At 70.3% G+C, this 51,479-nt stretch carries 38 protein-coding genes and 1 riboswitch (1 of these 39 cut by a window edge); of the genes, 25 read left to right on the top strand and 13 right to left on the bottom strand.

Annotation, left to right across the window (positions count from 1 at the left end):
- The first annotated feature begins 300 nt into the window (after positions 1-300).
- Positions 301-441: riboswitch (SAM riboswitch) on the top strand.
- Between the two features lie 14 nt (positions 442-455).
- From thrC to ACIBH4_RS07655, 5 genes are all read left to right on the top strand, one after another.
- A complete protein-coding gene (gene thrC / locus ACIBH4_RS07675) occupies positions 456-1,748 on the top strand; it encodes a threonine synthase (protein WP_362520656.1) in 1,293 nt (430 codons plus the stop codon).
- Positions 1,749-1,770: 22 nt separating this feature from the next.
- Positions 1,771-2,046: a MoaD/ThiS family protein gene (locus tag ACIBH4_RS07670; protein WP_362520654.1), complete on the top strand. Its 276-nt coding sequence runs from the start codon at positions 1,771-1,773 to the stop codon at positions 2,044-2,046.
- Positions 2,047-2,404: 358 nt separating this feature from the next.
- On the top strand, positions 2,405-2,605 hold the full coding sequence (locus tag ACIBH4_RS07665) for a cold-shock protein (RefSeq protein ID WP_012895270.1): 201 nt from the start codon (positions 2,405-2,407) through the stop codon (positions 2,603-2,605).
- Positions 2,606-3,055: 450 nt separating this feature from the next.
- A complete protein-coding gene (gene groL, locus ACIBH4_RS07660) occupies positions 3,056-4,681 on the top strand; it encodes a chaperonin GroEL (RefSeq protein WP_362520650.1) in 1,626 nt (541 codons plus the stop codon).
- 464 nt (positions 4,682-5,145) lie between these two features.
- Positions 5,146-6,198 (top strand): YncE family protein, encoded by a 1,053-nt coding sequence (locus ACIBH4_RS07655; RefSeq protein WP_362768560.1) that lies wholly within the window; start codon positions 5,146-5,148, stop codon positions 6,196-6,198.
- On the opposite strand, the gene ACIBH4_RS07650 is transcribed toward ACIBH4_RS07655, so the two are convergent.
- From ACIBH4_RS07650 to ACIBH4_RS07635, 4 genes are all read right to left on the bottom strand, one after another.
- Complete coding sequence (locus ACIBH4_RS07650; protein WP_362768563.1) at positions 6,148-8,172, bottom strand: AAA family ATPase; 2,025 nt, start codon at positions 8,170-8,172, stop codon at positions 6,148-6,150. The two genes, ACIBH4_RS07655 and ACIBH4_RS07650, sit on opposite strands and share 51 nt — an antisense overlap.
- Before the next feature lie 474 nt (positions 8,173-8,646).
- Positions 8,647-10,293: a DNA repair helicase XPB gene (locus tag ACIBH4_RS07645; protein WP_362520640.1), complete on the bottom strand. Its 1,647-nt coding sequence runs from the start codon at positions 10,291-10,293 to the stop codon at positions 8,647-8,649.
- 95 nt (positions 10,294-10,388) lie between these two features.
- Positions 10,389-10,979, bottom strand: coding sequence for a hypothetical protein (locus tag ACIBH4_RS07640; protein ID WP_362520637.1), 591 nt, complete (start codon positions 10,977-10,979; stop codon positions 10,389-10,391).
- Between the two features lie 331 nt (positions 10,980-11,310).
- Entirely contained in the window at positions 11,311-13,716 is a 2,406-nt protein-coding gene (locus ACIBH4_RS07635; RefSeq protein WP_362768566.1) for a helicase-associated domain-containing protein, read from the bottom strand.
- Between the two features lie 1,610 nt (positions 13,717-15,326).
- Here ACIBH4_RS07635 and ACIBH4_RS07630 point away from each other — a divergent pair.
- The 3 genes from ACIBH4_RS07630 (at position 15,327) to ACIBH4_RS07620 (ending at position 17,346) form a co-directional block, all read left to right on the top strand.
- On the top strand, positions 15,327-15,839 hold the full coding sequence (locus ACIBH4_RS07630; RefSeq protein ID WP_362768569.1) for a hypothetical protein: 513 nt from the start codon (positions 15,327-15,329) through the stop codon (positions 15,837-15,839).
- A 391-nt stretch (positions 15,840-16,230) separates the two neighbouring features.
- Positions 16,231-16,857, top strand: coding sequence for an HAD family hydrolase (locus ACIBH4_RS07625; protein WP_362768572.1), 627 nt, complete (start codon positions 16,231-16,233; stop codon positions 16,855-16,857).
- A 90-nt stretch (positions 16,858-16,947) separates the two neighbouring features.
- On the top strand, positions 16,948-17,346 hold the full coding sequence (locus ACIBH4_RS07620) for a cold-shock protein (protein WP_350945785.1): 399 nt from the start codon (positions 16,948-16,950) through the stop codon (positions 17,344-17,346).
- A gap of 28 nt (positions 17,347-17,374) precedes the next feature.
- On the opposite strand, the gene ACIBH4_RS07615 is transcribed toward ACIBH4_RS07620, so the two are convergent.
- Positions 17,375-18,985 carry an MFS transporter gene (locus ACIBH4_RS07615; RefSeq protein ID WP_362520623.1) on the bottom strand — a complete coding sequence of 537 codons (1,611 nt, stop codon included), beginning with the start codon at positions 18,983-18,985 and terminating at the stop codon, positions 17,375-17,377.
- Positions 18,986-19,237: 252 nt separating this feature from the next.
- On the opposite strand from ACIBH4_RS07615, the gene ACIBH4_RS07610 reads away from it, so the two are divergent.
- A complete protein-coding gene (locus ACIBH4_RS07610; RefSeq protein WP_362520619.1) occupies positions 19,238-20,053 on the top strand; it encodes a DUF3027 domain-containing protein in 816 nt (271 codons plus the stop codon).
- A gap of 190 nt (positions 20,054-20,243) precedes the next feature.
- The gene (locus tag ACIBH4_RS07605) at positions 20,244-23,510 is read left to right on the top strand and encodes a sacsin N-terminal ATP-binding-like domain-containing protein (protein ID WP_362768575.1); all 3,267 of its coding nucleotides are present in this window, start codon (positions 20,244-20,246) and stop codon (positions 23,508-23,510) included.
- Between the two features lie 80 nt (positions 23,511-23,590).
- On the opposite strand, the gene ACIBH4_RS07600 is transcribed toward ACIBH4_RS07605, so the two are convergent.
- Positions 23,591-23,851 (bottom strand): DUF2530 domain-containing protein, encoded by a 261-nt coding sequence (locus ACIBH4_RS07600; protein WP_362520614.1) that lies wholly within the window; start codon positions 23,849-23,851, stop codon positions 23,591-23,593.
- 131 nt (positions 23,852-23,982) lie between these two features.
- Between ACIBH4_RS07600 and ACIBH4_RS07595 the strand changes: the two genes are divergently transcribed.
- Positions 23,983-25,452 carry an NCS2 family permease gene (locus tag ACIBH4_RS07595; RefSeq protein WP_362768578.1) on the top strand — a complete coding sequence of 490 codons (1,470 nt, stop codon included), beginning with the start codon at positions 23,983-23,985 and terminating at the stop codon, positions 25,450-25,452.
- Positions 25,453-25,606: 154 nt separating this feature from the next.
- Here the strand turns inward: ACIBH4_RS07595 and ACIBH4_RS07590 are convergent, their stop codons facing one another.
- Entirely contained in the window at positions 25,607-26,254 is a 648-nt protein-coding gene (locus ACIBH4_RS07590; protein WP_362768581.1) for a hypothetical protein, read from the bottom strand.
- A gap of 453 nt (positions 26,255-26,707) precedes the next feature.
- Here ACIBH4_RS07590 and ACIBH4_RS07585 point away from each other — a divergent pair, with 453 nt between their 5' ends.
- Together ACIBH4_RS07585 and ACIBH4_RS07580 are read left to right on the top strand one after the other, a co-directional pair.
- A complete protein-coding gene (locus ACIBH4_RS07585; protein ID WP_362520605.1) occupies positions 26,708-27,163 on the top strand; it encodes a MarR family transcriptional regulator in 456 nt (151 codons plus the stop codon).
- Between the two features lie 221 nt (positions 27,164-27,384).
- Complete coding sequence (locus tag ACIBH4_RS07580) at positions 27,385-28,719, top strand: MFS transporter (RefSeq protein WP_362520602.1); 1,335 nt, start codon at positions 27,385-27,387, stop codon at positions 28,717-28,719.
- 219 nt (positions 28,720-28,938) lie between these two features.
- On the opposite strand, the gene ACIBH4_RS07575 is transcribed toward ACIBH4_RS07580, so the two are convergent.
- A complete protein-coding gene (locus ACIBH4_RS07575) occupies positions 28,939-29,907 on the bottom strand; it encodes an aldo/keto reductase (RefSeq protein ID WP_362520599.1) in 969 nt (322 codons plus the stop codon).
- 118 nt (positions 29,908-30,025) lie between these two features.
- Here ACIBH4_RS07575 and ACIBH4_RS07570 point away from each other — a divergent pair, with 118 nt between their 5' ends.
- Positions 30,026-31,207: a hypothetical protein gene (locus ACIBH4_RS07570; RefSeq protein ID WP_362768584.1), complete on the top strand. Its 1,182-nt coding sequence runs from the start codon at positions 30,026-30,028 to the stop codon at positions 31,205-31,207.
- Positions 31,208-31,221: 14 nt separating this feature from the next.
- On the opposite strand, the gene ACIBH4_RS07565 is transcribed toward ACIBH4_RS07570, so the two are convergent.
- Positions 31,222-31,599: an STAS domain-containing protein gene (locus ACIBH4_RS07565; protein WP_362520593.1), complete on the bottom strand. Its 378-nt coding sequence runs from the start codon at positions 31,597-31,599 to the stop codon at positions 31,222-31,224.
- A gap of 414 nt (positions 31,600-32,013) precedes the next feature.
- On the opposite strand from ACIBH4_RS07565, the gene ACIBH4_RS07560 reads away from it, so the two are divergent.
- The 4 genes from ACIBH4_RS07560 (at position 32,014) to ACIBH4_RS07545 (ending at position 36,508) form a co-directional block, all read left to right on the top strand.
- A complete protein-coding gene (locus ACIBH4_RS07560; RefSeq protein WP_362768587.1) occupies positions 32,014-33,039 on the top strand; it encodes an NAD-dependent epimerase/dehydratase family protein in 1,026 nt (341 codons plus the stop codon).
- Positions 33,040-33,187: 148 nt separating this feature from the next.
- Positions 33,188-34,378, top strand: a complete 1,191-nt coding sequence (gene lhgO, locus ACIBH4_RS07555; RefSeq protein WP_362520585.1) for an L-2-hydroxyglutarate oxidase — start codon at positions 33,188-33,190, stop codon at positions 34,376-34,378.
- 34 nt (positions 34,379-34,412) lie between these two features.
- Positions 34,413-35,120, top strand: a complete 708-nt coding sequence (locus ACIBH4_RS07550; protein ID WP_362520582.1) for a response regulator transcription factor — start codon at positions 34,413-34,415, stop codon at positions 35,118-35,120.
- Complete coding sequence (locus tag ACIBH4_RS07545; RefSeq protein WP_362768592.1) at positions 35,120-36,508, top strand: ATP-binding protein; 1,389 nt, start codon at positions 35,120-35,122, stop codon at positions 36,506-36,508. The genes ACIBH4_RS07550 and ACIBH4_RS07545 overlap by 1 nt, the downstream gene beginning before the upstream one ends.
- A 198-nt stretch (positions 36,509-36,706) precedes the next feature.
- Here ACIBH4_RS07545 and ACIBH4_RS07540 read toward each other — a convergent pair whose 3' ends face one another.
- Complete coding sequence (locus ACIBH4_RS07540; RefSeq protein ID WP_362520574.1) at positions 36,707-37,351, bottom strand: response regulator transcription factor; 645 nt, start codon at positions 37,349-37,351, stop codon at positions 36,707-36,709.
- A 12-nt stretch (positions 37,352-37,363) separates the two neighbouring features.
- Positions 37,364-38,737: a sensor domain-containing protein gene (locus ACIBH4_RS07535; protein ID WP_362768595.1), complete on the bottom strand. Its 1,374-nt coding sequence runs from the start codon at positions 38,735-38,737 to the stop codon at positions 37,364-37,366.
- Positions 38,738-38,897: 160 nt separating this feature from the next.
- Here ACIBH4_RS07535 and ACIBH4_RS07530 point away from each other — a divergent pair, with 160 nt between their 5' ends.
- From ACIBH4_RS07530 to ACIBH4_RS07510, 5 genes are all read left to right on the top strand, one after another.
- The gene (locus tag ACIBH4_RS07530) at positions 38,898-40,379 is read left to right on the top strand and encodes an alpha/beta fold hydrolase (protein ID WP_362768598.1); all 1,482 of its coding nucleotides are present in this window, start codon (positions 38,898-38,900) and stop codon (positions 40,377-40,379) included.
- A gap of 194 nt (positions 40,380-40,573) precedes the next feature.
- Positions 40,574-41,260 carry a response regulator transcription factor gene (locus ACIBH4_RS07525; RefSeq protein ID WP_399171635.1) on the top strand — a complete coding sequence of 229 codons (687 nt, stop codon included), beginning with the start codon at positions 40,574-40,576 and terminating at the stop codon, positions 41,258-41,260.
- Positions 41,261-41,520: 260 nt separating this feature from the next.
- Positions 41,521-43,422, top strand: coding sequence for an ABC transporter (locus ACIBH4_RS07520; protein WP_362768601.1), 1,902 nt, complete (start codon positions 41,521-41,523; stop codon positions 43,420-43,422).
- Entirely contained in the window at positions 43,419-45,149 is a 1,731-nt protein-coding gene (locus tag ACIBH4_RS07515) for a GTPase (RefSeq protein ID WP_362768604.1), read from the top strand. The genes ACIBH4_RS07520 and ACIBH4_RS07515 overlap by 4 nt, the downstream gene beginning before the upstream one ends.
- Positions 45,150-45,589: 440 nt before the next feature.
- The gene (locus ACIBH4_RS07510) at positions 45,590-48,028 is read left to right on the top strand and encodes a penicillin acylase family protein (RefSeq protein WP_362520556.1); all 2,439 of its coding nucleotides are present in this window, start codon (positions 45,590-45,592) and stop codon (positions 48,026-48,028) included.
- A 207-nt stretch (positions 48,029-48,235) separates the two neighbouring features.
- Here the strand turns inward: ACIBH4_RS07510 and ACIBH4_RS07505 are convergent, their stop codons facing one another.
- Positions 48,236-48,580, bottom strand: a complete 345-nt coding sequence (locus ACIBH4_RS07505; protein WP_362520553.1) for a DUF1036 domain-containing protein — start codon at positions 48,578-48,580, stop codon at positions 48,236-48,238.
- A gap of 2 nt (positions 48,581-48,582) precedes the next feature.
- A complete protein-coding gene (locus ACIBH4_RS07500; RefSeq protein ID WP_362768607.1) occupies positions 48,583-48,807 on the bottom strand; it encodes a hypothetical protein in 225 nt (74 codons plus the stop codon).
- Positions 48,808-49,328: 521 nt separating this feature from the next.
- On the opposite strand from ACIBH4_RS07500, the gene ACIBH4_RS07495 reads away from it, so the two are divergent.
- Positions 49,329-50,084: an ABC transporter ATP-binding protein gene (locus ACIBH4_RS07495; protein WP_362520544.1), complete on the top strand. Its 756-nt coding sequence runs from the start codon at positions 49,329-49,331 to the stop codon at positions 50,082-50,084.
- Positions 50,069-51,479, top strand: the 5' portion of a protein-coding gene (locus ACIBH4_RS07490) for a hypothetical protein (RefSeq protein ID WP_362768610.1). It continues 389 nt past the right edge of the window; the window shows 1,411 of its 1,800 coding nt (coding positions 1-1,411); the start codon lies at positions 50,069-50,071; the stop codon falls past the right edge of the window. Before ACIBH4_RS07495 ends, ACIBH4_RS07490 begins: the two co-directional genes overlap by 16 nt.

Genomic DNA, 51,479 nt, shown 5'->3' with positions numbered 1-51,479 from the left:
CACCCCCGTGTTTTACCCGGGCCGGCCACCCCCCCCCTCCCCCCGCCGGGGGGCGGGGGGGGCCGCCGGGGTGGGGGGGGGGGCCCCCGGGGGGGGGGCCCCCCCCCCCGCCCCCCCCCCCCGGCGGGGGCCTCACCTGCTTGTACGGGGTGCTCGCCACGTGCCTCGCGGCGGGTGGCCTGGATCCGGTTGTCCGCTGGATAACACGCTGTGTCTCGCACAGTGAGACATGAGGTCAGGAGCGCGGCAGGGCGGGGTAGAGTGCTTGAGACCCGCGCGTCGGGTTTCCAACTGAATATCTGCTCATCCAGAGGGGTGGAGGGACCGGCCCTGCGAAGCCCCGGCAACCATCCCGGTTCAAGACTCGTGATCGACACGAGGTCGGCCGGGACAGGTGCCAATTCCGGTCTGCGACCAGGGTGGTCCAGACGAAGATGAGGGAAAGGCCTCGCTTCATGGCGCTCGCAACCACTGAGAACACCACCACCTCCTCCGGCGCTGCCGACGGCGCGCGTGACCGGCGCTTCGGCCCCGCCGCCGCCCTGTCCTGCCGGGAGTGCGGTGCCCGCTACGACCTCGGCCCCAGCTTCGCCTGTAGCGAGTGTTTCGGGCCCCTTGAGATCGCGTACGACTTCGGGCGGGTGACCCGGGAGCGGATCGCCGAGGGGCCGACCAACATCTGGCGCTACCGCTCGCTGCTGCCCGTCCCCGAGGACGTGGCTTCCAAGCCCAACATGGCGCCGGGCTGGACCAAGCTCGTCAACGCCGGCAACCTCGCCCGCGAGCTGGGCATCCGCTCCCTGCACGTGAAGGACGACTCCGGCAACCCCACCCACTCCTTCAAGGACCGCGTGGTGGCCATCGCCGTCGAGGCGGCCCGCAACTTCGGCTTCCACACCCTCTCCTGCTCCTCCACCGGCAACCTGGCCGGCGCCGTGACCGCCGCCGCCGCGCGGGCCGGGCTGGACGCCTGCGTGTTCATCCCCTCCGACCTGGAGCAGGCCAAGATCGTGATGGCCTCCGTGTACGGCGGCAGGCTCATCGGCATCGAGGGCACCTACGACGACGTGAACCGCTTCTGCTCCGAGCTCATCGGCGACGAGCTGGGCGACCAGTGGGGCTTCGTCAACGTCAACCTCCGCCCGTACTACGCGGAGGGCTCCAAGACGCTCGCCTACGAGATCGCCGAGCAGCTCGGCTGGCGCGTCCCCGACCAGATCGTCATCCCGGTCGCGTCAGGCTCGCAGCTCACGAAGATCGACAAGGGCTTCAAGGAGCTGATCGCGCTCGGCCTGGTCGAGGACAAGCCCTACAAGATCTTCGCGGCCCAGGCCGAGGGGTGCTCCCCGGTCTCCGCCGCCTACAAGGCGGGCCACGACGTGATCCGCCCGGTCAAGCCGGACACGATCGCCAAGTCGCTCGCGATCGGCAACCCGGCCGACGGCCCGTACGTCCTGGACATCGCCCGCCGCACCGGTGGCGCGGTCGAGGACGTCACCGACGCCGAGATCGTCGACGCGATCCGGCTGCTGGCCAGGACCGAGGGCATCTTCGCCGAGACCGCGGGAGGCGTCGTCGTCGGGGTGCTGCGCAAACTGGTCGCCTCGGGCACGCTCGACCCCGACGCGGAGACCGTGGTCCTCAACACCGGTGACGGTCTCAAGACCCTTGACGCGGTGGCCGGGGAGGCACGCCCGACCGCGGTGATTCGGCCTTCTCTTGACGCATTCCGTGCGGCTATCGCCTAGAAATCGTGAAAGGTACTGAATTATGAGCGTTTCTGTGCGGATTCCGACGATTCTCCGGACTTACACCGATGGCGCCGCCGAGGTGAACGGAGAGGGGGAGACCCTGCGCGATGTTCTGCAGAAGCTCGACGCGGACTTCCCGGGGATCGGTGCCCGGATTCTCGATGAATCGGGAAAGATCCGACGTTTTGTCAATGTCTATGTGGGAGATGAGGATGTCCGTTTTGCCGACAACCTCGACACGGCCACACCCTCGGGCGCTCAGATCTCCATCATCCCGGCGGTGGCCGGAGGCTGACTCCTCCGCCCTGACGCGGCCCTGACCGCCTCGCGTCGCACCGCGTCATCCCCGGCGGCACCCGCGAATCCACGGCACCCGCCCGGCTCCGGCCGGGCGGGTGCCGTGTTTTATGACAGAAGCTCATATTTGTCGCGTGGACGAATAATGTAACCCCTGACTAACTAGTAGTGATGATGAAACTTTCTCCTCGTGATAAAAGCTCTCGTAAAGAGGTAGTTTGGTGCTTGACTCTGTTGCCCGACCGCTTCCCACAGGTATGGTCGGAACGATCGACGTGGCGAAGTCCGCCCCGGAGATTGGGGACTTCGCGAGAGGAATGGGCGTCGTCCTTTAAGACCAGTAAGAGGAGTCGCAAGTGGCGCAGGGCACCGTCAAATGGTTCAACGCGGACAAGGGCTACGGCTTCATCGCGGTAGACGGTGGTAAGGATGTGTTCGTCCATTACTCCGCGATCATGATGGATGGCTACCGCGCCCTGGAGCAGGGACAGCGGGTCGAGTTCGAGATCACCCAGGGGCAGAAGGGCCCCCAGGCGGAATCCGTCCGGGCGGTCTGACGCGGCCGTTTCATGAATTCGCAGGGAGGAGCCGGCGGGTCCCGAGGTGTCGCGGTCCGCTGAACCCCCACCGCCCAGGCCCGGCTCGCCCTCATCCGGCGAGCCGGGCGTTCGTGTCGTTCGGGCATGCGCCGACGACGGCAATGACGCCGGTGATCCCAAAGGCGCCAAAGGCGCCGATGATGACGCATCGCGTACGCCGACGTGACGCGGGATCTTCGCGGACATGACGAGAAGCCGAAGATCGTCCCACGCGCGGCCCAGGTCAACGGGACGCGGCTTGCACTCGTCGGGGTAGAGTGCTAAACAGATTCTTGGCACTCACGCATAGAGAGTGCCAATCCTGGATCGAGGCGATGGGGCCCGCCGAACGGAGTCGTGGGCCCACATGCCGTCGCGGGCGTCGGCTCGGTCCGGTGTAAGCCACCCTTTCTCTGGGAGGTTAGCCGTATGGCAGCCAAGATGATCGCGTTTAACGAGGACGCCCGGCGCGGTCTCGAGCGCGGCATGAACCAGCTCGCGGACGCCGTCAAGGTGACCCTCGGCCCCAAGGGCCGTAACGTCGTGCTGGAGAAGAAGTGGGGCGCCCCCACCATCACCAACGATGGTGTCTCCATCGCCAAGGAGATCGAGCTCGAAGACCCGTGGGAGAAGATCGGGGCCGAGCTCGTCAAGGAGGTCGCGAAGAAGACCGACGACGTCGCGGGTGACGGCACCACCACCGCCACCGTGCTCGCCCAGGCTCTCGTACGCGAGGGTCTTCGCAACGTCGCCGCCGGCGCCAACCCGATGTCCCTGAAGAAGGGCATCGAGGCCGCCGTCGAGCGCGTGTCGGAGGAGCTGTCCAAGCTCGCCAAGGACGTGGAGACGAAGGCGCAGATCGCCTCCACGGCGTCCATCTCCGCGGGCGACCCGCAGATCGGCGAGATGATCGCCGAGGCGATGGACAAGGTCGGCAAGGAAGGCGTCATCACCGTCGAGGAGAGCAACACCTTCGGTCTCGAGCTTGAGCTCACCGAGGGCATGCGCTTCGACAAGGGCCTCACCTCGATGTACTTCGTCACCGACCCGGAGCGTATGGAGGCCGTCCTCGACGACCCGTACATCCTCGTCGTCAACTCCAAGGTGTCCGCCAACAAGGACCTGCTCCCGGTTCTCGACAAGGTCGTGCAGGCCGGCAAGCCGCTGCTGATCATCGCCGAGGACGTCGAGGGCGAGGCCCTGGCCACCCTGGTCGTGAACAAGATCCGTGGCCTGTTCCGCTCGGTCGCGGTCAAGGCGCCCGGCTTCGGTGACCGTCGCAAGGCGATGCTGGGCGACATCGGCATCCTGACCGGTGCCCAGGTCATCAGCGAGGACCTCGGCCTGAAGCTGGAGTCCACCACCCTGGACCAGCTCGGTCGCGCCCGTCAGGTCATCGTCACCAAGGACGAGACCACCATCGTCGACGGCGCCGGTGACGCCGAGCAGATCGCCGGTCGGGTCAACCAGATCCGCGCCGAGATCGACAACACCGACTCCGACTACGACCGCGAGAAGCTCCAGGAGCGTCTGGCCAAGCTGGCCGGCGGCGTGGCCGTCATCAAGGCCGGTGCCGCGACCGAGGTCGAGCTCAAGGAGCGCAAGCACCGCATCGAGGACGCCGTTCGCAACGCGAAGGCGGCCGTCGAGGAGGGCATCGTCCCCGGCGGTGGCGTGGCGCTGCTGCAGGCCGGCGCGAAGGCGTTCGACAAGCTGGAGCTCTTCGGCGACGAGGCCACCGGTGCCGCGATCGTGAAGAAGGCTCTGGAGGAGCCGCTGAAGCAGATCGCGGTGAACGCCGGCCTTGAGGGCGGCGTCGTCGTGGAGAAGGTACGCAACCTTCCCGCGGGTGAGGGCCTCAACGCCGCCACCGGCGAGTACGTCAACCTGTTCGAGACGGGCATCATCGACCCGGCCAAGGTGACGCGTTCCGCGCTGCAGAACGCGGCGTCCATCGCGGCGCTGTTCCTCACCACCGAGGCCGTCATCGCCGAGAAGCCCGAGAAGGCCGGAGCCGCCCCCGCCATGCCCGGCGGCGGCGACATGGACTTCTGAGTCCAGCCGCTTTCGCATAAAAGAGGCGACCCCGAGATCTCGGGGTCGCCTCTTTTATGCGTACTTCCCCGAGGTGATATCAGCCATTGGTCGTCGTACCTCCTTGAGAGGGCCGCCCCGACGGGCGCCGGCGGAGAGGCAGGGAGAGGCGGAGTTCGATCCGGCGGCCCGGAGTGCGGAGTCGCGGGCGAGAAGGGGCCTCGAAAGGGCCGGGCGGGGCCGAGAGGGCGCGATCACCTCCATGCCGTCCGTTCGGCTTCGGTGTCGTCAGGCAATGAGTGGACAAGGCGGGCGAAACGATATTGCAAGCCGGTGTGTCGTTTCCTTAACGCGACGCCGTGCGGTCATAGAACGAAGTGCTTGCTGCGACAACGGGGTTCTTGACGGCACGGCGGAGGATGACGATGTATCACCACCACTGGAAAGCATCTGAGGGCGGGTGGCGGTCGTGTGTCCTTCCCGCCATGGTGGCGCTGGTCGTCGTGGCCGGTCTGATGGCGCCGACGGCCGCGGACGCGGCGGACACGCCGCCGAACAACGTCGTCTACGTGGCCAACTCGCAGTCGGACACCGTGTCGGTGATCGACGCGACGACCAACGACGTGATCGCCGCCATCCCCGTCGGCGAAAACCCCATCGGGGTGGCGGTCGCTCCCGACAACGCGCATGTCTACGTGGCCAATTCGCAGTCGGCCACCGTGTCGGTGATCGACGCGACGACCAGAGAGGTCACCGCGACCATCCCCGTCAGTGGCAACCCCATCGGGATCGACGTCTCCTATGGCGGCACCCGTGTCTATGTGACCGATGTGCGGAAGGACACCGTATCGGTGATCAACACGGCGACCAACAGGGTCATCGCCACCATCCCGGTCGACCGTAACCCGTTCAGAATCACCGCCATTCCCTATCGCCGTGTCTACGTGGCCAACCAGGGCTCCGACACCGTGTCGGTGATCAGCACGTTGACCAACAAGGTCATCGCCACCATCCCGGTCGGTAAGAGCCCGTTCGGAATCAGGTTCGCCCCCAATGGCCTCCACGTCTACGTGGCCAACCAGGGCTCCGACACCGTGTCGGTGATCAGCACGTTGACCAACAAGGTCGTCTCCACGATCCCCGTCGGTAGCTCTCCTTCCAGGGTCGTGGTCTCCGCTGACAACGCCCTTGTCTACGTGACCCTGCTGATCCCGGAGAGCGTGGCGGTGATCGACGCCAAGACCAACAAGGTCATCGACACGATCCCGGTCGAGGGTGCTCATTTCGGGATCACGATCTCCCCGGACGGCACCTGGCTCTATGTGACCAACCTGGATGCGGACAGCGTGTCGGTGATCAGCACCAGGACCAGAAGGGTCGTCGACGTCATCCCGGTCGGCAAGAGTCCTTTCGGGATCAGGGCGGCGAACCTGGTGCCCCGGCCGAGGAGCCGTCCGCACCGCCTGGCGCCGACCGGCCAGACAAGGTCACCCGGAGAGCTGGGTGGGAAGCTCCCGGCCGTGCAGGACGGTGAGTGAGGTGACCGCGCGGGTCAGGACCACGTACAGGCGGGCCAGGCCGCGAGGTTCGGCGTCGACGATGTCCGCAGGCTCGGCCACGATCACGTGGTCGTACTCCAGGCCCTTGGCCAGGGACGCGGGGACGACCAGGAGACGGTGGTCCTCGACCGTGTCGGGACTCAGCACCCGGTGATCCAGGTGGGAGAGGGCCTCGGACGCGGCGCCCGCGAGGGCGTCGGGGACGATGACGCCGATCGACCCCTCGCGGGAGAGGGCCTCCTCCGCGGCGCGGGCGAGCGCCTCGGCGAGGTCGGGTGCCGGACGCACCGACAGGGAGCCCGCGCCGGGGCGCAGTGACCGGGGGGCGGCCAGGTCCGGGGCGACGGAGGGCAGCAGCCTGGCCGCGTAGTCGAGGACCTCGCGCGGCACACGGAAGCCGAGGGTGAGCTCCGTGACGGCGCCGTCCTCGAAGCCGAGATGGGTGAGGACCTCGGTCCAGGAGCGGGCGGACCAGGGCGTGGTGCCCTGCGCGAGGTCGCCCAGCACGGTGGCCGAGCCGGTGCGGCAGCGCCGGCCGAGGGCGCGCAACTGCATCGCCGACAGGTCCTGGGCCTCGTCCACGACCAGGTGGCCCAGCGGGGCGGTCCGCTCGATCATGTCGGCCAGCTCGTCCATCAGCGCGCCGTCGGCCGCCGACCACTTCGCCGAGCGGAAGGACTTGGCAGGCTTCGCCCACAGCAGCAGCGACTGCTCGGAGGCCGTGAGGTCGTCCTTGGCGGCGGCGGCGAGGAAGGCGGGGTCGCTGAACAGCCGGTGGAGCACCTGCTGCGGGGTCAGCTTGGGCCAGACCGCGTCCACGAGCGCCCTGACCGGCTTGGACCTGGCCACCGCGTCCTGCACCCGGTCGTCGGGAGACTCGCCGCGCTGCTCCATCCGGACGAGCACCAGGTGGGCGAGGCGCTGGGCGAGCGTGGCGCGCCCCGGTCCGTAGCGGGTGGTGCCGCGCAGCGAGGCGACGATCTCGCGGACCTCGTGGTCGGCCACCCGGTAGCGGTTGATCCCCTTGGTGAACAGCACGCCCTCGGTGGGCTTGACGACGTGCGCCCACAGGGCGCGTCGGAGCACGGCGACGATCCTCGCGTCGCCCTTGACGGTGCCGACGGCGGGGTCCTCGGGGGCGGAGTGGTCGCCGAGGATCCCGGAGACCGTGGTCTGGTCGACCTTGACCTCGCCCAGGGCGGGCAGGACGGAGGAGATGTAGGAGAGGAACGCCCGGTTCGGGCCGACGATCATCACGCCCGACCTGGCGAGCCGCTCGCGGTGGGTGAAGAGCAGGTAGGCGGCCCGATGCAGGCCCACCGCGGTCTTCCCCGTGCCGGGGGCACCCTGGACGCACACCGTCCGCCCCAGCTCCGAGCGGACGATCTCGTCCTGGTCGGGCTGGATCGTCGCGACGATGTCGCGCATCGGCCCCGACCGGGGACGCTCGATCTCCTCGGTGAGGATCCTGCTCTGGGCGAGGGCGGCGCCGCCCTGGTCGAGGTGCTCGTCCTCGTACGCGGTCAGGTCGCCGCCTCGATAGCCGAACCTGCGGCGCAGGGCGACGCGCATCGGGTCGGACGGGCTCGCCTGGTAGAAGGCCCGCGAGACCGGTGCCCGCCAGTCGATGACCAGGGGACGGCTGCTGTCGTCGTGGACGTGCCTGCGCCCGACGTAGACCGTGGTGGGAAGGTCGTCTCCGGCCTGGCGGTCGAGGCGGCCGAAGAACAGGGGCGTGCCGGAGTGGTCGGCGAGCGCCTCGACGCGCTGGTCGAGCAGCGCCTGCAGGATCTGCTGGGAGACCCAGTCTCCGGCGGCGTCGGAGGAGAGGGACCGGGCGTGTTCGCGCATCGCGCGCAGCGCCGCCCTGGAGGTGGCCAGATGCTCGCGCTCGGCGGCGAGGATCCGGGCGGAGTCGTCGGTTATGTCGGGGGCCAATTGATGTGCGGGCACGCTGAAGCGCCTCCCATTCGATAAACGGAGGTGGTGGTCATCGGGCAGCGAATCGACCAGCTTAGCGATGGCCCTGCGGAGTCTCAAAAGGATTAACGGTGAACGAGGGTACGGCGGATGCCGCGCCGGCGCCGGGGACGCGTGGAGGCAAAACACGGCGGGCGCTGCTCCGGTGCCGGAGACGCGCGCAGACAAAAATCGTTTTACCGTTCCAACGGTCGACGCGGTGACCGTCCGGGTGATCGAAGAGAGCGTTCTCTTCCTCGACGATCCGATCGTTCCGTAGTCACCCTGACACTCTCTGTAATTCTCCGTTGAAATGGCGAAAAAGCGAGGCGAACCTGGTGACTCCCGCAGATCATGGGGGTATGTCGCCAGTGGCCTTGAGGCCTAGCGAGGGGGTGGTTTGTTTGTCGAAAGCCCGCGGGATTTCGTGGACCTGACACAAATTGACGACGTGTTCGCCATGTGGGGTCAATCTCCGGCGAGCACGTCGTCCGCGTCGATGATCTGATACGCGTAGCCCTGCTCGGCGAGGAACCGCTGTCGATGGGCGGCGAAATCCTGGTCCACGGTGTCACGGCTCACCACCGAGTAGAAGCGCGCCCCGCCCCCGTCCGCCTTCGGCCGCAGCACCCGGCCCAGCCGCTGAGCCTCCTCCTGCCGGGACCCGAAGGTGCCCGACACCTGGATGGCCACCGCCGCCTCCGGCAGGTCGATGGAGAAGTTGGCGACCTTGGAGACGACGAGGACCTGGATCTCCTTGTCGCGGAACGCCTGGAAGAGGCGCTCCCGCTCCTTGACCTTCGTCTCCCCCTTGATCACCGGTGCGTTCAGGTGCTCGCCGAGCTCGTCGAGCTGGTCGATGTACTGCCCGATGACCAGAACCTGGTCGTCCAGGTGCCGCCGGACCAGCGCCTCGGTCACCCGCGTCTTGGACGGCGTGGTCGCGCAGAACCGGTAGCGCTCCTCGGACTCGGCCATCGCGTAGGCCAGCCGCTCCTCGTCGGTCAGCGTCACCCGCACCTCGACACAGTCGGCCGGGGCGATCCAGCCCTGGTTCTCCATCTCCTTCCACGGCGCGTCGTACCGCTTGGGGCCGATCAGGGAGAACACGTCGCCCTCCCTGCCGTCCTCGCGCACGAGCGTCGCGGTCAGGCCCACCCGCCGCCTCGCCTGCAGGTCGGCGGTCATCCGGAAGATCGGCGCGGGCAGCAGGTGCACCTCGTCGTAGACGACCAGCCCCCAGTCACGGGCGTCGAAGAGCTCCAGGTGCCGGTAGACGCCCTGCCTGCGGGTCGTCATCACCTGGTACGTGGCGATGGTGACGGGCCGGATCTCCTTCTTCGTGCCGGTGTACTCGCCGATCTCGTCCTCGGTCAAAGAAGTCCGCTTGAGCAACTCCTGCTTCCACTGGTGCGCGGAGACCGTGTTGGTCACCAGGATCAGCGTCGTCGCCTTCGCCTGGGCCATCGCCGCCGCGCCCACGATCGTCTTGCCCGCACCGCAGGGAAGCACCACCACGCCGGAGCCGCCGTGCCAGAACGCCTCGGCGGCCTCCCGCTGGTAGGTGCGCAGCTCCCAGCCCTCCTCGGTGAGCACGATCGGGTGGTGCTCGCCGTCGACGTATCCGGCCAGGTCCTCGGCGGGCCAGCCCAGCTTGAGCAGGTGCTGCTTGATGTTGCCGCGCTCGCTCGGGTGCACCACCACGCCGTCGTCGCCCAGGCGCTCGCCCAGCAGCGGCTGGATCTTCTTGGCGCGCAGGACCTCCTCCAGCACGGCCTTGTCGGTGCTGGTCAGGGCGAGGCCGTGGACGGGGTGCTTCTCCAGGCGGAGCCTGCCGTAGCGCGACATCGTCTCGGCGACGTCGACCAGCAGCGCGTGCGGCACGGGGTAACGGCTGTGGGCGATCAGCGCGTCGATCACCTGCTCGGCGTCGTGCCCGGCGGCCCGCGCGTTCCACAGCGCCAGGGGGGTGATCCGGTAGGTGTGCACGTGCTCGGGGGCGCGCTCCAGCTCCGCGAACGGCGCGATCGCCTTGCGGCACTCCCCGGCCCGCTCGTGATCGACTTCAAGGAGCAGGGTCTTGTCCGATTGGACGATCAATGGTCCGTCAGTCACAGCCTTCTCCCTTGGTTACCACAGGCTACGGCGGGTCGGCTCATGGTCGCACCCATGAACGTCCACCGGGTCGACGCGTACGGCCCCCGGCCTGCTCAGGAGTCGAAGGCGCCGTTGACGCCGGCGACGATGAAAAAGGTCATGCCCAGGGCGAGCAGCGCGATGTTGACGCCGACGCTGATCCAGGTCCACTTGAGCAGGTTTCTCGCGCCCTGCGGGTCGGTGTCGACCTTGCCCAGCGCGATGCCCGACAGGATGGTGCCGACGATGCCGCCGAGGCTCACGAAGCAGCTCAGCGCGAGGGTGATGCTGATGACCAGGGCGACGATCCCGTGTGTCCTGACACCTTCGACGTTGCGAGGCGGCGGGGATCCGTAACCTCCGTATCCCTGTCCGTAGCCCTGCCCGTATCCCTGTCCGTAGGGCTGCTCGCCGTAGCCCTGCCCGTATCCGGGGTCGGTGTAGCCGGAGGGCTCGCCGTAGGCCGGGACCTGGTTGTAGCCGGGCTGACCGTAGTCAGGCTGACCGTAATCCGGCTGGGCGTAGCCGGGCTGGTGATCCTGCCGGGTCTGCTCGTAGCCGTACGGCTGCCGCTCATGGTCCGGAGTCTGGCCGGGGCCTGTGGTGTAGGGGCTCTTCCAGTCGTCCGGGTTGGTGCTGGGGCCTTCTGAGTGACCGCTGCTCAATGGGGATCTCTCGCTTCTGTGGAGCTCAGAACGTCAACTGACACGATATGGGGCGTAGGTCGTGGGCCACGGGCGGATGGACTCGGTCGCGTCCCGGGGCGGAGCCCGGAGGGGACCCAGAAAGGGACTCGGAAAGGGACCCTCGCACCCCGGTGAGCGGCGCGGCGAGCGACGCGCCGTCGTCGGATCATCGGACCGCCGACCGCCGACCGCCGGCCACCGACCGAGTTCGTGGTGGGCCCGTCCCGCAACCGAGACTACCTCTTGACCCCTTGCGGCACGCCGGGTCGGCGCGGCCTTTCCGCCCCTCGTGGGACCGGCGGGAGGCATCTCAGACGATGTCGGCTATGCCGGTGATGCGGTGCAGGGCGAAGCGGTGCACCGCTGCCCGCGTCTCGTCGTAGGCGGTGAGATAACCGCCCTCCATCCGGGCGGGTTCGAGAATCCGGCTGGTGGCGTTGCCCTGGGAGTCGAGGTAACCGATCCAGACCTGCGACCCCTGCCGGATGGCCTCGCGCAGGGCGGTGATCGTGGCGGTGGCAGGGGAGCGCGGCACCTCGCCGCCGGGGACGGCGACCGGGGCACGACGGGCCTGGAGCGCGGCGTCACCCGCGCGCACCGCGCGCACCGCGGCCGCCACCACGTCGGCCTCGTGGCCGTTGAACGTGACCGGGGAACGCCCCGTCGACGTGCCCTCGGTCCTGCGGACGTCGATCTGGGCGATGATCACATCACCGTCGAGCGACTCCGCCGCCGGTGCGTACCCCATCGCGCGCAGCGCGTCGACCAGCGTCGGCCGGGAGGACTTGGAGGCGATCACCGTGGGGGCGAGCCGCCGCAACCGCAGCGGGATCGCCCGCTTGTCGGCCATCACCTCGTCGAGCAGGGAGGAGTCGTCGCACCGCACGTACGCGCTCGCCGTGCCGACGCGCATCCGGCCGTGGCGCCTGGCCACGTCGGCGACCAGGTAGCTGAGCGGCTGCGGCACGGGCGTGGTCGAGTGGCGCTCCAGCATGGCCAGCAGCTCGTCGGCGCCCTGACCCGCGTCCAGTGCCCGCCGGATCGAGCGCTCGTCGAAGCGGTAGACCGTCGCGCCGCCGGTCGACTCCACCTCGGCCGTCAGTGCGAGCCACCGCCTCAGGTCGCCGGTGAGCGGTCCCGGGGCGACCGCGGTCAGGTCGGCCTGGAGGAGGACGTGGTCGAGCGGCTCGGGCAGCAGCGGGAGCAGCAGGTGGGCGGCGGGCGTCGCGCGGCCGCCACCGGAACCGGCCGGCGTGCCGGAGGAATCGGGGAGCAGGGCACGACCGTGGCCCGCGAGCGCCCCGAGCCCGGTGACGCCGATCTGCTCGGCCTCGCGCAGCGTGAACTCCACCAGCTGGTCGCGGTAGCCACCACGACGGCGGGGTTGCTCCCAGGCCAGGCGCTCGCGTACCGCGTCGAGGGTGGGTGCCACCCCCGGCGTCGAGGCGAGCACGCCCAGGGTCGTGGCGCGGACCTCGGCGGCGGCCGGACGGCGCAGGTCGGGATGGAGGGCGTTGAGCAGCCGGTCGCGCTCGTCGCGCTCGCCGATGATTCCCGGCACCCGGTCCATGGTGAGCCAGGCCGTGGCCAGCACCACCCAGCGGTCCTCGGTGGCCTTCACCCTCCAGCCGTCGTAGACGGGGGTGGGCATCCAGTCGCCGTCGACAGTGCCGCTCGCCGCGATCAGCCCCGCCGCGTACGACACCTCGACGATCAGCCCCGTCACCCACTCGGGCAGGTCGAGCAGGCCCGCCGTCCGCTTGAGGTCGCGCACGGCCAGGCCGCCGCTGCGGAGCACGCCGGGCGGGTCGACACCCCAGCGCTCGCACAACTCCTCCACCGCGCGGGTGAACGTGAACGCCTGCCCGGCCGCCGTGCGGTCGGCGAGCCCGCGGTCGCGCTCGGTGCCCTCTGCGGTGGGCGGGAGAGGAGACAGGTCCCGGTGGACGCGGCCCCCGCGCAGGAACAGGGCGACCTCGCGGGGCAGCACCACGGTCTCCTCGCCGGTGGCGGCGAGCAGTGCCCGGGAGAGGAGCTGGTCGATCGGCGACCGGGCGGTGGCGGCTCGCACCTCGCGGCGGGCGTTGGGCACCCGGCCGCTGGCCGGGCCCCAGACCAGCTCGTTGAGCGCGGACCGCGCCTGCGGCGAGACCTCCTCGATCAGCCGTCCGACGATTTCCGCGTCGCCGAGCAGCGCGGCGAGCGTCTCCTTGGTGGCGCTCCCGGTCTCGCCGCCCTCGCCCGCGACGTCCTGGACCAGCTCGGCCAGCCTCTCGGCGGGGTGGTGCCTGAACGCCTCCAGGGCGGGCGGACCGAGCCCCGCGGGAGCGTCGAGCACCTCCCGCACCCCGGGCGCCGGAGCCAGGGCGCGGTCGGGTCCGTAGACGAGGGCCATGGTGCGCAGCCGCTCGACCGTCTCCTTGAGGGCGCTCTGGAACTGTGGATCGGCCGTCCCCGCAAGGGAACGGGCCATCTGGGCACGCAGTGACCTGTAGGCGATCGGGCCGGGAAGCACGGCCAGCGTCTCCACGACCGCGAGCGTGAACCGGTCGAGCCTGTCGAGCGCCCTGCCCACCGCCGACGGGCTGCTCGCCCGCCCGGCGAGCCCTTCCAGATGGGCGGGCACGGGGGTGATGAGCTCGGGACGTACGGAGACGAGAGCCCGCAGCCGATCATCGCTCCGGCCGCGCAGCCACTCGGTGAACTCCGTGCTCATTCCGCCAATGGTAGGAGGCTTGACCGACATCGCGCGGCCTGGGGGAATTCCGTGATCGAGCGAAGAGAGAAAACGATCATGTGAAGGGCGGCGAATAGATCATGTGAATGGCAGCGAATAAGGGAAGAAGCTCACGAGCGAGGCGATGCCGAGAGAGGATGGTCAGTGTGATCGAGCGTGCGGACCAGCTCGTCCTGGACTATGTCAGCAAGGCGGCCGACGCGGCGCACGGTGTGATGAGGCCCAGGCAGCGGATCGACTTCGTGGCGGTGTTGCGCAGGCGGATCGACGCCGAGCGTGCGGGGACGGACGACCCGGTCGCCGTGGAGAGGATCCTGGCCCGGTTCGGCGACCCCGCCGCACTGGTCCAACGCGAGCTGCGCCGTCTGAGTGGGGAGGAGCCGTCCCCGTCCCCGGAGACTCCACCGGGGCGCCCCGAGCCACGGGTCTCCGGGGAGGGCTTTCCGAGTTTGCGGGGCTTGCGGGATCTGTGGAGATCCCGGGGCGCACGTGAAGACTCCGGTGCGGTCCCCAGGCCACGGGGGGAGGGGTCCGCCGGTCTCTCCGATGCCGCCCGTCCCGATCATGTCGATCGCCCTGACACCGCACGTACCGACCGCGCTGATCACGTCGATCGCTTCGACACCGCACGTACCGACCGTGTCGATCGCTCCGACCGTCCGGACCGTGCTGACCGCGTTGATCACCCCGACCGTGCTGACCGTCCCGACCGCGCTGATCCCGCCGCGGGCGCCGACGGTGTCACCCCCATCCCTTCCGTGGCACTCGTGCCTCTCGCCGCCCCCACCCCCGATGACCCGGCCCCCGCCTCGGAGGGTGCGGCGCCCAAGGATCCTTCGAAAGGGGCCGTTCCGGAGGGGCCTTCGGAGGGGTCCGTTCCCCAGAGCTCCGTTCCCACCTCTCCCGAGGGATCCGCTCCCACATCGAAGGAGCCCGTTTCCGGGGATCCCCCCGCCTCCCTGTCTCCTCGCCGACCCGTGCGAGGGCATCCGTACGCCGTAATGGGGGCTCATCCCGATGCCGGTGAACCTCAGTCGGATCACCCCGTTTCGGACCGCCATGAGTCGGATCACCCCGAGCCGGGCCGCCTCGCCTCGGACTACTCCCAGACGGACCGTCCCGAATCGGACGCTCCTGTGTCGGATTACCCCGCCTCGGATTACCCCGAGTCGGACCGTCCCACGCGAGATCGGCCCGAGCCGGATCGGGTCGACGAGTGGGAGGACGCGGTGGAGAGCGACCCCCCGACCGAGGAGATCCCAGCGGTGCGGGATCCTTTCCCGCCGCTGATGGCACGGCGGTTGACATCGGACACGCCACAGGAGTCGGGGGAAGAGCAGGAAGACGGGGAAAACCGGGGAGAGAAGCGGGAGGGAGAGCGCTCGGAGGCGTCGCGAGGGGAACCGGGACCCCAAGGAGCCCAGGGAGCTCAGGAAGACACCGGGGCTCAAGAAGACACCGGACCTCGGGAAGACACCGGACCTCGGGAAGACACCGGAGTCCGGAAAGACGCCGGAGTCCGGAAAGAGACGCGTGTCCGAGGAGACGCCGAGGGCCGTCCTGGACTTCCGCCCGGGGCGGCCAGGGGCATGCGGGAGGCCGAGGAGCGGCTGGCCAGGAGGCGGGCGCGCAACCGTCCCGACTGGCTGCGTCGACGGCGTCCGGCCCGTTCCAGGGAGGACGTCGTCCCCGGCACCCAGGACACCCGGATGATCCTGCTGAGCCATCGGCGCGAGACGGCCGGCATGGTCCTGCTCGCCTTGGCCGGTCTGCTGATCCCCTTCCCGTTCGCCCCGATCGCGATCTTCAGGATCCCGGTGCTGGTCTGGGCCGTCGCGGCTCTCGTCGTGGTCGCCTGCGAGAACTGGCACACCTCGGACAAGGCGCTGGGACTGGCCGCTCCGCTCGTGAGCTACACCTTCGGCGGTGCCCTGGTCGCCCTCGTACGGGCCAGGAACGACCTTGGCACGGTGGTGGACGAGTTCTTCACCATCAGCGGGCTCATGTTCATGCTGGGTACGGCGTGGGCCGTCTTCTGGCTCGCCTACCGCCTGCTCAATCCTCCGATCCCGGTGGGGAGGGGAGCCCGCCGACCCGGGTGACGCCGTCGGAGCCCTCACGGCTTCCGGCCTCGCGCGGGGTGGCCACGGTCTCCGCTCTCGCGGGGTGATCGTCCGGTGGTGCGTCGGCCGCCGGGTCTGTCGGCCGATGGTCCGGACCATCGGCCGGGACAGCAGGCCGAGGGTGAGGCGCATCCGGGAGGCGAGGAGGCGGTCGCGTTCCACGCGGCCCCGAGGGCTCGCCCACGGTCTCCTCGAACACCGGAGAACCGATGGGGGGCGTCGGCGCGTCTTCCGGATAAGTGAATCTTTTCGTGAGGGCTTCCGCGGTGGGATGCCTCACGGGCAACACTCTGGATTAGCAATGTTTGGGGGGATTTGGCATTCTCTGAGGGATTCTCGGCGAATCTCCTCGCGGAGCGGACATGGAGCGGTGAGTGACCTGGTGAACTCTGTGGGATTCGACCTCGATCTGACGCTCGCCGACACGCGTGCGGGCATCGCCGCCGTTTACGACGAGGTGGCGCTGCGTACCGGCATCTTCATCGACACCGTCACCGTGCTGGCCAGACTGGGGCCGCCGCTGGAGTGGGAACTGGCCAACTGGATGCCCGCCGAGGAGGTCCCCGCCGCCGCCGACGTCTACCGGGAGCTGTATCCGTCGATCGCCGTCCCGGTCACCACCCTCATGCCCGGCGCGCGTGAGGCCGTCGAGGCCGTACGGCGGGCGGGGGGCAGGGTCGCCGTGGTCACGGGCAAGAACGCCCGCGACGCGGCGAGGACGGTCGAGTTCCTCGGACTGGAGGTGGACGAGGTCGCCGGATCGGTTTTCGGGGCGGCCAAGGGTCCGGCCCTCGCGGCTTTCGGCGCCGCCGCATATGTTGGAGATCATGTCGCGGACATCGACGCGGCACGAGCGGGGGGAGCCGTCAGCGTGGCGGTGGCGACAGGCGTCTATCCGGCGGGAGAACTGCGTGATCACGGAGCCGATGTGATCTTGGGTGACCTGACCGAGTTCGTCGAATGGTTCGACGGCTGGCGAACCCCCGTTCTCGTGTAATTCGGGCCTCAATACACGGTCGCTCCCAGCGCCTGCGGGGCATAACCTACATCCATTCCTTTTCACGACAGTCTGAACGAGGTCACCCCTGTGCCGAGTGGCAAGGTCAAGTGGTACGACGCCGACAAGGGATTCGGCTTCCTCACCCGCGACGACGGCGGTGAGGTCTTCGTGCATTCTTCCGCGCTGCCGTCCGGCGTGGATTCCCTCAAACCAGGGCAGAAGGTCGAATTCGGTGTGGCCGAGGGGCGCCGCGGCCAGCAGGCGCTCTCGGTCCGAGTGATCGATCAGCCCCCCACCCTCGCCAAGACCGCCAAACCCAAGGGCAAGCGCAAGAAGCCCGACGAGATGGTCGTCATCGTGGAGGATCTGATCAAGCTCCTGGACACGGTCTCCATGTCGTACCAGAGGGGCAAGCAGCCGGAGGCCGCGCACGCGAAGAAGATCGCCGCCGTGCTCCGAGCCGTCGCCGACGACCTCGACGACTGATTCGAACCCGCCGGAAGACCCTCGCGGCTCAGCCGTGCGGGTTGGTGAGCGGCCTGGTCCGCTTCTCCGTCGGTGGATCCCCGTGGTGCACGACCGCGGTGGTCGTCCCGGCGGGCCGCGGCCCGACCCGCTCCTGCGGCGTGCCGTCCCGTGAGGGCCGCTCTCCGTTCGCCGTGGGGTGCGGCCCTGACGGGGAGCGGCGCGGACCTCTCGCGGCCTCGACCCTGGCGTCCACCTCCTTGACCCGCCCTCGGCGGCGTACCAGCAGCCAGCCGAGCGAACCCGCCAGCACCACGGACATCACGGCCAGTCCCACCGTCCCGCTCGCGAACAGCGAGAGCCAGAGCCCGACCAGCCCGCCCAGCACCCATGCGATCTGAAGGAAGGCCTCCACCACCCCGAACGTGGACGAGCGCACCTCCTCGCCGATCTCCCTTTGCACGATCGCGTCCAGCGCGAGCTTGCCCAGGCCCTGGGCGAACGCGGCCGCGAGCGCGACCGCCACCGCGCTCCACAACTGGAAGACGACGGCCGCCAGTATCGTGATCGCGGTCGTCAGGGCGAGCGTCCCCAGCACGATGACCTGCGGAGAATGGTTGCGCACCCACGAGGCCACGGCCGTGCCCGCCAGCCCCCCGATCCCGGCGGCCGCTCCCAGCACGCCGATGGCGACCATCGGTGGCAGGCCGGGCAGGTTCTTGTCCTGGACGAGGAACAGCAGGTAGAAGAGCAGGAACCCGGAGTAGAGGCGGATGGCGACGTTGGCGTGCATCGCCTCGGTCACCACGGGGCCCACGTTCAGCATCGTGCGCCAGCGGGGTGGCCGCTCCTCGCCCTCTTCGTCCAGCTCATCCAGATCGGGGGAGTCGACGTGGCGCGGGAGCCGTACGGCGAGCACGCCCTGGAACAGGAAGAGCACCGTCGCCCCGCGCAGCACCCACTCGGCGCCCAGCCAGGCGCTGGCGCCGGCGCCGATCGGCACCGCGACGCCCGCCGCGACCAGTGCGAACAGGGCGACCCTGGCGTTCGCCGTGACGAGTGCGATGTCGGCGGGCAGCACGCTCGGCATGATCGCCGCGCGGGAGACGTTGTAGGCCTTGGACAGCACCAGCACGGCGAGTGCCGCGGGGAAGATCGTGAACACGTCGCCGGGGACGATCGCCGCCGCCATCGCGAAGCAGAGCAGCCCGCGGCCGAAGAGGGTCCCGGCCATCACGAAACGCCGCCCGGAGCGGAACCGGTCGAGGACCGGGCCGACGAACGGCGCGACCACCACGAACGGGATCATCGTGATCAGCAGGTAGAGGGCGACCTGGCCGCGTGCCTCGTTCACCGGGAGCTTGAAGAGCGTCCCGGCCAGGGCCGCGGTGACCAGGGCGTCGCCCACGCTGTGCGCGGCGGTCAGCTCGATCAGCTGGCCCAGCCCGGTGCGGCCCGCGCCCTGCGCGTGGGTCAGCCGCCGCGCGGCCCTGCCCGCCCGCTGGGTGCCGCTGACCGCCCCTCTGCCCGCCTTCGCCGTCACCCGGCCGGTGCCGCGGCCCGCGCGCGCGGCGGTCCTGCCCGCGGCGGAGGCGGCCTCGCCGACCCACCGGGAGGCATCGCCCACCGTCTTCCGCGCCCGTTCCCACCCAGCTGCCACGTATCCAGTCATACCCGAAGGGCGGGTGAGTTGTCCGGTGCGCCAGGTCACTCCCCTGGCGATTGAAGCGACCGTCTCGGCCGGGCCCGCCACGACGGCCGGTCCCCGGGACGCCGGATCACTTCCCGGGTGATTAGATGTCCACGGTGCCGTTCGCTCCGGGCATGGGCGAGAATGAACTGTGAGCGCAGTGAGCGAGCCAGCCAGTAGGGACAGCGGCCGTCGTGCTGCGAGGCTGACGGGAGACGACTCATGAGTCGGATTCGATCCCGCGCCGTGGTCCTTGACCAGGCGTGCGTCGCGGCCGTCGACCTGGCCAGAGTCGCGGTCGAGGAGAATGTCAGGCCCGGAGAGGTGGGCGAGCACCTCGGGGTCGAGGGTGAGGGCGACCGCGTCGTCACCCATTACTTCGCCTGTCTCGACCGCGCCTACCGGGGCTGGCGCTGGGCCGTCACGGTCGCCCGCGCCTCGCGGGCGCGCAACGTGACGGTGAGCGAGGTCGTGCTCCTGCCCGGCTCGGGGGCCCTGATGCCGCCGCAGTGGGTGCCGTGGAGCGAGAGGCTGCGTCCCGGCGATCTCGGCGTGGGTGACCTGCTGCCCACCTCCGACGACGACGACAGGCTCGCGCCCGGTTTCACCGAGACCGACGACGACTCCGACCATCAGATGATCTTCGAGTACGGTCTCGGCCGGGCCCGGGTGCTCTCCCCGATCGGCCGCGACCGCGCCGTGCGGCGCTGGCACTCCGGCGAGTCGGGACCGCACACCCCGCTCGCGCACGCCGCGCCCGCCCAGTGCTCCACCTGCGGCTTCTACTGGCCGCTCGCGGGAGCGCTGCGCACCGGCTTCGGGGTCTGCGCGAACGAGTACGCCCCCGACGACGGGCGGGTCGTCGCCGCCGACCACGGTTGCGGCGCTCACTCCGAGGCCGCCGTGCTGCCGCACCAGGTCGAGCCGACCTCGCCGATCCTCGACGACCTCTCCTACGACACCGCCGAGCACGTCTCGGAACCAGACCTGGCCGGATCGGTGGACGACACCGCCTCCGAGCCGCTCGGTCACTCCTGACCCGGCGCCGCCGGGCCGCTCCCAACCCGGGGCACCACCGGGTCCATCCTGCCCCGCCGCCGTCCCTGCGGCACACCCGGCCGTCGCGGCCGGGAGCCGCTTCCGTGGCGTCCTGGCCGTACTGGTCGTCCTGGCCATTCCGGCCGGGACACCTGGTCGCGCGGGGCTTCGACCTTTTGGAAGCATCGCCTTGACTGACATCTTCGGCACCGAACGACTGCGCTCCGCCGTCCTGGCCGCCTGGACGGCCTCGCCTGCCCGTTTCCGTGAGGACGCCAACGCGGAGGAGGACTTCGCACTCGGCGGCTACCGCGACCGGCTGATCGTCGAGCTCGCCCAGAACGCCGCGGACGCCGCGCTCCGCGCCGGGGTGCCCGGGCGACTCCGCCTCTCGCTGCGCGAGGGCGTGCTGTCGGCCGCCAACGTCGGTGCCCCCGTCGACAGGTCCGGGATCGAGGGTCTGTCCACGCTGCGTGTCTCCGCCAAGCGCGACGACGCCCACGCCGCCGGCCGGTTCGGCGTCGGGTTCGCGGCCGTGGTGTCGGTCTGTGACGAGCCGGTGATCGGCTCGCTCGGCTCCGGTGTCGTCCGCTGGTCCCGTGACCAGACCGCCGCCCTGGTGGCCGCGGAGCCCGAGCTGGCCAAGGAGCTCGCCGAGCGCGGTGGGCACGTACCGTTGCTGCGTCTTCCCTTCCCCGCGGGCCCGGTGGAGATCCCCACCGGATTCGACACGCTCGTGCGGCTGCCGCTGCGTGACGAGGCGGCCGAGGATGCCGTACGGGCGATGCTGCGGGAGACCAGCCCCGCCCTGCTGCTCGGCCTGCCCGTCCTGGAGTCGATCGAGATCGACGTGGACGGCGAGACGCGGACCGTCACCTCCGAGGGCTGGAAGGTCGTCTCGGACTCCGGGCGGTTCACTCCCGAGCAGGTGGCCGAGCTCTTCGCCGACCGCCCGACGGAGGAGCGCTCCCGGCCGCACTGGCTGGTCCGCTGGGCGGTGCCCGTCACCGCCCCCGTGCCCGCCGCCGGGTCCGAGGCCGCCGGGGCCGGGTCTGTCGGGTCCGGGTCCGCCGGGGTAAGCGGGGAGCCTCGGCCGCTGCCCGCGCTGGTACCGCCCGTGGTGCACGCGCCCACGCCGAGCGACGAGCCGCTGGATCTGCCCGCGTTGCTGATCGCCTCGTTCCCGATGGCCACCGACCGGCGGCATGTCGCGCCGGGCCCGCTCACCGACTTCCTGGTCGAGCGTGCCGCCGACACCTACCTGGAACTGCTCGCCGAGCTGCCTCGCACTCCCCGGCTCCTCGACCTCGTCCCGGGCATGATGGGCAAGGGCGAGCTGGACGCCCGCATCCGCCGGGCGATCCTGCGCAGGCTCCCCGACGCCCCGCTGCTTCCCGCCCTCTCGCCGCCCGCCGACCCGGCCTCGTCGGGCAGGCCGGACGGTTCCGGTGCCTCCCTCCTGCTCCCCGACCCCGCCGACGGTCCCGCCGCTGCCGGTCCCCTCGGCGCCGGAGCAGGTCTCGGTACGGCCACAGGCGGCTCCGGCGCGACCGGGGGCGCCTCCCCGGCCCCGCTCTCCGCCGGTGAGGAGCTGGTCGTCTCCGGGCGGCAGGCATCCGTCGTCGCGGCGCCGGCCGAGCTGCTGGAGAGGGTCGCCCCGATGATCGGCGGGCTGCTGCCCGCGGGATGGCCGTCCCGGCATCCGGCGATCACCGCACTCGGCGTGAACCGGGTGCAGCTCTCCGACATCGTGGACATGCTCTCCGGCGACGCCGTCAAGGACAGGGACCCGGCCTGGTGGCGGTCGCTGTACGAGGTGCTGCCCGCCGACGACCCCGAGGCCCTCGGCGCGCTGCCGGTGCCGCTGGCCGACGGCCGCCTGGTGAGGGGGCCGCGCGGCACGCTGCTGCTCACCGACGGTTCCAGGCTGGACCCGGCGGTCCTCGCGCCGCTCGGGCTGCGCGTCGTGCACCCGGACGCGGCCCACCCCCTCCTGCTCAGGCTCGGCGCGGGCGAGGCCACGCCCCGCACCGTCCTGGAGGACCCGCTGACCCGCTCCGCCGTCTCGGAGTCGCTGGACAGCCCCGACTCGGAACCGGTGGCCAGGGCGGTGCTCGCGCTGGTCGACGCCGCCGGGCTGACCGCGGGCGACGCCCCCTGGCTGTCCGAGCTGGCGCTGCGCGGCGCCGACGGCGAGCTGTACCCGGCGGGCGAGCTGCTCCTCGCCGACGGGGCGCTCGCCGGGCTGCTCGACAGCGAGACGCACTTCGGCACGGCCGCGCCGGAGCTGGTGGAGCGGTACGGCCCCCGGGTGCTCGCGGCGGCCGGGGTGCTCGACGGCTTCGCCGTGGTCAACGACTCCGACGTCATGATCGATCCCGACGAGTGCGACCACGACCTGGACCGCGAGGACGAGTGGCTGGAGGTCGTCCTCGACCTGCTGCCGGAGATGGCCGTACCGCCGGTCGCGAGGGAGTTCTCCGCCGTACGCGACCTGGAGTACGTCGCCGACTGGCCCGCCGCCCTCGCCCTGCTGTCGCGCCCGCCGCTCCGCTCGGTCCTGCACCCGCTGCGGGTCCTGGTGGCGGGGGAGGTCGTGGAGGTGCCCTCCTACACCGCCTGGTGGCTCTCAACACACCCGGTGCTCGCCGGCAGGCGCCCCACGGAGCTGCGGCTCCCCGCGGGCGACCCGCTGCTGTTCGGCCTGTACGGGGACGCCCCCGCCGTCGTCGACGAGGCGGCGCTGGCGATGATCGGGGTCCGGAGCACGCTGGCCGACCTGCTCGCCTCCCACGGCGGTCCCGACGAGCTGCTCGACCTGCTGGGCGACCCCTCCGTGGAGGTCGACCGCGCCCAGCTCCGCTCCCTGTGGGTGGCGCTCGCCGGTGTCGACCCCGCCCGCGTCGGGCCCCCGCGCGCCGTACGCGCCGTCCTCGGTGACGCGATCGTCGCCGTCGACGCCGAGGACGGCCGCGTGCTGTCCACCGGCGCCGACTCCGGGGGCGATGCCGAGGCGGCGGGAGAGCCGGTCGTGGTCGAGGCGCCGGACCTGCTGCCGCTCGTCGCGGGCAGGCCGCTGATCCTGGCCCCGTTCGACCTGGCCGAGGCGCTGTCGGAGCTGCTCGACCTGCCGCTCGCCGGTGAGGAGGCCGCAGGTGAGGTGACGTCCTCCGGCGAGAAGCGCGACGTCCCGCCCGCCGTACGGTCGCTGCTGCCGAGCGCGCCCAGCAGCTACGTGGAGCACGAGAGGCTGCTGGTGGACGGTGTCCCCGCGGCCTGGAGGTTCTTCGAGGGTACGGTGCACGCCTCGGGTGTGGAGGGGCTGGCGCGCGGGCTCGCCTGGGCGTCCGGCCAGTGGGGCGACCGGCTCGCGGTGGCGGCGCTGCTGCGCGATCCGGCGGCGGTGCCGCTGCTGCTCGCCGAGGCCGACCTGGACAGCTGGACCGCCTCGACCTAGCTCGACCTAGACGGTCACCTGGGCGCTCGGGGGGCACGCCGGCGCCGCGGACGTGATGTCCCCCGGGCGCGGCCCGGGGGTCACGGGGTCGTGGTGGTCGGCTCGATCGGCCCCCCGACCTCGGGCGGCGGGCGGCGGTCGCGGCGGCGTACGTACCAGAGGCCGAAAAGGCCGCCGCAGATGCCCGACACGCAGGTCCAGATCCACCAGCGGTGCTCGGGACCCGGCTGCGCGACGAGGAGGACGACCAGGGCGACGACCCACAGGCCGGTACCCGTGAGGATCGTGAGCGTGTCGTTGGTCTTCAACGGCTGCAGATCCGGAGGTCGTGGCTGGTTCACGCGCTCCAGACTAGGCGACGACCTCTCACTATTCGCAAAACGGGTCACGTGAAGGCGCGAATCCATCTCGAAACCATCACCATCGACAGCCGGGCCTTCCGAGAAGGAGAGCTCGCTGTCACTCTGCGCGAGTGAGCGATGTTAAAAATCCTGAATTAAGTAAAGTTGACCGCTTCTTCTTCATCTCCGACCGTGGCTCGTCCGTGGGCAGGGAGGTGCGCGGTGGGTTCGCCACGTTCTTCACGATGGCCTACATCGTCGTGCTCAACCCCTTGATCATCGCCACCGTCCCGGACGTCGAAGGCCAGTTCATCGGAGACGGGAGCACGCCCAACGTCCCGCTCGTCGCGGCGGGCACCGCCCTCGTGGCCGGACTGCTCAGCATCCTGATGGGGATCGTCGGCAGGGTCCCCTTCGCGATGGCCGCGGGCCTCGGCCTGAACGCCTTCGTCACCTACGGCATCGCCTCGCAGATGTCCTGGGAGTCGGCGATGGGCCTGGTGTTCCTGGAGGGCGTGATCATCGGGCTCCTGGTGCTGACCGGGTTCCGTACCGCGGTGTTCAACGCCATCCCACCCCAGCTGAAGACGGCGATCAGCGTCGGCATCGGCCTGTTCATCGCGCTGATCGGTTTCGTGGACGCCGGCTTCGTCCGCCGCGTGGCGGCCGGGCCGCCGCTGGAACTCGGTATCGCGGGCTCGCTGACCAGCTGGCCGATCCTGGTCTTCGTGGTCGGCCTGCTGCTGATCGTGCTGCTGGTGGCGCGTCAGACCAAGGGCGCCATCCTGATCGGCATCATCGCCACCACCGTCCTCGCGGTCATCGTCGAGGCCGTCACCAACGTCGGGGCCTCGGTGACGCCCGGCCAGCAGCCGAACCCGGCGGGCTGGCAGCTCGTCGTCCCCCAGCTGCCCGAGCAGATCTTCGGCTTCAACAACCCGCTGGTGCTCTTCAGGGAGTTCGACCCGCTCGGCGCCTTCGGCTCGGTCTCGGTCATCCTCGCCCTGCTGCTCATCTTCACCCTCCTCATCACCGACTTCTTCGACACCATGGGCACGATCGTGGGCGTCGGCGGGCAGGCCGGGCTGATCAAGGAGGACGGCACCCTGCCCAGGACCCGCGAGATCCTCCTCGTCGACTCGATCGGCGCGGCGGCCGGAGGCGCGGCCTCCGTCTCCTCCAACACCACCTACATCGAGTCGGCCGCGGGTGTCGGCGAGGGCGCCCGCACCGGCCTCGCCAGCGTCGTCACCGGCGTGCTGTTCCTGCTGGCCATCTTCGTCTCGCCGCTCGTCGCCGTCGTCCCCTACGAGGCCGCGGCTCCCGCCCTGGTCGTGGTCGGCTTCCTGATGATGACCGCCATCCGCGAGATCGACTTCACCGACTACGAGATCTCGATCCCGGCGTTCCTCACCATCGTCCTGATGCCGTTCACGTACTCGATCGCGAACGGCATCGGCGCGGGCTTCGTCACCTTCGTGCTGATCAAGGCCATCAAGGGCAAGGCCGGTGAGGTCCACCCGCTGATGTGGACGGTCGCGGGGCTGTTCGTCGTCTACTTCGCGCTCGGCCCGATCAAGGCCATGTTCGGCCTCGGCTGAGCGACGCGCGGAAGGCCGTCACGGTGATCGAAGAAGGTGGTCACCCTGACGGCCTTCCGCGTTCCCGTACGCCGTGCCGAACTCCTGAGAACGAGGTACGGCCGTCACGGTGGGATACGCCGTGACGGCCGTACGTGCTCCCGTGCGGTCGTGCTCAGCGTCCCCGGGGGCCGGCGGGGATCAGACCCGCGCGGTACGCCTTGAGGACGGCGTCGGATTCGGCCCGGGTGAGCGTGCCGGCGGTGACGGCCTCCTTCAGCCGTTCGGCGAAGGCCGCCTCGACCTCGGCGCGGCGTTGCTGATCGAGCGTCTCCAACGCTGCGACGACCTTGTCCGCGCTGATCCCGAGCTTGCCGGCCAGGGCCTCGGCCATTTGTTCCCGAGGGGCGGCCTTCCTCGGCTCATCCTGCGGGGCGGCCTTCCCCGCCTCGTCCTGCTCGGGGGCCTTGGGAGGTCGGCCGGGACCGTTCTCCTTTCTGATCTCCTCCAGGGCCGTGGTGACCTTGTCCTTGTCGACGCCGAGGATCTCGGCGAGCTTGGCGGCCGTCTCCTCGTGGTGGCCAGGGCCATGGAGACCACCGTGACCACCGTGACCACCGTGACCGCCGTGCGGGCCGCGTGGGCCGCGCGGGCCGTGCGGGGCGTGCTCCGTGCCGTCGGGGGCGGTGCCGGGGGTCGCCGAGGAGGAGGACGACGGCGCGGGGGTGGGACTGGTCGCCCAGGCCGCCACGGGGACGGTCAGCCCGGCGGCGAGGGTGGTGCCGACGCCGGCGATTATGATCATGCGCTTGGTGCGGTTCATGTAACTCCTTGTCCGATGAAGGGCATGGCACTTACCGGACCGATGCTCGGCCGACCTTCTGAGACCTCCCTCATCCCAAACTGAGAATTCCATGAGATCCGGCCGCCACACGAGGATGAGAAGCCGGGCGGCACCCCGCCACTCTTTCGCCGGTGTTTCGAGATACGCGACGGCGGCTTCGAGGGGCGAGGCGGGCGGTGAGATCCTGGTGTACGAGGTCGCTCCTTCGAAGGACCTCGGCTTCCGCAGGGGGAGTACGGCCGGACCCGCCGGCGTTTCCAGTGGGGGTCGAGCTCTCCCCGGGGTTCCCGGCGAGAGATCCCGGGTGCTCAGGGCGAGGTTGGCGATCTCCCGTCCGTCTGGCACGCTGTACGGCCCCGCGCCGAGAAGAAAACCCTCTGGAGGGAATCACGTGCATCCGTATATAGTTAGCAAAGGTAATGACTTACGCTAATGAACCACCCCAGGAAGGACCACGTCGCGAGCCTGCGCAGCGACGCCGGTCTCGCTTCGGCTCTGCGCGTGTCGCTGGCACGACTGAACAGACGCCTGCGCAGGCAGGCCGCGGTGCACTCGTTGACGCCCACCCAGCTCGCGACACTCGCCGCCGTAGAACGGCATTCCGCGATAACCCCCGGCGAATTGGCCGAGTTGGAGAAGGTGCAGCCGCCCTCGATGACACGCGTGATCGCCGTGCTGGCCGAGCGGGAGCTGGTGTCACGCACACCGCACCCGACCGATCGGCGCCAGGTGACCGTGAGCGTGACAGGGCAGGGCTCAACGCTGCTGAGGGAGGAGCGGCGCCTCAAGGAGGCGTGGCTGACACAGCGGCTGAAGGAGCTGACACCCGAGGAGAGGGCGACGCTCCGGCAGGCGGCTCCGATACTGGAGAAGCTCAGCCGGATCTAGCCGAACCAGAAGAACCCGAGCAACCCGGGGTCCCACACGACGCCGGGGTCTCCGCCGCGCCCGGGGACGATGCGGGAACGCGGTCGCGGGGGGAGCGGGACGACGCGCCGGGCCAGGAGCCCGGCGGGAATCCGGCGGGAGAGTCGAGCGGGGAATCCGGCGCGAATCCGGCGGATGAGCCGGGCGGGAGCCCAGGCAAGAAGATCGGGCTGAGGGCGAGGGTGAGGCGGCGGCGGGCCGCGCGGGCCGCCGCCGCGAGCGAGTTCCAGGCCACGGAGAGCGGGACGACCCAGCCCGTGCCCGAGACGCGGGGCGGGATGTTCCGCTCCCTGCGCGTCTACAACTACCGGCTGTTCGCGGCCGGAGGCGTGGTCTCCAACGTCGGCTCGTGGATGCAGCGCACCGCGCAGGACCTGCTCGTGCTCGACCTGACGAACGGCAGCGCCTTCGCGCTGGGCGTGACCGTCATGCTGCAGTTCCTGCCGTTGCTGCTCTTCGGCCTGTGGGGCGGCATGCTCGCCGACCGCTACTCCAAGCGGCTGCTGCTGATCGTCGCCCAGTCGTTCATGGGCCTGCTGGCGCTCACCATGGGCGTGCTCGTCGTGACCGGCTCGGCCCAGGTCTGGCAGGTGTTCGCGATGGCGTTCCTGCTCGGCCTCATCGCCTGCGTCGAGGTGCCCACCCGGCAGTCGTTCGTCGTGGAGATGGTCGGCCGCAAGGACCTGTCCAACGCGATCGCGCTGAACGCGTCGAGCTTCAACCTGGCCCGCGTGGTCGGCCCGGCCGTCGCGGGTGTCCTGATCTACGCGTTCGGCGGCACCGGCCCGATCTTCCTGATCAACGCCCTGTCCTTCGCGGGCGTGCTCGCCGGTCTGCTGCTCATGCGCACCTCCGAGCTGACCACCCCCGAACCGGTGCCGAGGGCGAAGGGGCAGCTCCGCGAGGGCCTGCGGTACGTGATGGCGCGGCCCGAGCTGCTCATGCCGATACTGCTGGTCGCCTTCGTCTCGCTGTTCACGCAGTCGTTCTCGATGTCGATCGCGCTCATGGCGCGTGAGGTCTTCGGGGCGGGCGCGGCCTCGTTCGGGCTCGCCTCCAGCATGTTCGCGGTCGGTGCTCTCGCGGGCGCGCTCATGGCGGCGCGGCGGGTACGGCCCAGCCGGAGGCTGCTGGTCGGCGGCGCGGTCGCGTTCGGCCTCTTCCAGATCGCGAGTGGCCTGGCCCCGTGGTACCCGCTGTACCTGGTCTCCCTCGTGCCCGCGGGCATCGCGTTGATCTCGGTGAACACCGCGGCCAACGCCAGCGTGCAGCTCGCCACCTCGCCGGAGATGCGCGGACGGGTGATGGGGATCTACGTGCTCGTGTTCACCGGCGGAGCCCCGATCGGCGCGCCGCTGCTCGGCTGGATCTCCGAGCTGGGCGGCCCGCGCGCGGGGGTCATGGTGGGCGGTGTGCTCACCCTGATCGGCTGCGGTGTGGCCATGATGCTGACGAGGGTGATCGGCAGGAGGTCGCGTGCGACCGTCCGTGGGATCCCCGCCGCCACCGGTGCGTGACGAGCCCGTTCTCGCCCTCGAACGTGAGGGCCGGACCCGCCGCGGGGCCGGGAACCGCCACGAGACGGTCGAGGAACGGCGCCCGGGGGCGCGCGCACCCCGTGGGCAGAGCTAGGCTCCAGGGCGTGGATCGTCCCCGTCGCTGGCTGCTGCCCACGGTGCTCGCACTGCTCGTGCTCCTCGTGGTGATCGGCGCCCTGATGTCCTAGCCTCCCGGCGCTACCAGGCGTAGTGCTCGGGCGCCGTCCTGAAGCCAGGGAAGATCTCGTCCAGGCGGGCGAGGGCCTTCTCGTCCAGAACGATCTCCAGCGCCCTGGTGGTGCCGTCGAGCTGGTCGAGTGTGCGCGGCCCGATGATCGGCGCGGTGACGACCTTCTGGTGGAGCAGCCACGCCAGGCCGACGTTCGCCGGGTCCTCGCCCAGCTCGTCGCAGAACTCCTCGTAGCGCTGGATCTTGTCGCGGTGCTTGTCCAGCTGCTTGGTGATCTGCTCCGAGGCCGAACGTCCCTTGTCGATCTTCCGCAGGATGCCGCCGAGCAGGCCGCCCGCGAGCGGGCTCCACGGGATCAGGCCCACCCCGTAGTCCTCGGACGCCGGGATCACCTCAAGCTCGGGCTCACGGACGATCAGGTTGTAGTGGGACTGCTCGGAGACCAGGCCGAGGCTGTTGCGGCGTCGCGCGCTCTCCTGGGCCTTGGTGATGTGCCAGCCCGCGAAGTTGGACGACCCCACATACAGGATCTTGCCCTGCTGCTTGAGGATGTCCATCGCCTCCCAGAACTCGTCGAACGAGGTGTTCCGGTCGACGTGGTGCGCCTGGTAGAGGTCGATGTAGTCGGTCTGCATCCGCCTCAGCGACGCGTCGGCGGCGCGGCGGATGTTGAGCGCGGACAGCTGGCCCTCGTTGGGCCAGTCGCCCATCGAGCCGTAGAGCTTCGTGGCGATCACCGTCTTCTCGCGGCGCCCGCCACCCTTCGCGAACCAGCGGCCGATGATCTGCTCGGTGATGCCCTCGCCCTTCTTCCAGCCGTAGACGTTGGCCGTGTCGAAAAAGTTGATCCCCAGCTCGTGGGCGTGGTCCATGATCGCGAAGGAGTCGTCCTCCGTGGTCAGGGGGCCGAAGTTCATGGTGCCCAGGCAGAGGCGGCTGACCTTCAGGCCGGTGCGGCCAAGCTGCGTATAGTCCATGTGTCCACACTAAGTACCTGGAGTGCACTCCAGGCGAGCGGATTCCGTGAGAAATCCGCGCCGATCGGACCCGCCACGTCGGTGACGCCCGTGCGCACGGCCGGGGCATGATGGCTTGATGCTGAGTAAGCCGGGGGAAGTCGTGGTTCGCGTGTTCGCGGTGGCCTGCCTGACCGTGGCCACGGTCTTCGCGGGCCAGGGCGCGCGGGCGGGTGACGGTGAGGGCGTTCGGGAGGACACGGGGCACGGCGTACGGGCGGAGGCGCGGGAGGCGAAGGGCGGGGACGGCGCGCGGGTCGGCGACGAACGAGGGGCGGGGGCGGACGACGGGGCGCGGATCCTCTTTCGTTTCAGGGACAGCCGGATCACCGAGTCGAGCGGGCTGGCGGTCTCACCGACCGGCAAGGACATCTACTACACCCACAACGACAGTTCCGCGGGCCCGGTGTTCTACGCGGTCGGCCCCGACGGGCGGACCCGCGCGACCTTCACCCTGCGAGGGGCGGAGTCCCGCGACTGGGAGGGCATGGCGGCGTCCACCGACCCGCGGACCGGTCAGGGGGTGCTCTGGTTCGCCGATATCGGCGACAACCTGGAAGGGGCATGGCCGGATATTTCCGTATACAAGGTGGCGGAACCCACCGTGATGAGGGACGCCGTCGTCCCCGCGGTGCGCTACCGGTTCCGGTACGAGGACGGCGGGCGCAACGCCGAGGGAATCATGGTGCACCCCCACACCGGCCGCCTCCACATCGTGACCAAGCAGTTCGCCGGTGCCGTCTACCAGGCACCGAAGCGGTTGCGCACCGACAGGGTCAACGTCCTCCGCAAGGTCGGGCCCGCGCCCATCATGGCCACCGACGCCGCCTACGCCCCCGACGGGTCGAGCTTCGTGATCCGCACCTACTTCTCGGCCACGGTCTACCGCGCCCCGGGAGAGCAGATCGCCCGGGTGACGATGCCGGAGTTGCAACAGGCCGAGTCGATCACCTACACCCGCGACGGCAGATACCTGCTGACCGGCAGCGAGGGAAGCCGCAGCCCGGTCTACCGGGTGCCGCTGCCCGCGGTGGCCCTCGGCGCCCCCGAACCCGCCTCCGCCCTACGCCAGGCGCCCCCCACACCGACCTCCGCCACCCCCGACGAGCCGGCGCCCACACCGGTCGCCGGGGCGAGGACCGGTGAGGACGAGGACGGCGGCGCGGAGGCGGGGGTGCCGGTCCTGGCCGTGCTCCTCTGGCTGGCCATCGCGACGGGCGCGATCGGCGCCATCACTCTGATCGCCCGCAAGACCCGCTGAGAGACCTCGGAGGCTCAGCCGGGGGACTGGGTGTCGCGGCGGGCGGCGCGGTCGAGGGCGGTCGTCACATCGGGATCGACGGGGAACCAGGTGGAGAGGTCGGTCATCTGCAGGAGGCGGCTGAGGACGTCCGAGATTCCGGCGAGACGCAGCCACCCGCCCGCCTCCGAGGCCACCCGCGCACCGCTCAGGAGCACCCGCAGTCCGGTGGAGTCGCAGAAGGTGATGCCTTCCGCGTCGATGACGATCCGCGGCCGGTGGTCGGCGACCAGTCGTTCGATCGTCTCCCTGAGCAACTCGCTGGAGTTGCGGTCGATGTCACCCACGACCGTGATCACGGCGCAGTCCGCGTGTTCTTGGCGATCGACGTCGATGGAGAGTTCTCTGCTCATCGCCTCGTATCTCCACCCGGTGACGCGGTCGGTTCGGGCCGCCATCCGGCCTGATCAAGGTATACCCTTCCGCGCCACCGGGGTGGGCGACGGTCGGGAGACATGTGCGTAACGGCTGTGGAACCCGCCGACCGCCCTCTCGCCCCGGGAGCCGGTCCGGGGATCTCACGCCGACCTCGGAAATCGGCGGGCTCGTGGTCTCGTGCCGTCCCTGGGAGGTGATCTCATGGCTCGGGAGATGGTGCGGGTCGTGATCTCATGTCGAAAATGAATGACCGCATAGCGATTTACTGCCCCGACATATTCGCGTATTCCTTGACCGGCCTGGGCTTGTTTCCCGCATTGGCAATGACGGTTAAGAACCGGGCCGGTTATCCCTTCTCCTGCGGTGAGGGTTGCCGATAACTTTCAGGCATGCGCGTTTTGGTGACCGGAGCGTCAGGTTTCGTGGGCTCGCATGCGGTCGCCGCGCTCCTCGCCGATGGGCATGAACCGCTTCTTCTCATACGCGATCCACGGAAAACGCGCGAGGTGCTCGCCGCCGTCGGGGTGACGGAGGAGGTCCCCCTGCTCGCGGCCGATATCCGCGACGCGGCGGCCGTGCGGGACGGGCTCGAACGGTGCGACGCGGTCATTCACGCCGCCGCGGAAATCGGGGTCATCGGCCAGGCCGGAGATCTGGACGGCACGAATGTGACCGGAGCGAAGAACGTCCTCGGACAGGCCGTGGAACTCGGTCTCGACCCGATCGTGCACATTTCCACCATTGGCGTCTTCGTGCCCCCGGCCGGGCCGGTCATCACGACCGAGAGCCCGCTCTCCACGCCGAGGAACGAGTACGGCAGGAGCAAGATCTCCGCCGAACGCTACGCGAGGAGGCTCCAGGACCAGGGGATGCCGATCACGATCGTCTACCCGGCCGGGGTCGTGGGGCCGTACCAACCCTCGCTGGACGCGATGGTGGAGGGCCTGCGCGCCGGACTGGAACAGGGCTGGCCGATCACCGCGGGCGGCGCCAACATCGTCGACGTACGGGATCTGGCCGTCGTGCTCGCCCGCTGCCTCGAACCGGGGCGGGGGCCGCGCCGGTTCATGCTGGGCGGGCACTACCTCACCTGGGCGCAGCTCGCCGACGTCTGCGACGAGGTGACGGGGAACCGCTGCAGAAGATTTCGCATCCACCGCTCGGTGCTGCGCGGCGCGGCGGCCGTGGGTGACGTAATGAAGCTGATCAAGGAGATCGACTACCCGCTCACCAGGGACGCCGTCGAGATGATGGTCACGATGGTCCGCACGTACGACACCCCGACCCTGGAGGCGCTCGGGGTGAGTTTGCGGCCGGTCCAGGAGACCGTCGCCGACTCGCTGCGCTGGCTGGCCCAGGAAGGACATCTCACCGTCGACAAGGTCGGGAGGCTGGCGGGTAGTGTCACGCGGTGACGCGCCTTTCGTCCCAACGGAGGCGATCATCCAGATCACCCAGATCACCTAGATCAACTCAGGCCACCTCGGATCACCGCATGATCGCTCTGCAGGGGACCCTGCGGGAAACCCGTAGGGACCCGTGAGGAGAAGGGAGGAACCGGCGATGAAGGTCGGGATCGTCGGTGCGGGAATCGTCGGGCTGGCCGTGGCCAGGGAGACGGCACTGACCCACGGGGCCACCGTGACCGTCCTCGACAAGGAGGACCGCGTCGGGGCCCACCAGACCGGGCACAACAGCGGAGTCGTCCACGCAGGGATCTACTACCGCCCCGGCTCGCTCAAGGCCAGGCTCTGCAGGGAGGGTGTCGCACTGCTCAGGCAGTACTGCGCCGAGCACCGCATCCCGTACGACGAGGTCGGCAAGCTCGTCGTCGCCTCCACCGGCTCCGAGCGCCCCGAACTGCGGAGCATCGCCGAGCGGGCCCGTGCGAACGGGGTTCCCGGCATCGCCGAGCTCGACGCGCTCGCCCTGCGCGAGATCGAGCCGCACGCCGTCGGCGTGGGCGCCGTGCACTCCCCGCACACCGCGATCGCCGACTTCCCCGCCGTCGCCCGGCGCCTCGCCCTGGACGTGGAGGAGAGCGGCGGCTCGGTGCTGCTCTCCCACCCGGTGCGCGCCGTACGGGAGACCGCGAGCGGGGTGAGCGTCCTGGCGGGGGAGCGGACGCTGGACTTCGACCGGGTGATCGTCTGCGCCGGGCTCGGCACCGACACCGTCGCGCGGATGGCGGGGGTCCCCGGCGACGTGCGGATCGTCCCCTTCCGCGGCGAGTACTACGCGCTGGCCGGAGAGGCGAAAGACCTGGTCCGCGGGCTCATCTATCCGGTTCCCGACCCCCGGTACCCGTTCCTCGGCGTGCACCTGACCCGCAGGATCGACGGCGAGGTGCTGGTCGGCCCCAACGCGGTCATGGCGCTGGCGCTGGAAGGCTACTCCTGGCGAAACATCGACCTCGCCGACCTGGGCCGGACCCTGGCCTGGCGGGGCACCCGGCGGCTGGCGGCGAGGCACTGGAGGACCGGGGTGAGGGAGGTGGCCGGTTCGATGGGTAAAGGATCGTTCCTGAGGGCCGCGCGCCGTTACGTCCCGGCGCTCACCGCCGCCGACCTGGTGAGGACCTCGGGAGGCGTCCGCGCACAGGCTGTGGACAGGCAGGGCGGCATGCTGGACGACTTCGCGATCGACGTACACGGCCGCGTCGCCCTCGTGCGCAACGCCCCCTCACCGGCGGCCACATCGAGTTTGGCGATAGCCAGGCATATTGTGGGGTTAGCCTCTGTCTTGACCAGTTAACTGCTTTCTCATGTGGGCCGGTGAAAATAGACCAGTGACCGACTCACCCGAGGCACGTCTGTTGATCGTCGAGGACGAGCCCAACATTCTCGAACTCCTGGCCGCGAGCCTGCGGTTCGCCGGGTTCGGCGTCAACACGGCGGGCAACGGCACGGAGGCCGTCGCGGCCGTCCAGCGGCACCGGCCCGACCTCATCGTCCTCGACGTGATGCTCCCCGACATGGACGGCTTCGACGTCGTACGGCGCCTGCGCGGCGGCGGCAGCGACACCCCCGTGGTCTTCCTCACCGCGCGTGACGCCACCGAGGACAAGATCCGAGGGCTGACCATGGGCGGGGACGACTACGTGACCAAGCCGTTCAGCCTGGAGGAGGTCGTGGCCCGCATCCGGGCCGTGCTGCGCCGTACCAACTCCGGCGAGCTCAGCCCCAGGCCGCCCCGGCTCACCTTCGCCGACATCGAGCTCGACGAGGAGAGTCACGAGGTGTGGCGCAAGGGCCAGGCGGTGGCGCTGTCGCCGACGGAGTTCAAGCTGCTGCGCTACTTCATGGCGAACGCGGGGCGGGTGCTGTCCAAGGTCCAGATCCTCGACCACGTATGGGACTACGACTTCAGGGGCGACGTCGGGATCGTGGAGTCCTACGTCTCCGTGCTCCGCCGCAAGATCGACAATGTCGACCCGAGGCTGATCCACACCCTGCGCGGTGTCGGATACGTGTTGCGCCTGCCACCGGCCCCGTGATGCTCAACACGACTCCCCTGCGGGTGAAGCTGATCGGCGTCATCCTGCTCCTGCTCACGGTCGCGCTCGCCCTCATCGGCGTCGGCAGCGTCTCGATCATGCGCGGCTACCTGATCGACCGTGTCGACAGCCAGATCGACATAACCACCGACTCCGCGCTGCGTCGCATGAACAACCGGGGCACCGTCGCGCTGGGGGGCAAGTTGATGCCGTCCGACGCCAGGCTGGAGCTCCGCGACAGGAACGGCAGGGCCCTCATCCTGCTCAGCGGCATCGACGTGGAGGGCAAGCCGGGGCCGGACATCTCCCACGGCCGGGTCGGCGAGCTCTTCGAGAACGGTGACTGGCGGGTCCGGGTGACCTCGCTGGACACCGGTGAAAGCCTCATCGTGGCCGTGGACATGAGCGAGGTACGGCAGATCGTCGGCCAGCTCGCGCTGGTGGAACTGCTCGGCGGAAGCGGCCTGGTGCTGATGCTCGCCGGAGCCGGTGTAGTGATCATCCGCAGGAGCCTGCGCCCGCTGGAGGAGATCGAGCGCACCGCCGAGGCGATCGCCGCCGGAGACCTGGGCCGCCGCGTCCCCGACGCCGACCCGCGCACCGAGGTGGGCCGCCTCGGCCGGTCGCTGAACGGCATGCTCGCCCAGATCGAGACGGCCTTCCGCGCCCGTTCCGAGTCGGAGTCCTCGGCCCGCAGCTCGGAGGAGCGCATGCGCCGGTTCGTCGCGGACGCCTCGCACGAACTCCGCACGCCGCTCACCTCCATCAGGGGCTTCGCCGAGTTCTACCGGCAGGCGCCCGGCATCGACGCCGCGCCGCTGATGCGCAGGGTCGAGTCCGAGGCGGTCAGGATGGGCCTGCTCGTCGACGACCTGCTGATGCTGGCCCGGCTCGACCAGCAGCGACCGATGGTCATGCGCCCGGTCGACCTGCTCGCCATCGCCGCCGACGCCGTCCACGACGCCCGCATCCTCGCCCCGGAGCGCGATGTCACGCTCTCGGTGGACGGCTCCGCGCTCATCGTCTCCGGCGACGAGGTACGGCTCCGCCAGGTCGTGGGCAACCTCATGACCAACGCGCTCACCCACACCCCCGAGGGCACCCCCGTACGGGTGCTCCTCTCCAGCGACGGCGACATGGCCGTCATCGAGGTCGCGGACGAAGGACCGGGCCTCACCACCGAGCAGCGCGAGCGCGTCTTCGAACGGTTCTACCGCGCCGACTCCGCCCGGGGGCGGCGCGCTCCCGAGGACGGCGGAAGCGGTCTCGGCCTCGCCATCGTGGCCGCGATGGTCGAGGCCCACGGCGGCCGCGTCGCCGTGGAGTCGGACCCGGGCAAGGGGGCGACGTTCCGGGTGATCCTCCCCCTCGCCTCGGAACCCGACTGAGCCTCCCCCGGTACGCCGCCGTCGGCTCCTGGCCCGGTCGTACGGGTGGCCGGCGCCCTGCCCGGTTCCGGTTCGCGGGTGTCCGTCTGTTGGGGGGGTGATCGGTGTCCTGCCGGGTCCCGGCTCGGGGATGTCCGCCTGTTCGGGGTGGGGATGGCCGGTGTCCTGCCGGGGCCCGTTCCGGATGGTGTTCCGAGGTCAGGCCTGCAGGTAGCGCAGGACGGCGAGAACCCGGCGGTGGTCTTTCTCCGACGGAGACAGGCCGAGTTTGGTGAAGATCTGCGTCACGTTCTTCTCCACCGAGCCGTAGGAGAGGAACAGCGCGTTGGCGATGGCGTTGTTGGAACGCCCCTCCGCCATCATGGCCAACACCTCGCGCTCCCTGGGCGTGAGCGTGCCCAGGGTCTCGGTGCGCCTGCTCGCGCCCATGATCTGGGTGACGACCTCGGGGTCGAGAACGGTTTCCCCGGCCGCGATCCGGTCGAGTGCGGTCAGGAAGTCCCTGACGTCGGCCACCCGCTCCTTCAGCAGGTATCCCACCCCATGGGCACCGTCGGCGAGCAACTGGGCGGCGTAACGCGTCTCGACGTACTGGGAGAACACCAGCACGCCCACCCCCGGATGATCGCGGCGGATCTGGATCGCGGCCCGCAGGCCCTCGTCCGTGTGCGAAGGCGGCATGCGCACGTCGACCACGGCGATGTCAGGGTGGTGTTCCGCCACGGCCGCCCTGAGCGCGTCGCCGTCGCCCACCGCGGCCACCACCTGCCGGCCGCGCGAGGTGAGCAACATGTGAAGGCCGTCCCTGAGCATCACGGCGTCTTCGGCGATCACGATGCGCATGCGCTTCTCCGTTCAGATGTGCAGGGGAAGTTCGACGGTGATCACCGTAGGTCCTCCTGCCGGACTGCGAATGTCGATCGTGCCGTCCACCATCCCGGCCCGAGCGGCCAGGCCGCGCAACCCGGATCCGGCGTTCATCGCCGCGCCGTCGACGCCGCCGACGCCGTCGTCCCGCACGAGCAGCGTCAACAGGCCGTCAGCTGCCCGTACATCGACCGAGGCGCGCCTGGCGCCGCTGTGCCTGGCCACGTTGGCGAGTAGTTCCGCCGTGCAGAAGTAGGAAATGGCCTCGATGGCCGGAGCCGGCCGTTCCGGTAGATCGGTATCGAGTTTGACGGGGATCGGGCTCCGTGCGGTGAGCGTGGCCAGCGCCGTCTCCAGCCCCTTGTCGAGCGCGGGCGGGTGGAGGCCGCGGATCAGGTCACGAAGTTCGGCCACCGCCTCCTTGGCGCCGCGGTGCGCGCCGTCGACGAGGGCGCGGGCACGCTCCAGCCGTTCGGGACGATGGGCGTGCTCAAGATCTTCCTGGACCATGCCCAGGTTCAGGGCGAGCGTCACCAACTGCGCGGCCGTCCCGTCATGCAGGTCGCGCTCGACCTGGCGAAGTCTCGCGGCCGCGTCGTCCACGGCCATCGCACGCGCCTGCTCCAGCCTGCGGATTCTCGCGGCACCGGGATCCGGTCCGAGCAGCGTTCTGGCGAGCATCCGTTCGGGGGCCAGCGCGTGGTGGACGCCCCAGGGGGCGAGAAGCAGCAGCACCAGCCCGGCCGTGCCCAGCAGCACCGCACCCGGCCAACCGTTGGGAGACAGGTGTGCGAAGGCGGGGGATCGCCACCACAGGGGGCAGCAGAGCAGGAGCAGGCCACCTCCCCACAACCCGGCGGCGACGGCGAAGGCGACGACGGCCGCCGGCAGCCGGACCAGCTCGTGAATGACGGCACGCCATCCCGTCACGTCACCGAGCGCCGCTCCGAGCCGGTTCAACAGGCCGGGCCTGGTGCGGAACGGGGCAGGGTCGGTCACTCGCACCCCGGCCAGCACCCGCGCCAGCCCTCGATTGGCCGTGCCGAGCCCTCTGGCCGCGAGCACGCTCAGGGCCAGCATCGGTATTCCGACGAGGTTGACCGTCGTGGCGACGCTGAGCAGCACGAGAACGAGATGGACGAGGCCGATTCCCGCCATCAACGGCATCATCAGCGCGTAAACGAGCTCGCGCCATGTCCGCCCCCGCGCCGGAGTGGTGATCAGCATGTGAACGAGTCCGCGCCACGCCCGCGTCGGAGCGGTCATCGGCGCGTGAACGAGCTCGCGCCATTCCCGCCCCCGCGCCGGAGCGGTCATCGGCGCACGCCGCAGGCCGGAACCGTCCCCTACTTGCTTGCCCACGCCCTTCCCCCCCTGACGGACAGCCTGCCGGTGGTCCGCCATCCAGCTTGAGGGACGTTCGTCGGCGAGGACAGCCGAAGATTGCGTGGGGGATATCCCGAGCCAACGCGGAGGATGTCCCGGTGGTGGCGTGTCATCCGTTTTCGCCAGGGTGATCAGCATGATGACAACGAAGAAACGGAGTCTGCGCGGCAGGGCCACATTGCTGGTCGCCGGTATGACGGTGGCGGCGCTGGCGGGAATGATCCCGGCGGCGTCCGCCGCCCAAGGCGGGCAGACCCAGGGCGGGAAGCCGGTGTGGCGAGACTGCGCGGGGCAGGAGATGCCGGCGGGCATGCGGTGCGCCGCGATCGAGGTGCCGGTGGACTGGGCCAGGCCGAACGGACCGAAGATCACGTTGGATCTGGCCCGGCTGCCGGCCACCGAGCCCGCGCGCAGGATCGGCAGCGTGCTGGGTGTCCCCGGCGGTCCCGGGGCCAGGGGGATCGAGGACCTGCAGCTGGTGGCGGGCAGCCTCACCGAGTTGGGGCGCAGGTTCGACCTTGTCGCCTACAACCCCCGCAACGCCGTGTGGCGCGACCGGCTGCCGCAGTCATGCATGCAGCCTGGGACGTCCCTGTCCGACCCTCGTGACGAGAAGGAGTACAGGGCGCTGACCGCGGCGATGACCAAGGCGTTCACCGCGTGCCAGAAAGCGGATAAAACCGGACTGTTCTCCCAGATGGACTCCCTGTCGGTGGCCAGAGACATGGAGGCGGTCCGCAAGAGCCTGGGCGAGGAACGACTGAGCCTCATGGCCAACTCCTACGGAGGGGTGCCCGCCGCCGCCTACGCCCGGCTGTTCCCGCAGCGTATCCGAGCGATGTACCTCGACGGGGCGATCAATCAGGTCGACGGCTGGTCCAACCAGTGGCTGCGAATCCTCCCCCTCCACGAGCGGGCGTTCACCAGGTTCACCACCTGGTGCGCGGACACCCCCGCCTGCGCGCTGCACGGAGAGGACGCCGGGGCGGTCTGGCGCGAGCTCACCCGAGACGCCGATCGCCGGCCGATCCCGGTCACGTCCGAGTTCGGCAAGGAGCTGACCGGATGGCATCTGAGAAGCCTCGGTTTCATCGGAGACCCAGGGGAAGGGCACTCTCATTGGCTGGCCTTCGCCGAAGCGGTCGACAAGGCCCGAGGCGGCGACGGGTCCGGTTTCGCTGATTTCGCCCTCGGCAACACGCGGGTGTGGGCCATGCCCGGGACGCTCGCGATGACCTGCGCGGACGGCCGTGGTTACGCCAGTTATGCCCAGCTTCAGGAGTTCCGCAGACAGACGCGGAAGATCTCGCCGAACTTCGGCGGGGGAGCCTCATTCGAGGCCCTGGGGTGCGCCGGTTGGCCGCTCCGGGTCGCCAACCCGCCCCGCCCGCTGCCGACTCGCGGACTGCCGCCGTTCCTGGGGGCCGGCAGCACATGGGGCGACCACGTGTGGACGGAGAGCTTCACCAGGATGATCCCGGGGTCGGTCACCGTCGCCTACGAGGGACCCGGCCATGCGCTGTACCTGATGGGTAAGAAGTGCCCGATCCAACACGCCACCACGTACCTGACCGAGCTGAGACTTCCCAAGCCGGGCACGACCTGCCCTGCCGAATGATCGCCGCCGTACCGGTCGTCGCGGACCCTCGTCTTCACGACCCGCTCGGCGCCGGGCGCCGGTGAACCCGGTCGTGACGGCCGGTACGGCACTCAGTTCCTCCGGGAGGGGGGCTGAAAGGTCTCAGGAAACGTTCAGCCCCGGCTGAGCTGTGTCCCAGAGAGGTGGGCGAGTCTCGGAGTGTGCTGGACAGAGTGGAAGCCCGATTGCTGGTCGTGGACGACGAGCCGAATATCAGGGAGTTGCTCTCGGCCAGCCTGCGCCTGTCAGGGTTCGAGGTGGTGACCGCGGTGGACGGCCGGGAGGCCGTGCACTTCGCCGAGCGCATCCGTCCCGACCTGGTCGTGCTGGACGTGATGCTGCCCGACATGGACGGCTTCGCCGTGGCGGGACGGCTGCGGGAGATGAGCGGGCAGATGCCCGTGCTCTTCCTCACCGCGCGGGACGGCACCGACGACAAGGTGGCAGGGCTGCGGCTGGCCGACGACTACGTGACCAAGCCTTTCAGCCTGGAGGAGGTCCTCGCCCGCATCCGGGCCGTGCTCCGCCGTACCAGGGGAGATCTCGACCTGCCCGTACGCCTGCAGGTCGGCGACCTGGAGCTGGACGAGGAGGCGCACCAGGTCTGGCGCTCCGGCATCCCGGTGCGGCTGTCGCCGACCGAGTTCAAGCTCCTGCACTACTTCATGGTCAACACCGGCAGGGTGCTGTCCAAGGCGCAGATCCTCGATCACGTCTGGAACTACGACTTCGGCGGTGACGCGGGGGTCGTCGAGTCCTACGTCTCCTACCTGCGCCGGAAGGTCGACACGGCCGAGCCCCGGCTCATCCACACGCTTCGCGGGGTCGGCTATGTGCTGCGACCGCCCCACAGTGATTGAATTTTCAGCTGATATTCAGCTCTACATGACCCGTTTCTGAGGTTTGTGTGTTCAAATAGGCATTGCACGACCCCCGATCACCTCGGAGCATCCGACGGGTTCGAGCTCGCCTCCAGCTGCGGGGGAGACGAGCTCGGCATGACCCCCGGGTGAGATCCGAGGGCTGGGCCCCACCGCTTTACCGAGTTCGCCCCCGTAACCCGGTCCAGCGGTGGGGCCAAACACGTCTAGAGGGGCTTCGGCAGGGCAGGATCGACCGTATGGGTGACAACGACGGTCTTCTGGAGACGCTGCGGGAGTTGCGGCGGCACCTCGACCGCGAGCTGTTCCCCCTCACGATCGGCGACGTGGAGGCCGACCGCCGGGCGCTGCGAGAGCTGACCGGCCAGCTCGACGACTACCTGATCCCCCGGCTGAGCGCGATCGACGCTCCGCTGCTCGCCGTCGTCGGCGGATCCACCGGGGCGGGGAAGTCCACGCTGGTGAACTCCCTGGTCGCCGAGGACGTATCCGAGCCGGGGGTGCTGCGGCCCACGACGATGGCCCCCACCCTTGTCACCAGCCCCGTCGACCGCGAGTGGTTCACCGCCCAGAACGTCCTGCCCGGCCTGCCGCGCGTCACCGGGAGCGGCAGGGGCGAGCCCGGCACGCTCCGGATCGTCACCGCCGCGACCGTCCCGCCCGGCCTCGCCCTGCTCGACGCCCCCGACATCGACTCGATCGTCGCCGCGAACCGCGAGCTGGCCGCCCAACTGCTCGCCGCCGCCGACCTGTGGCTGTTCACCACGACCGCCGCCCGGTACGCGGACGAGGTCCCCTGGAGCTTCCTGCGTTCGGCCAGGGAGCGCAGCACGGCCCTCGCCGTCGTCCTGTCCAGGGTTCCTCCCGAGGCGATGGGTGTGGTGCGCAAGGACCTGAACCGGCTGCTCGAGGCGAACGGTCTGGGGGGAACGCACCTTTTCGAGGTGCCCGAGCTGATACTGCCCGACGAGAACGCCCGCCTGCCGCGCCAGGCGGTCCAGCCGATCGCCGACTGGCTCACCACCATCGCCGCCGACTCCCGTTCCCGCGCCGAGGTGGTACGCCAGACCCTGTCCGGCGCGCTGGAGAGCCTCTCCACCCGGGTGCCCGCGCTCGCGGCCGCGGTCGACCGCCAGCACACCGAGGCCGAGGAGCTCCGCTCGATGGCGGACGCCGCCTACGCGGTGGGCCTCGCCTCCTTCGACGAGGGCATGCGGGACGGGTCGCTGCTGCGTGGCGAGGTTCTGGCCCGCTGGCAGGACTTCGTCGGCACCGGCGACCTGATGCGCTCCCTGGAGAGCCGGGTCGGCAGGCTCAGAGACCGGATGGTGGCCTTCGTCACCGGGCGGCCCGCGCCGGAGAGCGAGCTGCGGACCGCGCTGGAGAGCGGCGTGGAGGCACTGATCAGGGCCTCGGCCGACGGAGCCGCCGAACGCCTCCTGGAGTCCTGGTCGTCGCACCCCTCGGGGCGGGCACTCCTCGAACGCGAGGGGGTCGCCGTGGCCGGACGTCTCGGCCGGGCCTCCGCCGACCTGCCCGCGAAGGCGGAGGAGGCCGTGCGGGGCTGGCAGTCGTACGTGCTCGACCTGGTCCGCGAGGAGGGGGCGGACAAGCGCACGACCGCTCGCATCACCTCCTTCGGGCTCAACGGGGCCGGGCTGCTGCTGATGATCGCGGTGTTCGCCTCGACCGGCGGCCTGACCGGCATCGAGGTCGGCATCGCCGGAGGCACCGGCGTGCTCAGCCAGAAGGTCCTGGAGGCCGTCTTCGGCGACCAGGCCGTCCGTGACCTCACCGTCAAGGCCCGCACCGACCTGCGCGCCCGCGCCGCGATCCTCCTCAGCGAGGACGCCGACCGCTTCACCGACCTGCTGGACGCCGCCCAGCCCCCCGAGGGCACCGCGCCCGCCCTGCGCGCCGCCTCCGACGCCGTACGCGAGCACCTGCGCGAGCTCCCCGTCGCGGACCGCCGGGCCGTCCTGCCCACGGGCTCCGTCCCGAGGGCCGTGGAGGAGTCACGGAGGCCGTCCGACGCCCTCCCGCACGCGCCCGACGGCCTCCCACACGCGTCCGGTGATGTCCCTCGCGCGTCCGGCGGTGTTCCGCGAACCACCGGTAAGGGAGAGGCGGGCCAGGCGTGAAGCTGCTGCGACGGGAGAAGGCCGTCTCGCTGGACGACCGGTTGACGGCGCTGGCGCGTGCCACCGATCTGGCCGACGGGAGGCTGGACGCGGAGGCGGTGAGCGCGGCCCGTTCGGTGATCTCCCGCGCCGGGGTACGGGCGAGCCTGTCGGTCGACCACACCGCGGTCGCGCTGGCGGGGGCCACGGGCAGCGGCAAGTCCTCGCTGTTCAACCTGCTGTCCGGCACCTCGCTCGCCACGGTCGGCGTCACCCGCCCGACCACCTCGACCGCCCAGGCCGCCCTCTGGGAGGGCGCCGGCGCGGGGCCGCTGCTCGACTGGCTGGAGATCCCCCGCCGCCACGAGCTCCTCGACGTCTCCGGCGGTCCTTCGCCCTCCGCCGACCGGCCGTCGGACGGCTCGGGGCAGGTGGCCCGGATGGACGGGGACGCCGCCGGGCTGATCCTGCTCGACCTGCCCGACCACGACTCGATCGAGCCGTCGCACCGGCTGGAGGTCGACAGGCTCGTCGAGCTGGTCGACCTGCTGGTGTGGGTGCTCGACCCGCAGAAGTACGCCGACGCGGCCGTCCACGACCGCTACCTCCGGCCGCTGGCCAGGCACCGGGGGGTCATGGTCGTCGTACTGAACCAGATCGACCGGCTCTCACCGGCCGCCGCCGAGCGCTGCCTGAAGGACCTCCGGCGGCTCCTCGACGAGGACGGCCTGACCGGTGTCCCGGTGGTCGGGGTGTCCGCCCGTACCGGCGTGGGCATCCCCGAGCTGCGCTCGCTGCTCACCTCCCGGGTCGCCGACCGGCGGTCCTGGTCCGCCCGCCTCGCCGCCGACGCGGGCATGGCGGCCGACGCGCTCCTCCGGGCCTCCGGTGTTGCCCCCGGCGAGACCCCTCCGGGCGTCGCGAGCGGGCCTGACGGCCTGGCGAGGCCGTTGAGGGACGCGCTGTCGCAGGCCGCGGGGGTGCCGGCCGTCGTCGAGGCCGTGGCCAAGTCCCACCGGCACCGTTCGGTCGCCGCCACCGGATGGCCGCCCACCCGATGGGTCCGCCGCCTGCGGCCCGATCCGCTTCGCCGCCTCCGCCTGGACACCGCGAGCAGGTCCGCCGGAGGGTCGGGGGAGCCGGGAGAGCCGCAGGGCGTCGTCGGAAGGACGTCCATCCCCGTCGCGACCGTCGTCCAGCGTTCCCGGATGGACACCGCGATCCGCGAGGCCGCGGGAGCCGCCGCCGAAGGTCTTCCCGCGCCGTGGGCCGCCGCCGTGCGGCAGGCGGCGAGGTCGCACGGGGACGAGCTGGAGGACGGCCTGGACCGGGCGGTGGCCACCACCTCGCTCGGGGTCTCCAAGCGCCCCCTGTGGTGGCGGCTGGCCGGGCTGGCGCAGTGGCTGGCGCTCGCGACGGTGGTCGCCGGAGGGGTCTGGCTGCTCGCCCTGGTCGCCATCGACTATCTCCGACTCCCGCAGCTCTACCTGCCGACCGCCGGGGAACTGCCCTGGCCCACCACGCTGCTGGTCGGGGGCGTGCTGCTCGGCCTGCTGATCGCGCTGCTCTCCCGGGTGGCCGCCTGGTTCGGCGGACGGCGCAGGGCACGCAAGGCGGCGAAGGCACTGCGATCGAGCGTCGACCGGGTCGGCCGCGAGCTGGTGCTGGAGCCCGTGGAAGCGGAGCTGACCAGGTATCGGCACTTCACCGAGGCGCTCACAGTGGCCGGGGACGGAGCCCGCGGGTAGGCGGGCGGTCTTCACGGAGTGCGTGAGCGGGCGGTCGGTCCCCACGGAGTCCACAGGTAGGGCGGGCGGTGCGGGTAGCGGGCGGTCCGAACAGAGCCCACGGGTAGTGGGCGGCCCTCAGCCGTCGACGTACGGCGGCCCCGATGGTGCTTGTCGTGATGGGGCGCGCTTCTGCGACGGGGCTTCCTCCCGGATGGCGCTTCCTCGTGAAAGAGCTCCCTTGAAGGGGCTCTAAGGGGGGCGAACAAGGGCTGACGGGGCACTGAGGGCGCGCCACAGTTGCGGTGACGGGGGCTGGGGAGCCGCGGCTGTGATGACGGCGTCGTGATCCTTCGCGGGGGCGAACGGACGCGGGAACGCGTGTCCGCGCCCGATGTGCGGCCCGGGCGAGCCCCACATCGCCGGCATGCCTCGTGCTGTCGGCCGACGAGAGGAGCGACATGCGGCGATGGAGGAGGACGGCCTCGTTGCTGGCCGTCTGCGGTGCCCTCGGCACCGGCCTGTTACCGCAGGCGGCGGGCGCGGAAGGGCAGACGGGGGCGGAGAGTTCGGCGGGTAGGCCGGGGCCGGCGGGTACGGAGAGGCCGACGGGCGCGAAAGGGGCGACGGGCGCGGCATCGGTCTTCTCGGTCGCCGGGCTGGAGCGACCGGTGCGGATGCTGGTGGACCGGTGGGGCGTGCCGCACATCTACGCGGAGAACACCGCCGACCTGTATCTCGCGCAGGGGTTCAACGCGGCCCGTGACCGCCTGTTCCAGATCGACCTGTGGCGTCGTCGCGGTCTCGGGCTTCTGTCCGAGGTGCTCGGCCCCGCCTACCTCAAGCAGGACCAGGCGGCCAGGCTGTTCCTCTACCGCGGGGACATGGAGAAGGAGTGGCAGAGCTACGGTCCCGACGCGAAGAAGGCGGCGACCCGGTTCGCCGAGGGGATCAACGCCTACGTCGACTGGCTGAAGCGCACCCCGGAGGCGATGCCGCAGGAGTTTCGCGAGCTGGGGTACGCACCCGCGCGCTGGTCTCCCGAGGACGTCGTCCGGATCCGCAGCCACAGCCTGGTGATGAACCTGACCTCCGAGGTCGACCGCGCCCGCGCGGTCTGCGCGGGCGGCATCGGTGTCGACCCGCTCATGCGCAGGCTTCAGCCCGAGTGGAAGACCGTCGTGCCCGACGGGCTCGACCCGTGCGCGATTCCTCCGGACGTGCTCGGCACCTACCAGCTCGCCACCCAGAGCGTCGTCTTCCAGAACGGTCAGGTCCGCGCGGTCCCCGAGCCGCAGGGGCCCGCCCTCTCCGAGGGCAGCAACGCCTGGGCCGTCGCGCCGGCGCGTAGCACGACGGGGCGTCCGATCCTGGCCAGCGACCCGCACCGGGTGATGAAGGCACCCGCGCTGCGCTACATCACCCACCTGTCGGCACCCGGCCTCGACGTGATCGGGGCGGGGGAGCCCGCCCTGCCCGGCATCTCCATCGGGCACAACGGAACCGTGGCGTTCGGGCTGACCATCTTCGGCATCGATCAGGAGGATCTCTACGTCTACCAGCTCGATCCCGGTGACCCGGGACGCTACCGGTACGGCAAGGGGTGGGAACGCTTCAGGACCGTCACGGAGAACGTGCCGGTCGCGGGTGAGCGGGCACGGCGCACCGAGTTCTCGTTCACCCGCCACGGTCCGGTGATCAAGGTGGACCGGGAGCGGAATCTCGCCTACGCACTGCGTACGACCTGGCTGCAACCGGGCACGACGCCCTATTTCGGCAGCATGAAGTACATGCGTGCGCGTAACTGGAACGAGTTCACGACGGCGATGCGCACCTGGGGTGGGCCGCCGGAGAACCAGATCTACGCCGACGTCGCGGGCAATATCGGGTGGGTTCCGGGCGGTCTGGCACCGAACAGGATCGGGTACGACGGCCTGCTGCCCGTGCCGGGGGACGGCCGTTACGACTGGGACGGTTTCCACGACGGCGCCCGCCTGCCGCGCTCCTACAACCCGGCCAAGGGGATCGTCGCCTCCGCCAACGAGTTCAACATGCCCAAGGACCACCCGTTGAAGGTCGGGTTCGACTCGTGGTCCTCCCCCTACCGGCACGAACGCATCGTCGAGGTGCTCTCCTCCCGGTCGCGCACCTCGCCCGCCGACTCGGCGGCGCTGCAGAGCGACAAGGTCTCCATCCCGGCCCGCAGGCTGGTACGGCTGCTCGCGGGCATCACGAGCGATCAGCCGTCGACGGCGCGGGCGCTCGAACTGCTCCGTACCTACGACGCGGTCACGAGCGCGGACTCGGGGCGGGCAGCCCTGTTCGAGACGTGGTTCAGCGGCCACCTGGAGCCGGCGTTCGCCCGCGAGGTCCTGCCGGAGAACGTGGCGAGGCAGATCCTCATCCACGACCCGCTGCTGCTCTTCGACGCGATGGACAACCCTGACCGGTGGTTCGGCGCCGGGGGAACGGCGGTGCGGGACCGCATTCTCAAGACCTCGCTCGCGGCGGCCTACGACGAGTTGGTCGGTCGGCTCGGCCCCGATCCGGCCACCTGGAAGTGGGGCGACATCCAGCGGGTCACGTTCGGGCATCCGACGGGCAAGGATGTGGGCCCCTTCCCGCGCGGTGGTTCCTGGAACACCGTGGAGGCGTCGAACTATCTGCCGGGCAGTTACGTCCCTCTGTCGGGCCCCACGTTCAAGATGGTGCTCGACGTCGGCAACTGGGACAGGTCTCAGGCGATCAACGCTCCCGGCCAGTCGGGTGACCCTCGGAGCCCGCACTATCGCGACCTGGCGGAACCCTGGCAGAAGGGGGAGTATTTCCCGCTGCTCTACAGCCGCGCCGCCGTGGAACTCAATGCGAAGGACCGTTTCCTGCTCACCCCGCGTCGCTGAATCCTCGGAGCCGGGATGCCCGACATCTGAACCTGGATTTTGACGCGGGTCGCCTGGCTGGGATCGAGCGCCTCCTGTGCGTAGGGGGGACGGACCCTGAGAAGGGAATTTTGGTATCCGTCTCTCAGGAGGCGCTCATCCGCGTCCGCTCTCACTGTGGCGCGGGGCCGGTCAGGGCCGGGCGGCGCGTCAGGTGAGGGGAGCGCGTCAGGCGGTGAGATTCACGTAGTAGCGCGCATAACCGTTCATGTCGACGAGTCGGGTGCCGACGCGCCTCGCGGCGGTGCTGCCGATGTTGATGCAGGAGTCGAAGGCGTTCTGGTAGACGTACATCGGGCCGTAGGAGCCGGTCCAGACGGCTCCGTTGGCGGCTTCTGCGTAGAAGGCGGCGTAACGGTTGTCGGTGTTGAGGACGAACGCCTCACCGCCCGGGTCGATGGGCCACCAGCCCCGGGTGCCCCACTGGCCGTAGTCACGGCAGCCGTCGGGGCTGTAGAACATGATCGCGACCCACACCTTGGAGGTGTAGCGGTTGCGGAAGTGCAACTGCATCTCTACTCCTCCTCTTCCGGTTCCGTGAATCGCGCGGCGAGGGGTCTGTCGTCGATCGGCTGGTCGGCGATGGGAGGCAGGTGGTCGCCGGTCTTCGCGACGACGGCGGCGCGGTCGGCCGCCCCCGGTCGCTCACTCGTCTCGCCCGTCTTGGCCGACTCCGCGTCCGCGAACGCCACCCGAGGGTCGGGAGGGCGCTCTGTGCCGTTTTCCGGCATGGTGCTCACCTACATTCGTTGAGTTCGTAGAGTGATCGCTTGATAACATACAGTCACTTTCAAGGTCATGTAAAGAATCGTTTTCATTTCCGTCGGCAGCCCTGCGGCATGACGGCCGCAGGGCTGTCACCGGTCCGCGGAGACCCGGCGAATGCCCGGAGCGTTCAGCGCCCTCGTCCCGTCAACGGCCGAGTCTCCGGTGTCGGCGCACCGGGAGGGGCGGGAAGAACAGGGCGGGCCACGGCAAGCCCGTCGTTGACCCTCCAAGAGGGCATTAAACGCGAAACGGGTGCATAGGTCATGTGGTGGCCCGGCCTCACGTCGGGTGCCGGGCGAAGGACCGGGCCATGTCGGGTCGCGAACAGGTCGAGGCGGGTGGTGGATCGGTCTGCGAGAGTGACCGCACACTCCCTATGGCGACGGGCTGGATCTAGTCGGTAAGTTCTCAAACGCCCATATTTGTTGATCTCTGTCCCGGCCACTTCGCGTGCGAACGACCGACTTCTTCATCCCGCGATCCGGAGTACCCCATGCCCGCAGCACTTGAGATCCACGGTCTGTGCAAGACCTTCGGCGAGAAGGTCGCCGTCGATCACGTGGATCTGAACATCCCCCAGGGCTCCTTCTACGGGCTCGTCGGCCAGAACGGCGCCGGCAAGACCACCACCCTGTCCATGGCCGTCGGCCTGCTCCGCCCCGACGAGGGCCACGCGCGGATCTTCGGCGCCGACGTCTGGTCCGACCCGGCCACGGCCAAGACGCTGGTCGGCGTACTGCCGGACGGGATGGCCATGCCCGAACGGCTCACCGGCAGGGAGGTACTGACCTATCTGGGGCTGCTCCGCGGGCTGCCGCGCGAGGTCGTCGACCAGCGCGCCGAGGAACTGCTGTCGGTGCTGGAGCTCGACGAGGCGGAGAAGACGCTCGTCATCGAGTACTCCACCGGGATGCGCAAGAAGATCGGCCTGGCGACCGCCCTGCTGCACGCGCCGAGGCTGCTCGTGCTCGACGAGCCCTTCGAGGCCGTGGACCCGGTGTCCGCCGCGACGATCAAGACGATCCTGCGCGGCTTCGTGGCCGGTGGCGGGTCCATCGTGCTCTCCAGTCACGTCATGGCCCTGGTGGAGCAGCTCTGCGACCACGTCGCGGTGATCGACAAGGGCAGGGTGGCCGCCGCGGGTTCCCTGGACGAGGTCCGCGGAACGGGCTCCCTCGAGGACACCTTCGTCGGCCTGGTCGGCACCGCCGACGGCGGGGTGAAGGAGCTGACGTGGCTGTCGAGCTGACCATGGTCAACATGAAGGTGGCCGTGCTCCGTCACTCGATGACCGGGCAGCGGGCCGGCTTCGTCGCGATGGGCGCGGTGGTCGGCCTGATCCTCGCGGCCGGCACGATCTTCGTGGCCCTCTCCCTTCCGGAGCTGCTCCCGGCCGTCTACGCGGTCTGGATGCTGGGCTGGATCTTCGGTCCCGTCTTCGCCGGTGGTGGTGACGAGACGCTCCGCCCGGAGTACTTCACGCTGCTCGGCCTGCGACCGCGCCGCCTGGCCTCGGGACTGCTCCTGGCGGCCTTCGTCGGGGTGGCGCCCGTGATCAGCCTGCTCGCCCTGACCGGGCTCACCGTCTTCGGCGTACGCCAGGGTGTCGCGGCCGCGCTCGTCTCGGTCCCCGCGCTGCTGCTCCAACTCGCGATGTTCGTCCTGCTCTCCCGGGTCGCGGTCGCCCTGCTCGGCCTGGCCCTGCGCTCCCGCGTGGGTGCGATCGGCGCCGGCCTGACCAACGGCCTGATCCTGGCCTTCCTGGGTCAGATCTGGGTCGTCTTCGTGGCGCTCGGCGAGACGAACGGCATTCCGCCGGTGGTGACGACGGTGACTCGCTACCTGCCCTCCGGCTGGGGGACGGTCGCGGTCGAGGCGGCCGCGTCCGCAGAATGGGTGCGGGCCTCGGCCGCCCTCGGCGGGATGGCGCTGCTCGTGGTCCTGCTGCTGGCCGCGTGGGCGGCGCTGCTCGCCCGCAGGGCCGGGGCGTCCAGGGCGGCGACGAGGGGGCGCCGGCCGATCCGGGCCACCACCGCTTCGGGTGCCGTACTCGCCAAGGAGTTGCGCACCTGGTCGCGTGACCTGGTGCGTACGCACCAGCTGACCTTCGCCTTCGCCTACGGTGTGTCCTTCGCCGCGGCCCCGCTGCTGATGGGCTGGACGGGGATGCTGCCCTGGGCGGGCCCGCTGTTCGTCGTGATGGCCGCGGCGATGTCGGCGAACCTCTACGGCACCGACGGCACCGCGCTGTGGCTCACGCTCATGACGCCCGGCGCGAGCGACGTCCGCGGGCGGCAGCACGCGTGGCTGCTCACCGTCGCGCCCGTCGCCGTCGCGCTGACGGTCTCCCTCGCCGCGGTCACCGGCGGGCCGTGGCCCATGCTGCTCGCCGTCCTCCTCGCCCTGCTGGGCGGCGGCGCCGGACTGGTCCCCCTGGTCTCGGTGTACGGGCTCATCCCGGGCACCGACCCGCACCGGCGCGGCGGCAACCCGTTGCGCTCCACGGAGGAGGACGGCGCGGTCACCGGCATGGTGTACGCGGTGCTGGCGCTGACGGCCTTCACCGCGGCTCCCGCGGCGATCGCGGCCGGGTTCCTCGGCTGGGCGGGCGTGGCCGTCGGCGTCCTGACGGGGGCTCTGTGTT

Origin of the sequence: Streptosporangium sp. NPDC050284, from assembly GCF_044459525.1 — a bacterium.
Lineage (GTDB): Bacteria > Actinomycetota > Actinomycetes > Streptosporangiales > Streptosporangiaceae > Streptosporangium.
Note: the sequence above shows the minus strand (reverse complement) of the source record. Positions and strands in the feature narration are given on the sequence as shown.

Excerpts from the sequence above, each read along its gene's own strand:
- thrC (WP_362520656.1), top strand. The coding sequence starts at position 456 with ATGGCGCTCGCAACCACTGAGAACACCACCACCTCCTCCGGCGCTGCC.
- ACIBH4_RS07670 (WP_362520654.1), top strand. The coding sequence starts at position 1,771 with ATGAGCGTTTCTGTGCGGATTCCGACGATTCTCCGGACTTACACCGAT.
- groL (WP_362520650.1), top strand. The coding sequence starts at position 3,056 with ATGGCAGCCAAGATGATCGCGTTTAACGAGGACGCCCGGCGCGGTCTC.
- ACIBH4_RS07655 (WP_362768560.1), top strand. The coding sequence starts at position 5,146 with ATGGTGGCGCTGGTCGTCGTGGCCGGTCTGATGGCGCCGACGGCCGCG.
- ACIBH4_RS07635 (WP_362768566.1), bottom strand. The coding sequence starts at position 13,716 with ATGAGCACGGAGTTCACCGAGTGGCTGCGCGGCCGGAGCGATGATCGG.
- ACIBH4_RS07630 (WP_362768569.1), top strand. The coding sequence starts at position 15,327 with ATGCGGGAGGCCGAGGAGCGGCTGGCCAGGAGGCGGGCGCGCAACCGT.
- ACIBH4_RS07610 (WP_362520619.1), top strand. The coding sequence starts at position 19,238 with ATGAGTCGGATTCGATCCCGCGCCGTGGTCCTTGACCAGGCGTGCGTC.
- ACIBH4_RS07590 (WP_362768581.1), bottom strand. The coding sequence starts at position 26,254 with ATGAACCGCACCAAGCGCATGATCATAATCGCCGGCGTCGGCACCACC.
- ACIBH4_RS07585 (WP_362520605.1), top strand. The coding sequence starts at position 26,708 with ATGAACCACCCCAGGAAGGACCACGTCGCGAGCCTGCGCAGCGACGCC.
- ACIBH4_RS07575 (WP_362520599.1), bottom strand. The coding sequence starts at position 29,907 with ATGGACTATACGCAGCTTGGCCGCACCGGCCTGAAGGTCAGCCGCCTC.
- ACIBH4_RS07570 (WP_362768584.1), top strand. The coding sequence starts at position 30,026 with ATGCTGAGTAAGCCGGGGGAAGTCGTGGTTCGCGTGTTCGCGGTGGCC.
- ACIBH4_RS07565 (WP_362520593.1), bottom strand. The coding sequence starts at position 31,599 with ATGAGCAGAGAACTCTCCATCGACGTCGATCGCCAAGAACACGCGGAC.
- ACIBH4_RS07560 (WP_362768587.1), top strand. The coding sequence starts at position 32,014 with ATGCGCGTTTTGGTGACCGGAGCGTCAGGTTTCGTGGGCTCGCATGCG.
- lhgO (WP_362520585.1), top strand. The coding sequence starts at position 33,188 with ATGAAGGTCGGGATCGTCGGTGCGGGAATCGTCGGGCTGGCCGTGGCC.
- ACIBH4_RS07545 (WP_362768592.1), top strand. The coding sequence starts at position 35,120 with ATGCTCAACACGACTCCCCTGCGGGTGAAGCTGATCGGCGTCATCCTG.
- ACIBH4_RS07540 (WP_362520574.1), bottom strand. The coding sequence starts at position 37,351 with ATGCGCATCGTGATCGCCGAAGACGCCGTGATGCTCAGGGACGGCCTT.
- ACIBH4_RS07530 (WP_362768598.1), top strand. The coding sequence starts at position 38,898 with ATGATGACAACGAAGAAACGGAGTCTGCGCGGCAGGGCCACATTGCTG.
- ACIBH4_RS07520 (WP_362768601.1), top strand. The coding sequence starts at position 41,521 with ATGGGTGACAACGACGGTCTTCTGGAGACGCTGCGGGAGTTGCGGCGG.
- ACIBH4_RS07510 (WP_362520556.1), top strand. The coding sequence starts at position 45,590 with ATGCGGCGATGGAGGAGGACGGCCTCGTTGCTGGCCGTCTGCGGTGCC.
- ACIBH4_RS07505 (WP_362520553.1), bottom strand. The coding sequence starts at position 48,580 with ATGCAGTTGCACTTCCGCAACCGCTACACCTCCAAGGTGTGGGTCGCG.
- ACIBH4_RS07495 (WP_362520544.1), top strand. The coding sequence starts at position 49,329 with ATGCCCGCAGCACTTGAGATCCACGGTCTGTGCAAGACCTTCGGCGAG.